The sequence below is a fragment of the Sphingopyxis sp. YF1 genome (assembly GCF_022701295.1).
In the GTDB taxonomy this organism is placed as follows: domain Bacteria; phylum Pseudomonadota; class Alphaproteobacteria; order Sphingomonadales; family Sphingomonadaceae; genus Sphingopyxis.
Genome location: NZ_CP033204.1, coordinates 786008 through 842097, shown reverse-complemented (window position 1 = coordinate 842097; position 56090 = coordinate 786008). Strand labels below are relative to the sequence as shown.

Here is a 56090-nt window from a genome sequence, read left to right as displayed (position 1 = left end):
GGCAAAACGACGGAGAATCTTCGCCGCGTCGTCCGGTCGCCACGATTCATCGCGGAAACAGGCGTGTTTCGGCAGCGCTTTTCGCGCGGCATTCGTTCTTCGGTCACTATGACGAAAACGACGCCCCTCTCCCGCCCCGCCGCGAGCGCGATTGCCGCGTTCCTGGTCCTGTCCACTCCGAGCGCCTTCGCGCAGGAAGTCCCGGCGGCGCAGCCCGCACCGCCGACCGTGATGGTCCCGCCGGTTGCCCCGACGGCCGCGCCATCGGCAAGCGCTCCCGCTCCGGCGCCCGTGCTGCGCGTCCCGCTCGACATTGCGCCCGAGCCCGCCGCCCCCGAACCCGCGGCCGCCGCCGCGGCGCCCCGGGCCGAGACCAAGGCGGCCCCGCGCGCGCCGGCCAGGACCGCCGCGCGCGCCGCTCCCGCCGAACGCGCGACATCGGCGGCCACCCTGCCCGCCGCAGCCGCAGCCCTGCCCCGCGACGCCGCGATACCCGAGCTCACCGAGCCGGCGATTGCACCGGTTGCGCCGGTGGTTGACCCCGTCCCTGCAGCAGCACCCGCCGAGCATGTCGCAAACGGCAGCGCTGTCCCCTGGGAGGTCGCCGGCGGCGCCGCCGCGTTGCTGCTGATCGGCGGTGCCGGTCTCGTCTTCGCACGGCGCCGTCGTACCTTGCGCGACGCCGATGCCTGGGAGTTCGGCGAAACCGCCGAAAACAGCGAATGGGTCCCCGCGGCGCCGACCGCAGCCCGCACCGCCGATCCCTTGGCAAATCCCGAACCGATTCCCGCGCCGCGTGCCGCCGAAGAGCCGGTGCGCCGCACCACGCCCGCCTTTGCCGCCGCGCCGAGCGGCAGCATGGGGCGTCACGAGGCGATGGCACTCGTCGGACCGACCGCCGACAATCCGTTTGCCACGCTCGCCAAGCGGCTCAAGCGCGCACGCTTCCTCGATCGCAAGGAGCAGCTTGCCTATGACGCGGCCCTCGCGGGCGAACAGCCGGCCAACCGCCAGCCGGTCAGCGCCTGGGAAATTGCGCAGCGTCCTGCCCCTGTTCCCGCCGAGCAGCTGGTGCGCCGCCCCGAACCCGTCACGCGCGGTCTCTCGCACAGCTTCCGTCGTCCGGGCTTCGCCCGCGACTGAGCGGCCGGACCACCAACGAAAAAGGGGCGGCGCCTGACGGCACCGCCCCTTTTCTTTTCTCACCAGGCCCGGCCCGCGAACGGGCCGGAACCGGCGAACCGAATTACTTCAGTTCGACGGTGGCACCGGCCGCTTCGAGCTTCTTCTTCAGCTCTTCGGCTTCGGCCTTGGCAACGCCTTCCTTGACGGCCTTCGGCGCGCCTTCGACGAGCGCCTTGGCTTCGCCAAGACCCAGGCCGGTGATCGCGCGGACTTCCTTGATGACGTTGATCTTCTGGCCGCCGTCACCGGTCAGGATGACGTCGAATTCGGTCTGCTCTTCAGCAGCCGGGCCAGCGGCGGCAGCGGCCGGAGCGGCAGCAACGGCAGCAGCGGCCGAAACGCCCCACTTTTCTTCGAGCATCTTCGAAAGCTCGGCAGCTTCCAGAACGGTCAGCGCCGACAGGTCTTCAACGATCTTGGCAAGATCAGCCATGTTATTTCTCCATCAGAACCGGGCAACCCCGGCATAAGTTTCGTTCAATCGGTAGTTTATGCCGCATCCTTGGCCGCGTAAGCGCCAAAGACCCGCGCCAGCTGGCCCGCCGGAGCTGCCGCAATCTGCGCCAGCTTGGTGGCCGGAGCCTGCACCAGACCAACGATCTTGGCGCGCAGCTCGTCGAGCGAGGGAAGCGAAGCGAGGGCCTTGACGCCATCGACGTCGAGAAGCGTATCGCCCATGCCGCCGCCGACGATTTCGAGCTTGTCGTTCGTCTTGGCGAATTCCACCGCGACCTTCGCCGCCGCCACCGGATCGGTGGACGAAGCGATGGCCGTCGGCCCGGTCAGCAGATCGCCGAGTCCGGTGTAGGACGTGCCCTCGAGCGCGATTTTGGCAAGGCGGTTCTTCGCGACCTTGAAGCTCGCACCCGCGTCGCGCATCTGCTGGCGAAGCACCGTCGACTGGGCGACGGTCAGACCCAGGTTGCGGACGACCACAACCGAGGCAGCATTCGACAGCGTAGCGTTCAGCGAGGATACGGCTTCGGCCTTTTCAGCACGATCCATGCCTGTTCTCCACTCTGTGCCCGGAACCGCGCGCACCCGGAGGGAACACGCGCCGCCGGGCGGCTAACAGACGCAAGCGCACGCGGGACGAATCCCGCCTGAAACTTGCGCAACGATGTCCGATGGGGTCGGTCAAGCCGCGGACGCCTGACGAGCAGGCGGGCGACCGAAAAAGACTGTTCCCCGTCTCGGCTGGAAATTAAGAAGGGCATAGTCCCTTCACCAACTGTCTCGGACGGAATTGCCGCGATCCCGGATGGAACCGGACCCGTGGCAACACGGGGGCGCTCTTAGCGGGATCGGCGGCAGAGTCAAGGCGAACCCGGCACCGCATCGCGGCTTGCGGACGATCCCCGACCTCCTATGAACCGAACAATGATCACGATCCGCCCCTCCGCTCCCGCCGACGGCGCGCACGTTCTCGATATCTGGCGCGACGCGGTCGACGCGACCCATGACTTTCTGACGCGCGCCGACCGCGCGGCGATCGAGGAAGAGGTCAAGGGTTTCCTGCCCTTCGCACCGCTCTGGCTTGCCGTCGACACCCGCGACCGTCCCGTCGGCTTCATGCTGCTCGACGGAGCCAGCATGGAGGCGCTGTTCATCGACCCCGCCCATCGCGGCGCGGGGGTCGGCCGCGCGCTCGTCGACCACGCGCTCGGCCTGCACCCTGTGATCACCACCGACGTGAACGAACAAAACGCCCAAGCCGTGGGCTTCTATCAGCGTCTTGGCTTCGTCGCGACGGGACGGTCGGAACGCGACGGGCAGGGCCGCCCCTATCCCCTGATCCACCTGCGCTTCGCTCCGCCCGGCTGAACGTCCTGAAAAATTGTCGCTCCGGGACTTGCGCCTCATGTTATAAGATATATCTTAGAGCTATCACGAATCACTCTAAGGATATGATCATGCATTTTTACGGACACAGGAGCGGCCGCGATTGCGGCAAGCGGCACGGCATGCACCGCGACGGCCGCGGCTTTGGCGAAGGTTTCGGGCGCGGCTTCGGCGGGCGCCACCGCGATGGCGGACATGGCCGCGGCGGCCCGCGACGACGGATGTTCGATGGCGGCGAATTGCGGCTCGTGCTGCTGAAGCTGATCGCCGACGAACCACGCCACGGTTACGACCTGATCCGCAGGATCGAGGAACTGACCGGCGGCGCCTATGCGCCGAGCCCGGGAGTCATCTACCCCACCCTCACCCTGCTCGACGACATGGGGCAGATCGCGGCGCAGCAAAGCGAGGGGGCGAAGAAATTGTTCGCGATCACCCCGGAGGGCGTGGCCGAACTCGACGCGAACCGCGACGCGGTCGAAGCGCTCGTCGCCCGGCTTGCCGCGATCGGCGACGAACGCCAGCGCACCGACACGGCGTCGGTGCGGCGCGCGATGGGCAATCTGCGCCAGGTGCTGCTCGACAAGCTCGGCGGCGGCGACATCGACCAGGAGGCGTTGCACGACGTCGTCGCGCTGATCGATGACGCGGCACAGAAGATCGAACGACTGTAAGGAACGACGCCATGAGCCTTTCGGCAACCGCACGCGTGCCCACCACGCAGGCGAGAAGATATCTGCAGCAGCTGTGCAAGCACTGGCAGCATAATCTGGCGGTCGACTTCACCGCCGACCACGGCACCGTCGCCTTTCCGAAGGATGCGCGCGGTGCCGACTGGCCGGACGACGCGCTGGTGACCTTCGATGCGGGGGCGGAGGCGCTGGACGTGCGGATCGACGCAAGCGCGGCGGGGCAGCTCGACGCGCTGAAGGATGCCGTCGCGCGCCACCTCGACCGCTTTGCCTTTCGCGAGGCGCCGCTGGCGTTCGACTGGCAGCCAGGCTGATTTCAGGAACGCAAATCGTCAAAAGGGCGTTAGAAGCGAAAGGCGGCCGCTGTTGGCCGCCTTTCGTATGATCCGAGAAAGGAATTTCCGTGACCGATGCCCAAGGGCTTCTCTGCCCGACCTGCCGCGTGACCCTGACCATGTCGGAACGCCAGGGGATCGAGATCGACTATTGCCCGCAATGCCGCGGCGTCTGGCTCGACCGCGGCGAACTCGACAAGATTATCGAGCGCAGCGAGGCCGCCAATGCCCCCGCACCGCGCCAGCAGGCGGCGCCCCCGCCGCCCCAGCCGCAGTATCGCGAACAGGGCTATCGCGAACACGGCTATGACGACCGCCATTACGGCAAGCCGCACAAGAAGAAATACAAGAGCTTCCTGAGCGACCTGTTCGACTAGGGCCTCAACCGACGATGGCGCGCTGGCGCGAGTAGAGGAAGTAGAGCGCCAGCCCGCCAAGGTTCCAGATGCCGAACCAGAGCTGCGTCTGCGCCGGCAGGCTGAAGAAAAGATAGATGCAGCCGAGCACCGCGACGCCGCCGACCAGCCAGGGCAGCGGCGCGCGGAAGGTGCGCGGCGCATCGGGCGCACGGCGGCGCATGATCAACATGCAGATCGACACCGCGGTGAAGGCCGCGAGCGTTCCCGCATTGGCAAGCGCCGCAAGTTCGCCGAGCGGGATGAAGCCCGCGAGAACGGCCACGACGAGCGCGGTGAAGATCGTGATGCGCACCGGCGTGCCGCGCGACGACAGCCGCGCGAGCGCGGTCGGCAGCAGGCCGTCGCGCGCCATCGTGAAGAAGATGCGGCTCTGGCCATAGAAAAAGGCGAGGATCACGGTCGGCAGCGCGATGATCGCCGAGATGGCGAGATAGTGCGCAGCAAGCGGCTGGCCGAGTTCGCGCAGGATCAGCGCGAGCGGTTCGGGGGCTGTTGGCGAAGCGGCTGTAGGCGATCGCACCGACCGCCGCGACCGCGACCGCGATATAGATGACGACGCACGCCAGCATCGATCCGACGATTCCGATCTTGAGATCGCGGTCGGGGTTCTTGGCTTCTTCCGCCGCGGTCGCGATCGCGTCGAAACCATAGAAGGCAAAGAAGATGATCGCCGCCGCCGCCATCACGCCGCGCTCGACCCCGTCGGGGCCCATATGCTTGGCGAAGCCATAGGGGCTGAAGGGTTCGAGGTTGGCGGCGTCGAAGGCCGGCAGCGCAACCGCAACGAAAACCGCGAGCGCCACGACTTTCACGATCACCAGCACCGCGTTGACCGTCGCACTCTCGCGCGTGCCGAACAGCAGCATGCCCGCGACGATGGCAATGATCGCGATCGCCGGCAGGTTGACGACGCCGCCCAGTTCGGGGCCCTGCATCAGCGCCATCGGCACCCCGGCCCACGCCTCCAGCAGCGGCGCGGCATAGCCCGACCAGCCGACCGCGACCGCGCTCACCACCAGCGAATATTCGAGGATCAGGCTCCACCCGACCACCCACGCGATCAATTCGCCGATCACCACATAGCTGTAGGTGTAGGCGCTGCCCGAGGCGGGGATCATCGTCGCCATTTCGGCGTAGGCCAGCGCGGCGCACGCGCAGATCAGCCCGGCGATGGCAAAGGACAGGATGACCGCGGGGCCTGCCTTGTCGGCGCCGACGCCGATTAGCGTCAAAATGCCCGTGCCGACGATCGCCCCGACGCCGAGCGCGACGAGATGCGGCCAGCCGAGCGTGCGCGCCAGGGCCTGCCCCCCGTGCTGCTGGTCCGGAACGATGGTCTTGCGGCGCAGCAGGCTATCGGTCATCAAATCGGGCTCCCCTTGTTATGGGCGCTGCTTGTGAAACGGGATCGGGGAGAAGGCAAGCGCAACGGTCAGGCCGCGCGGGCAACCGCAAAAGCCCGTAGCGAAAAGCCCTGCGGCGAGCAGCACCGCCGCGGCATAAGCGAACGGCGCGGACCAGAGCACCGCCCGCGCACCGGCGACCGCGCCGGTCACCAGCCCCGCCCAGAGCCACAGATGCGCGCGCCAGCGTCCATCGCCGGTGCCGCGCAGCGCATTGGCCATCTTGTGCCCCATCTGGACCAGCGTGCCGGTCATGTAGGTGACGCCGACGACGGCGCCGTCCTGCCCCTCGAGCGCGGCGTTGGCGACGCCCATCGCAAAGGCCAGGCAGGCGACCGGAAGCCAGCCGGGCGACAGGAGCCGCAGTCCTGCGGCAAGCGCGAGCAGCAGCGCGACGAACAGCAGGATGACCGCCGTCCGGCGCTGCGTCCACCGCGCCGCCGCCAGCGACCCCGCAACGACGCCCGCGACGAACAGCAGGATGATGCCGCCCGCGATCATGGCCGCGTCGCTCCATTCGGCGAGCCCGACCGCGAGCCGCGTCGAATTGCCCGTCATGAACGAAACGAAAAAGCCCGCCGCCGATTCGACGAAGCCCATGGCATCGACGAAGCCGGCAAGGACCGCGATGCCGACCGCCAGATGCTGATGGGTCCGATCGAAGCGGATCATCGCGTCAGAGCAGCGCCTCGATCGCGCCGGCAAGCTTCGCGTCGCGCTCCGAAAGGCCGTCGGCGTCGTGCGTCGTCAGCAGGATGTCGACGCGGTTGTAGACGTTCGACCATTCGGGATGGTGATCCATTTTCTCGGCGAGGATCGCGACGCTGGTCATGAATCCGAAAGCCTGGGCAAAATCGTCGAACTGGAAACGGCGGGTGATCGCGTCGCGCACCGGTTCGTGCGTCCATTCGGGAAAGCGCGCGAGCAGCCCGGCGCGTGCCGCATCGTCGAGTTTCTGGACCACCGCTTCGTCTCCCCGCTGGTAATGGCGCGATGCTCCCCATAAGGAAGGGCGCGATGAGCGACAAGAGCAGCAATCCCCCTGGCCTTCCCGCCGCCGCACTCGGCCACGCCCCCGACGCCGATGCTCTGTTCGCAATGGCCGAGGCGGCCTTCGAAACGATGCCCGCCGTGTTCAAGCCGCACCTGAAGGGCGTCGTGATCGCGATCGAGGAGTTCGCCGACGACGAAACCCTCAAATCGCTCGACATCGAACATCCCTACGACCTCACCGGGCTTTACGAAGGCCGCCCGCTGACCGAACGCAGCATCGATGCGAGCGGCGGCATGCCCGACCGCGTGACCCTCTATCGCATCCCGATATTGGTCGAGTGGATCGAGGGTGGCGAGAAACTCGACTGGCTGGTTCGCCACGTGCTGATCCACGAGATCGGCCATCATTTCGGCTTTTCCGACGACGACATGCACGCGCTGGAAGATATGGCGTGAGCGCGCTGCTGCGGCTGACCGACATCGCCTGCATCCGCGGCGACCGCCTGTTGTTCGAAGGCCTGTCGCTGGCGCTGGCTCCCGGCGACGCGCTGTGGCTGCGCGGTCCCAACGGCACCGGGAAATCGAGCCTGATCCGGATCGCGGCGGGGCTGCTCCGCGCCGCGGCGGGCCGCGTCGAACGCTTCGGACGCATCGCGCTGATCGACGAGGCCGCGGCGCTCGACACCGAACTGCCGCTGCGCCGCGCGCTCGATTTCTGGGCCCGGGTCGATACCGTCGACGGCCATACGGTCGATCGCGCGATGGCTACGATGGCGCTGGAACCGCTGTCCGAAGTCCCCGTGGCGATGCTGTCCACCGGCCAGCGCAAGCGCGCGGCGATGGTGCGGGTGATCGCAAGCGGCGCGCCGGTCTGGCTGCTCGACGAACCCGCCAACGGGATGGACGATGCGGCGCAGGCGCGGCTGGTCGCCGCCGTTGCGGCGCACCGCGCGAACGGCGGCGCGGTGCTGCTGGCGTCGCATTTCGCGCTCGGCGTGCCCGACCTGGCCGAACTCGACATGGGCGCGCTGGCGTGACGATGCTGATCGCCCTTTTCTGGCGCGACCTCAGGCGGGCGTGGGGCAGCGACGCGCTGTGGCTGCCGGTGCTGTTCTTCCTGCTCGTCGCGACCGCCTTTCCCTTCGCGGTCGGTCCCGACGCGCCGTTGCTGGCGCGGACCGGCGGGGGCATGGTCTGGGTCGCGGCGCTGCTTGCCGCACTGCTGCCGATCGACCGGCTCGTGCGGCCCGACCGCGACGCGGGCGTGCTCGACCAGCTCGCGGTGCGCGGTGTCGCCGACGAGGTGATCGCGGCGGTGAAGATCGCCGCCCATGCGATCGGCTTCGGCCTGCCGCTGCTGATTGCGCTGCTCCCGGCGGCGGCGCTGCTGGCGCAGGACGCCGGGCGGGTCCAGATTCTGGCCACCGGGCTCGCCATCGCCATCCCCGCCCTCGCCTCGCTGGCGGTGCTCAGCGCGGCGCTGACCGCGGGGCTGAAAGGGGGCAATGCGATCGGCGGCTTGCTCGTGCTGCCGCTCGCCGTGCCGATGCTGATCTTCGGGGCAGGAATGCTCGATCCGTCGGGACGCGGCGCGATCAAGCTGCTCGGCGCGGTCAGCCTGCTGATGACGGTGATCGGCCCCTTCGCGGCGGGCGCGGCGCTGCGGGGCCTGCGCGAATGACGCACCAGTCGCTCGCGCATGTCGCGCTGGTGGTGCGCGACTATGACGAGGCGATCGACTTCTATGTCGGCACGCTGGGCTTCACGCTAGTCGCCGACGACTATCAGCCGGCGCAGGACAAGCGCTGGGTGCTCGTCGCACCGCCGGGCGCCCCCGAGGGCGGCGCGACGATCCTGCTCGCGCGGGCGGCTGATGCGGAGCAGGCGGCGTTCATCGGCAACCAGTCGGGCGGACGCGTCTTCCTGTTCCTGCGAACCGACGATTTCGCTCGCGACTATCAAAATCTGTTGGCCAAGGGCGTACGGATCGAGCGCGAGCCGATGGAAGCGGATTATGGTACCGTCGCGGTGTTCCTCGACCTCTATGGCAACAAGTGGGACCTGATCGAGTTTCGCCGATCGCAATGACCCTTTCGAGCGGAAGCGGCCATAAGATCCTCCCTGTGCCGCAGCCATGGGGAGGTGGCAGCGCGGAGCGCTGACGGAGGGGCTATGGCGCGACGTTACCGCCCCTCCACCACCGCCTGCGGCGGCGGTCCCCCTCCCCATGGCTTCGCCACAGAGAGGATTTAGATATCCGCTAACGACCGGTTGCGGACAGATATCCTCCCTGTGGCGAAGCCATGGGTGAGGTGGCAGCGCGGAGCGCTGACGGAGGGGCGAAAGATGCGACCTCGCAGCCCCTCCACCGCCGCCCGCGGCGGCGGTCCCCCTCCCCATGGCTTCGCCACAGGGAGGATTTAGATATCCGCCAACGACCGGTCCTTGCCGTACCCCGGCGAAAGCCGGGGCCCAGAGCGGAACTACGCAACGCTGACTTTCTAACGCCCTGGGCCCCGGCTTTCGCCGGGGTACAAACTGAGAGCAAACGTCCGCTTCCCACCCCATTTCTGTCGCTAGCCGCTGTCGCTGGATAGAATGACCGCCAACGACCGATTGCGGACGCCTGAAGAAGTTTCCATAAAGCTCCGATGGATGCACAGGATTTCAAAGCAGCATGGGAGCGGGAGGGCGACACGCTGTATCGCTTTACCGGCGAAGAGATTGGTCACGCCCAGACGACGGCAGTGGCCGAGCATTTTTTGACTACCGCTGGCCTTCCGGTGGAAGCAGCTCCCTGTCTCAGCTTCGGACAGCAGTCGCTTGATCGGCTGCCGGAAGGCGCCCGCAACGACTATCTGGCTATCGGGTCGGACGGTGCCGGAAACCCTATTGTTATTGATAAAACTGGCGCCGTCCTGCTCTTAGACCACGACGGAAAGTTTGAACCGTCGTACGTAAACCACGATGTTCCAACTCTTGCGGCTTCGCTTCTGCGATATCGCGATTTGATTGACGAAGCCGCAACCGTGCCGGACTTTGATGGGGCGCTTTCTCTAGTCCTGCGAGAATCGTTTGCTGGCTTTCTGGAAAAGCTGGATCCGAGGTCTCTCGAAGAAAATCAACTATGGTCTAGCGAACTACGACTTAGGTAGAGCGTCCGCTTCCTACCCCAAAGCGGACACCGCCTGCAAATAGGCCTTTCCTATATTATCCGCCTGTGCCGAGCCTTCGTTCGGCGCTTCGATTTGGCGGACAAAAGCGGTCGCCGCCCGCCTTGCCAATGCGGCCACGCCGCGCCGCGCCGGGCGCGTCCAACATGGCGCGAGGTCCCAATCGGGGAAGCGTACAGGGCTGAACTTGCCTGCACTTTGGAAGGCCGCGGGGCGCTTGCCCGGCCGGATCCAACCCGGGACGACGAAAGAAGGCCATCGCGGTCTGCCGCCCCCGACCCGCCCATAAGAAAAGGGCCGGGTTTCCCCGGCCCTTCCCTAATTCAGCGTGCCCGAAATCAGGCGCCGGTGACGTCGGTCGTGTCGACCTTCACACCCGGGCCCATCGACGACGACAGCGCGATCTTGCGGACGTACTTGCCCTTGGCGCCGGCCGGCTTGGCCTTGACGATCGCGTCGACGAAGGCGTCGAAGTTCTGGCGGAGCTTTTCCTCGCCGAACGACAGCTTGCCGAGGCCCGCGTGGATGATGCCCGCCTTTTCGACGCGGAATTCGATCTGACCACCCTTGGCGGCCTTCACGGCTTCGGCGACGTTCGGGGTCACGGTGCCCAGCTTCGGGTTCGGCATCAGGCCCTTCGGACCCAGCGTCTTGCCGAGGCGGCCGACGATGCCCATCATGTCCGGCGTCGCAATGACGCGGCCATAGTCGAGGTTGCCCGCGAGCATGTCTTCCATCAGGTCTTCGGCACCGACCTTGTCGGCGCCGGCGGCCAGCGCCTTTTCGGCGTTGTCGCCGCGCGCGAACACGGCAACCTTGACGTCCTTGCCGGTGCCGGCGGGGAGCGTGACGACGCCGCGGACCATCTGGTCGGCGTGGCGCGGATCGACGCCCAGGTTCATCGCGATTTCGAGCGTTTCGTCGAACTTGGCCGAAGCGAGTTCACGAACGGTCTTCAGCGCTTCGTCGACGCCGTGCAGCTTCAGCGCGTCGACCTTGCCCTCGAGGGCCTTCTGCTTCTTGGTCAGCTTTGCCATGGGGTCAGCCCTCCGTCACTTCGAGGCCCATCGAGCGCGCGCTGCCTTCGATGATCTTCGTCGCCTGTTCGATATCGTTCGCGTTGAGATCCTTCATCTTGATCTCGGCGATTTCGGCGAGCTTCGAGCGCGCGATCTTGCCGGCGCTGAGCTTGCCGGGCTCCTTCGAACCCGACTTCAGGTTCGCGGCCTTCTTGATCAGATAGGTCGCCGGGGGCGTCTTGGTGACGAAGGCGAAGCTCTTGTCGGCGAAGACGGTGATGATGGTCGGGGTCGGCGTACCCTTTTCCAGGCCGTCGGTCGCGGCGTTGAACGCCTTGCAGAATTCCATGATGTTGACACCGCGCTGACCGAGCGCCGGCCCGAGCGGCGGCGACGGGTTGGCGGCGCCGGCGGGCACCTGCAGCTTGATGTAGCCGCTAATCTTCTTGGCCATGATGGCCTCCTTTCTTTCTGTCGGTCCGCCGCCGGGCGGCGAACCTCAAAATAAGCGGTCGAACAGAGGGGCATCACCCCCTCCTCCCGCGCGGAATCGCGCCCTTGTCTGACGCGAAGCGGCGCCCATAGGCCCAAACGTTCCGGAAAACAAGCCTCAGCCCTGCGGAACGAGGCGCAACAGCCCTTCCTGCACCGCTGACGCGATCAGCGTGCCGTCGCGGCGGTAGATCGAACCGCGGTTGATCCCGCGGCTGGCACCCGACCAGTCGCTGTCCATCACATAGACGAACCATTCGTCGACGCGCACATCGTCGTGAAACCACATCGCATGGTCGAGGCTGGTCGAAAACAGGCCCGGGGTCGACCAGTTGAGCCCGTGCGGCAGCATCGCCGACGACAGCAGCCCCATGTCCGAGGCAAAGGCCAGGAAACCCTGGTGGACGAGCGGGTCGTCGCCGATCGGCGCCGCGACGCGGAACCACTGATAGTGCTGCGTCGCCTTGGCCGAGGCGGGCGGGCGATGGTTGCGCAGTTCGAACGGCCGCCGCCGCGCCATATGGTCGAACGAATCCTCCGACACATGGGGGTCGGCGGCGATGGCCTCGAGAAAATCGACGCAATCCTCGGGCGGCAGCAGGTCGGGCATCGGCACCTGATGCGCAAAGCCCGGCGCCGGTTTCTGGAACGAGGCGGTGAGGTTGAAGATCACCTTGCCGTCCTGACGCACGACGACGCGGCGATTGGCGAAGCTGCGCCCGTCGAAATCGCGGTGGACGCGAAAATGGAGCGGCTTGGTCTCGTCGCCGCCGCGCAGAAAATAGGCGTGGAGCGAATGGACGCGCTTGTCGGAATCGACGGTGCGCGCCGCGGCGACCATCGCCTGCGCGATCACCTGCCCGCCGAAGATGCGATCGCGCGCGGTGGTCGCGAGCGCCGGAAAGGTAAATTCGTCGTCGACCCCGGGCACGGCGTCGAGATCGAACAGGCGCGCAACCGCGCCGACAACCCGACCCGCATCGACGCTGGCGTTGATCGCGCGCGCGCGCGCGATGCGCGCTTCAACCTGTTCGGGAGAGAGGGTTGTCATGATGCGCGCCTCTCCCTTGTTATCCTGGCGAAGGCCAGGATCTCGCCGGTGCGGTCCTACGATAAGATGAGATCCCGGCCTGCGCCGGGATGACGGCCTGTCGGGGCCGTCACTTCATGCGTTCGACCTGCTCGAAATCCAGCTCGACGGGCGTCGCGCGGCCGAAGATCGAGACGCTGACCTTGACGCGCGCCTTGTCGAAGTCGAGTTCCTCGACAACGCCGTTGAAGCTCGCGAACGGGCCTTCGAGCACCTTGACCTGGTCGCCGATCTCGTAATCGACGCGGATCTCGGTCTTGGGGCGCGCGGCCGCTTCTTCCTTGCTGTTCAGGATGCGCGCGGCTTCGGCTTCGCTGATCGCCTGCGGCTTGCCCATCGAACCGAGGAAGCCCGTGACCTTCGGCGTGTTCTTGACGAGGTGATAGACATCGTCGGTCATCGTGAGCTTGGCGAGGACGTAGCCGGGGAAGAATTTCCGCTCGGCCTGCACCTTCTTGCCGCGCTTGACCTCGGTCACCGTCTCGACGGGCACCTCGACCGATTCCACGAGCTGCGAAAGCCCCATGCGCTCGGCCTCGGCGAGCACCGAATCGCGAACCTTGTTCTCGAAACCCGAATAGGCGTGAATGATGTACCAGCGCGCCATGTGTTTACGTCCTGTCCCTGTAGTGGCGCCGATCAGCGCGCGAGCGACGTCAGCCAGCTGACGATCGCGTTGAAAACCGTGTCGACGCCGAGAAAGAAGAACGCGAGGATCGTGGTCATGATGAGCACCAGGATCGTCGTCTGCACCGTCTCGCGGCTCGTGGGCCACACGATCTTGCCGGCTTCGGCGCGTACCTGACGGATAAATTCGCCCGGGCTGGTCTTGGCCATGTCGATCGTCCTGTCCTCGAAAAGCGTCAATGTCATCGGCCAGATGGGTTGCCGCCCCCCGCACGTCAACCGTGCTTTGGGCAATAGTCCGCCCACCCTCCCCGAGCTTGTCGGCGAAAGGCGGAAGGAGAACGGCGCATCTGTCCGAATGGGCGGCCTTTACTTGGGCGCAATGGGGATTGCAAGTCAAAGGCGGGCGGGAAGGCGCGCCATTCTGCGATGGAGCAGCAGCAGCAGCCCGACCATGACGAGCCAGCTCAGCGTCGGCTGGAGCACGAAGAGCAGATGGAGCTGGCGCGCCGCCGCGGCGCCGTTCGCCGGATCGAAGCCGATGAAGTCGAGCGCCAGATAGCTGACCCCGATCGCCGCCGCGACACCGAATTTCGCCATCAGATTGAGAATCGCGAAGAGAAAGGCCGAGCGGTTGCGACCGCAACGCCGGGCATCGTGCGGGATCAGGTCGGCGAGCATCGAATAGATGAACAGCAGCCCGACGAAGCCAGTCCCGAGCAGAAGCGAGAAAATAGCCGCCTGCCCGAACCCCTCGGGCTGCTGCGCCAGCGTCGCGACGAGCAGCGAACCGATCAGCAATCCCATCGCCATCATCATTGGCGGCTTGCCGAAGCGGCGCGCGAGCCACGCCCAGCCGGGCGACGCCAGCGCGCCGCCGATGAAGCTCGCAAAGAGCAGCAGCGCGCTGCGATCGTCGAGGTCGAGCACCCACGCCGCGAAAAAGACGAACAGCGCGGTCAGCGAACCGAAGGCGAAGCTGTTGAGAAACTGCACCCCGCACAGCAGCATCAGCGGCGGAAAGGAAAGCGATGCGCGCAGTTCGTGCCGCCAGCCGATGCCCGGTTCGGCGACGACCGCGCGGCGCGGGATATGGCGGATCGCATAGAGCGCGACGGGCGCGACGACCAGCATCACCCCGGCATAGGCCATGATGCGCCCCTGAAGGCTGAGCCCGGGGACGAAGAATTGCGCCGCCGCCGGCGCGGCGAAGGCGACGAGCAGCGCGATCTTCGACGCCCAGTCGCGCATGCCGTAGAGCATGGCGCTGTCGGCCGGCGCACGCACGAGCGCCGCCCCCCACGACAGCTGCGCGACCTCGTAGAGGCTGAAGCTCGAATAGAAGAGAACCAGCACGATAAAGAGCGCGGCAAAGGGTAGCAGGTTCCCGGCGGTGACGATGAAGGCCAGCAAGCCGAGCAGCGGCACCATCGCGATCAGCATCCAGCGGCGATGCGCGCCCATCCCGGGACGGAAGCGGTCGACCATCGTGCCGATCAGCGGGTCGACGACACCGTCCCATATCGTGGTGAGCGAAAAGAGGAGCCCGACGAGCGCGACCGCAATCACCCCGCCTTCGGCGATATAGGGCGGCAGATAGACGCTGAACGGGAGGCCGAGCATCGCGGTCGGTGCGGCGGTCGCGGCATAGGCCGCGACGGTGCGCGGGGTGAGCGCCGACGATTCGACGCCGCGGGCGGACAGGGTCGGGGCGGTGGTGGCCAAGCGGGCGGCTCCTGCGGGAAGGCGCAAGCTTTCAGCCATTGACAGATGTGTCAATAGACCGCGGCGGCGAATGTCGGTCCCGGATGCGCGGCGGCCACAAATCCTCCCGATGGCGTCGCCGCCCGGAGGGTTTTCGCGGCCCCGCCCCCGGGCCGCGGCTAGTTCACCATCCGCTCATAGCCCTCCCAATAGGGCGCGCGGAGGTCCTTGCGGAGGATCTTGCCGCTGGCGTTGCGCGGCAGCGCTTCGATCACGTCGACGCTGCGCGGCGCCTTGAACGCGGCGATGCGTTCGCGCGCCCACGCGATGATGTCGCCCTCGTCGACGCTCATTCCCGGCTTGGGCACGACCACCGCCTTCACCGTCTCGCCCCATTTGGCATCGGGGATGCCGATCACCGCGACCTCCTGCACCGCGGGATGGCCGAAGATCGCGCTCTCGACCTCGGCCGGATAGACATTCTCGCCGCCCGAGATGATCATGTCCTTCATCCGGTCATGGATGTAGAGATAGCCGTCGGCGTCGAGATAGCCCGCGTCGCCGGTATGGATCCAGCCGTCGGCGGTCATCGTCTTCGCTGTCGCCTCGGGCAGGTTCCAATATTCCAGCATGTTGTTCGACGAGCGGGTGACGACCTCGCCCACCTCGCCGACCGGAAGCTCCTGCCCCTCGTCGCCGAGGATGCGGATTTCGACGCCGGGCAGCGGCTTGCCCGCCGACCGCATGCGCGCATTGCCCTCGGGATCATGATCCTCCGGCGGCAGCATGCAGATCGTGCCCGTCGTTTCGGTCATGCCATAGGCCTGGATGAACTGGGCCCCGAACATCTTGATGCACTGGCGCAGCAGTTCGAGCGGGATCGGCGCCGCACCATAGAGGATATATTTGAGCCGGCTGAAATCGGTCTCGGCGCAGCGCGGGTGGAGCAGCAGCATCTGCAGCGCCGCCGGCACGATGAAGAAGCGCGTCACGCCATGATGCTCGACCGCGTCGAACACGCCTTCGGGGTTGAATTCGGCGAGGATGATCCCGGGCAGCCCCGCCCCGAGGGCCATGATGCCGAGCCCGGTGCCGCCGATATGCGCGCAGGGCATGGCAACCAGCACCGCCTCGTCGTCGTCCCACTTGGTATAGGGTATGTCGAGGTCGCTCGAATTGCGGCGGAGCGCGAAGAGGTTGCGGTTCGACAGCACGGCGCCCTTGGGGTTACCTGTAGTGCCCGACGTATAGAGCTGAAGCACCGCGTCGTCGGGGCCCGCGCCCTCGAAACCCGCGCGCGGGGTCGCGGCGATCCGCGCGCGCGCTTCGTCCGCGCCGAGGATCAGCGGATATTGCTCGAGCTTGCCCGCGAGTTGCTGCGCCGCCGCGTCGAACCCCGGACCGGTGAACAGGATTTTCGCGCCCGTGTCGTTGAGCACATAGGCCCATTCGGCCGGCGACAGCCGCCAGCCGATCGGCGCCATCACGATGCCCGCACGCGCGGCGCCAAAGAAGAGGAGGAAATAAAGATCGCTGTTCTTGCCGATCCAGGCGATGCGATCGCCCTTCCGAAGCCCCGCCGCAAAGAGTGCGCTCGCCACTTTCGCGGTCAGGTCGTCGAGGTCGGCATAGGTGAAGACCCGATCCTCCTCGCGCAGCGCGACCCGCGCGGGCCGGTCGGCCGCCCAATGGGTGATGAATTCGTCGAATGTCAGAAGGTCGGCCAGCTCTTTCATGCAAATCTCTCCCGGATGCCGTTGGCGGCATTTCTCAACCCTGATAACAACGTCGCAAGCGATTTGACAAGCGCTGCGCCCGACGCCGTACGTCGCCGCGTATCTTGCTGACACTTCGATCCCTATGCAATCCCGTACCGCGCTCAGTCGCGGCGGAAGAGCAGCATCAGATTATTCGCGGGCATCGCCCGCCGTTCGGCGAAGACGAAGCCCGCGTCGCCCGCTGCGGCCTTGACCGCAGCCGTATCGCGCAGGCCCCATGCCGCGTTGCGCGCTCGCAGGTTCGCGTCGAACGCCAGATTGCTTTCGGCGGTCGGGACGCCGGGCTCGACATAGGCGCCATAAAGGACCAGCGGCGCACCCGGCACGAGCAGCCGCGCCGCACCGGCGAAGAGGCCGAGCGTTGCTTCCCACGGGCTGATATGCACCATGTTGATGCAGAGGATCGCATCGGCACGCGTCGCGGGCCATTCGGGCACCGACGCATCGAGCGCCAGCGGCGGGGCGAGATTCCCGAGCCTCGCGTCGTCGCGCCACGCGGCGATCGAGGCGAGGCCCGCGGGATCGGGATCGCTCGGCTGCCAGTCGAGGTGCGGAAAGGCGGCGGCGAAATGCACCGCATGTTCGCCCGAACCGCTCGCGACCTCCAGCACCGTCCCCGCCTGCGGGAGCCAGTCGGCGAGGACCCCGGCGATTGCGTCGCGGTTGCGTGCCGTGGCAGGAGCGTGGCGCCGGACCGACGGATCGCCGTCGCCCGGCATCCAGGGCGCGGGACCCGTCACTTCGCGCGTTTCCCCTGCCCCCGTGCGCGACGTTCGCGCACGATCAGCCACAGGAACAGGCCTACGGGCCCCGCCATCAGCGTGAAGAACAGGAAGGGAAACTGGACGATGCGGCCGACCCCCTTCTGGTCGGCGTCGCGCGCGATCCACATGCCGGTGAAAAGGTCGAAGGCGAGATAGTGGATCCAGCCGAGCGTCGCACCGCCCGGCGTGTCGAACAGCTTCATCACGCCGGCGAGGGTGGTGAAGTCCATCGCCCCGCCCTGCCCGCCCGCGTCGATCGAGCCGGAGAGGAAGCCCGCGATCAGCACGGTGTAGGCGAGGCAGAGGAGAAAGACGCCCGCGTACATGAGCAGCGACAGGATCCTGGGTCCGCGCGGCGCGAACGCGAGGACCAGCCAGGCCGCGATGGCCCAGTAATTCGCTACCAGAAACAGCGTGTCCCAGCTCATCGGTCGTCCCCTCGCATTGCAGTCGGTGCTTGCCTTGCCAGCGTCAGACGAGCCCGCCAAGTCCGAAGAGTACCAGCCCCCCGAACAGAGCGACCAGCCCGGTCGCCACGATCAGCAGCGTCAGCCGCGCCGCCGAGAAGCGCCGCGTGGCGAAAAAGGCGGCCGCGAAACCGAAACTCGCCGCGATCAGCGGCGCGTAAAGGAAGGCCCAGTCGTAACTGAATTCACGGCGGACGCGGACCAGCTCCCACTGCTCGACGACCAGGCCGCAGAGCGTGATCGCGGCAAGCCCGACGGCGACGAACACGGCGGCGAACAGCGCGCCACCGACGAGGCAGCCCGCCCCGCCGCGCAGGCGCACGCCGTTCGCCGCCGGATCGGTCAACTGCCGCCGATCTCGCTGAGCGACGGCGTGCCGGGAGCAACAACGGGTTCGCTCCACGTCAGGATCGGCTTGCGCGCCGCTGCGGTCTCGTCGAGCCGCGCGCGCGGCGCGAAATGCGGCGCCGATTTCAGCGCCGGATCGCCGTTCTTCGCGCGCAGCGCGACGCTGCGCAGCGCGCCGATGAACTGGTCGAGCACCGCCTTGCTCTCGGTCTCGGTCGGTTCGATCAGCATCGCGCCATGGACGACGAGCGGGAAATAGACCGTCATCGGGTGATAGCCCTCGTCGATGATTCCCTTGGCGATGTCGAGCGTCGAGAAGCCCTCGGCGAGGCCGTCGTCGGTGAACAGCGCTTCGTGCATGCACGGCCCCGAAGCCCCGAAGGGTGCGTCGAGCACATCCTCAAGGCTGCGCAGCATGTAATTGGCGTTGAGCACCGCATCCTCGGCGACCTGCTTGAGGCCGTCGGCACCGTGGCTGAGCATATAGGTCAGCGCGCGGGTGAACATGCCCATCTGGCCGTGGAAGGCGGTCATGCGGCCGAAGGTGTCGGGATGCTCGGCGCCCGCGCTTTCCTCCTCGACCAGCTTGAACGTCCCGTCGGCGTATCGCGCCGAATAGGGAATCGGGCCATAGGGCGACAGCGCCTCCGACAGCACGACCGGACCCGAACCCGGACCGCCGCCGCCGTGCGGGGTCGAGAAGGTCTTGTGGAGGTTGATGTGCATCGCATCTACGCCGAGGTCACCGGGGCGGACCTTGCCGACGATCGCGTTGAAGTTCGCGCCGTCGCAATAGACATAGCCGCCCGCGGCATGGACCGCATCCGAGATCGCCTTCATGTCGCGCTCGAACAGACCGCAGGTGTTGGGGTTGGTGATCATCACCCCCGCAACGTCGGGGCCGAGCCGCGCCTTGAGCGCCGCGAGATCGACGCGGCCCTCGGGGGTCGCGGGGATATCCTCGACGCTGAAGCCCGCGAAGGCCGCAGTCGCGGGGTTGGTGCCGTGCGCGCTTTCGGGGACGAGTAGCACGCGCCGGTCCTCGCCGCGCGCTTCGAGCGCCGCCTTGATGCACAGGACACCGCAGAGTTCGCCATGCGCGCCGGCCTTGGGTGTCATCGCGACGCCGTGCATGCCAGTGAGCTTGATCAGCCACATCGCGAGCTCGTTGATGACGCCAAGCGCGCCCTGCACCGTTTCCTGCGGCTGGAGCGGGTGGATGTCGGCAAAGCCCGGCATCCGCGCGACCTTTTCGTTGAGGCGCGGGTTGTGCTTCATCGTGCACGACCCCAGTGGGAAAAGGCCGAGGTCGATCGCATAATTCTGGCGGCTGAGGCGCGTATAGTGGCGCACCGTTTCCCCCTCGCTGAGGCCCGGCAGGCCGATCGGCGCGGTGCGCGCAAGCCCGCCAAGGTCGAGCGCGGGTGCCGCCTCGTCGAAATCGACGCCGGTGGTACCGGTCAAGCCGATCTCGAAAATCAGCGGCTCTTCGAGCATCAGCGCGCGGTTGCCGGTGAAGGTCGTGGTGTCGTCGGCGCCGCCCGCATTCATTTCGGGGCGCCAGCCGGATGCGTTGAGCGTGCTCATGCCAGCACCTCCTTCAGCGCTGCGGCAAAGGCTGCAATGTCCTCCGCCGTGCAGGTTTCGGTGACCGCGACGACCAGCCCGTTGGCGAGGCCGTCATTGTCGGGATAGAGGCGGCCGAGCGAGACGCCGCCGAGGATGTCGCGTTCGGCGAGCTTGTGGACCACCGGCCGTGCCGCCGTCGGCAGCAGCAAGGTGAATTCGTTGAAGAAGCCGCTGTTCAAGACCGACACGCCCGGCACCTTCGCCAGTTCGGCGGCAGCGGCCTTCGCGCGGCCATGATTGATCGCCGCCAGCTGGCGCAGCCCGGCCTCGCCGAGCAAGGTCATGTGGATGCTGAAGGCCAGCGCACAAAGCCCAGAATTGGTGCAGATATTGCTCGTCGCCTTTTCGCGACGGATATGCTGTTCGCGCGTCGAGAGCGTCAGCACGAAGCCGCGCTTGCCATTGGCGTCGACGGTCTCGCCGCACAGGCGCCCCGGCATCTGGCGGACATATTTGGCCTTGCATGCGAAGAGGCCGACATAGGGCCCGCCGAACTGGAGCCCGACGCCGATCGACTGGCCCTCGCCGACGACGATGTCGGCGCCCATTTCGCCGGGCGACTTGATCAGGCCGAGCGCGACGGGTTCGGTGACAACCGCGATCAGCAGCGCGCCCGACGCCTGACAGGCGGCGGCGAGCGCTGCCATGTCGTCGATGCGGCCGAGAATGTCGGGATATTGGACGACGACGCAGCTTGTTTCCTTGTCGACCGCCGCGGCGAGATCCGCCCAGTCGGTGGCAGGCACGAGTTCGGGATCGGCCTCGACCAGCGCATCGCCGGTATATTTTGCCATCGTGCGCGCAACGCTGCGATAATGCGGGTGAACGCCGGTCGAGAAGAGCGCCTTGGCGCGCTTGGTGATCCGCCGCGCCATCACGACGGCCTCCCAGCACGCGGTCGAGCCGTCGTACATCGACGCATTGGCGACGTCGGTGCCGAGCAGCCGCGCAACCTGCGACTGGAATTCGAACAGCATCTGGAGCGTCCCCTGCGCGATTTCGGGCTGGTACGGCGTGTAGGCGGTCAGAAACTCGCCGCGCTGGATCAGATGATCGACGCTGGCGGGCACATGGTGGCGATAGGCGCCTGCGCCGAGGAAGAAGGGACCGTCCCCCGCCGCGCGATTGCGCCGCGCGAGCGCGCCCATGTGGCGCTCGACCGCGAGTTCGCTGGCATGGTCGGGAAGTCCCTCGATCGGGCCGGCAAGCCGGGCCTCGGCGGGAACGTCGACGAACAGATCGTCGATCGTCGCGGCGCCGATGGTCGCGAGCATGGCCGAACGGTCATCGGCGGTGAGCGGGAGGTAACGCATTTCACTATCTCCAAAGCCCCTCCCTTTCGGGGGAGGGGTTGGGGGTGGGAGGCCGCGGTCTGACGCGGTGTTAATGGCCACCCCGCTGCGACTGGCGGGCAAGCCCGCAAGTCTCGCTGCCCCTCCCCTGACGGGAAGGGCAAGATTCTCAAAGATCGTCGCAGAAGGCCTTGTACGCGGCCGCGTTCATCAAGCCTTCGAGCTGGCCCTTGTCGCCGAGGGTCATGCGGAAGAACCAGCCTTCGCCCTCGGGGTCGCTGTTGACCAGCGCCGGGTCTTCCTCGAGCGCACCATTGCCTGCGGTGACGGTGCCGTCGACCGGGGCGTAGACGTCGCTTGCCGCCTTGACCGATTCGACGACCGCGGCGTCGCCGCCCTGCGTCAGTTCGGCGCCGGTGTCGGGGACTTCGACAAAGACGATGTCGCCGAGTTGGCCCTGCGCGAAGTCGGTGATCCCGACCGTCGCGACGTCGCCGTCGACGTCAATCCATTCATGATCTTCGGTGTAATAACGCGGCATCGGTCAGCCTCCCTGCTTGCGGACATAGTTATGGGGAATGAAGGGCATCGCGGTCACGGTGCAGGGCACGCGCTTGCCGCGCACTTCGGCCGCAACCGCAGTTCCAGGCGCGGCGAGGCCCGTCGGGACATATCCCATGGCAATCGGCGCGCCGACGCTGGGGGCGAAGCCGCCCGACGTCACGACGCCAATCTCGGTGTCGCCATCGAACAGCGTGGCGCCTTCGCGGACGGGCATCTTGCCCTCGATCAGCAGACCGACGCGCTTGCGGGGAGCGCCGTCGGCGAGATGGCCGAGGATGCGCGCGGCGCCCGGGAAATTCGCTTCCTCGCGGCGGCGCTTGCTGATCGCGAAGCCGAGGTCGCCTTCGACGGGATCGGTCGCGGGGTCGAGATCGTGACCGTAGAGCGGCAGCCCGGCCTCGAGACGCAGGCTGTCGCGTGCGCCGAGTCCGATCGGCTTGACTTCGTCCATCGCGCAGAGCGCGTCGGCAAATGCTTCGAGCGCTTCGTTCGGGAGCGAGATCTCAAAGCCGTCCTCACCCGTATAGCCCGAGCGGCTGATCGCGATGGCATGGCCATTCCAGGTCGCAGGCATTGCCTGCATGAAGACGAGGGTCGCGGCGTCGGGCACCAGCCGCGCCAGCGCCTCGGCCGCCTTGGGGCCCTGCAGCGCGAGCAGCCCGTAATCCTCATTGTGGTTGAGTGTGATATCGTCGGGCAGCGCCTCGCGCAGATGGGCGATGTCGTCCCATTTGACCGCGCCGTTGACAACGACGCCATATTGCGCGCCCTCGTTGGTGATCATCAGATCGTCGAGGATGCCGCCATCGTCGGAGAGCAGCAGCGAATAGCGCATGCGGCCCGGTTTCAGCCCCGCGATATCGCCCGGAACGAGCGCTTCGAGCGCCGCGGCGGCATCATCGCCGGCGATCGACAACTGGCCCATGTGGCTGACGTCGAACAGGCCTGCGTTTTCGCGCACCCACAGATGTTCGGCCATGATGCCTTCATATTGGATCGGCATCCAGTAACCGGCGAATTCGACCATCCGGCCGCCCTTCGCGCGGTGCCAGGCGTCGAGCGGCAGGGTCGCGGGCGGAACCGCTTCGTCGGTCGCAAAATCACTACCGTCGCTCATCACGCGAACTCCCGTCCAAGGCACGGCAAGGTGCGGCCCGATGCCGCCTTGTCGCCATGCCCCCTCTGTCACGGGAACCTGAGAGTTTTCCTCCATAAATCATGGAGTTACCCCTTCGGTGGCCCCGACAATCGCCGGGACGCTTTCCAGAGTGTCCGTTCCAGTCCGCGCGGTCCGCTTGACCTGAGAGTTTCCGGGGCGGTTGCTCCTTCGGTGGCGAGGCGCGGGTCACCCCGCCCCCGCGCTCTCCCGCGCGGCCGGTCGAATCCCTTGACGGGAGCCGACAGACGCCCGAGCCTTGGCGGCGCCCCTGCCGAGAGTCAATCGGCGAGCCGCCGCATCGAGTCATTTTCGTGGATATGGACGCCCGGACCGCCTTGCCCCGCGAGCGCGCCGATGGCTCTTGCGACGACGGCAGCGGGAATCGAGCGATAGCGGCGCAGCGACCCGCGGAGCAGGACGTCGGTGACAGGGGCGACCGCCGACGCGATCCCCTCCCCCAGCCGCGGCGGCCCCGCGCGTTCGCCGGTCAGCAGGCCGGGGCGCATGATGTCGAGCCGGGCGAACCCGAGCGCGCGCAGCCCGTCCTCGGTCTCGCCCTTGGTCCTGAGGTAGAAGTTGCGGCTCTGCGCCGACGCGCCGACCGCGCTGACGACGATCATCTGCGTCGCTCCGCCGAGCCTTGCGCCGCGCGCGGCGGACAGGATCAGGTCATGATCGACGGCGCGGAACGCGGCCTGCGAGCCCGCCTGCCGGATCGTTGTGCCGAGACAGCAGACCAGAACCGGCGGCCTTTCGGCGGCGATCATGTCGGCCCAGCGTTCGGGCGGTGCGACAAGCAGCGCGTGCCGTTCGGGCACATCATCCATCGGCCGGCGCGCGAGAATGGTCAGCCGGCGACCGGCGGCAACGGCGATGACCGCCCGTCCGATCAGGCCGGTGGCACCGACGAGGAGAATATCGGAGGGCGGAACGCTCATCGTCTCACCCTATACCCGTTACCCGGCGCTTGTCGAAGCCCGTCCGGAACGCCCGCGACGGTCAGACATGCGCGAGCGCGGCGGGCACCTCGGCGCGTCCGAATATCTCTGCGTAGCGGTCGATCGCAAAACGGTCGGTCATGCCGGCGATATAGTCGCCGATGTGACGCACCGTCGCCTCTGCACCGCCCGGGACGCGCGCCGCCCAGTCGGCGCCCATCAGTCGCGGATCAGCGGCATAGGCCGCAAACAGCCGCGCGATGACATGGTGCGCCGCTCCCGCGGCGGCAATCTGTTCGGGATGATGATAGAGGTTGGCGTACATGAAGCGCTTGAGATCGCGCTCGCTCGCCGCCAGGTCCGCCGAGAATTCGCCAAGCGTCCGCCCGGCCGCCCGCACATCGTCGACATTGGCGACCCCGGCCGCGGCGACATTGGCCGCGGTCGTCGCGATGACGTCGTTGACCATCACGCCGATCTGGTCGCGCACCAGTTCACGCAGCAGCCGGTCGTGCGGCGCGCCGGGAAAGCGTGCTTCGACCGCGCGAAAATTCGCCGCGACGAACGGCTGTTCCATCAACTGGTCGAGCGCGAGCAGCCCCGCGCGCAGTCCGTCGTCGATGTCGTGATTGTCATAGGCGATATCGTCGGCGACCGCCGCAATCTGGGCTTCCAGACTGGCGTGGCTGGCAAGATCGAGCGGAAAGTCGCCATCGATCTGCGCCAGGGCCCAGCCCGGCCGCGCCACCGGACCATTGTGCTTGGCGAGCCCTTCGAGCGTTTCCCACGTCAGGTTGATGCCGTCGAACAGCGGATAGGGACATTCGAGACGCGCGAGCGTCCGCAATGTGTGGCCGTTGTGATCGAACCCGCCGTGCGCGGCCATTGCCGCCTTTAGCGCATCCTCCCCCGCGTGACCGAAGGGCGGATGACCGATGTCGTGCGCGAGGCAGAGCGCCTCGGTCAGATCCTCGTTGAGCCCCAGCGCGCGCGCGATGCCGCGCCCGATCTGCGCGACCTCGATGCTGTGGGTCAGGCGCACGCGATAATGGTCGAGGTCGGGGGCGACGAAAACCTGCGTCTTGTGGCGCAGCCGACGAAAGGCGATCGAATGGATGATGCGATCGCGGTCGCGCTGAAACGCATCGCGCGGTCCGCGCACGACGCGGCCGGGCTCGCCGTGCAGGCGACCGCGACTGCGGCCCGGATCGCTGGCGCAATGCGCGATGCTCACTTGACGGGATCGACCGTCTGGCCGGCCTCGCTGTTGAACAGGAAGCCGTCGCCGCCCGCCTTCTTGTAATCGCCGAGCCAGTCCTGCGCCGCCTTGCGATCCTTGAACGGACCCACGAGCAACCGCCGCGTCCGGCCCCATTCGGTGGTGGCGCCCGCCTTGCCCTTGAACAGCGCGGGGCTCTTTTTCGCGAACTTGCCGAAATCGGTCGCAAGCGCCCTTGCATTGGCGCCCGTCGCGACCTGGACCCAGATGCGCGCGGGATTGGCCTTCTTTTCGGCCGCTTCGGCCTTGGCTTTTGCCTCGGCTTCGGCCTTTGCCTTGGCGGCGGCCTCGTCCTTCTCGCGCTTCGCCTCGGCGGCCAGTTCGGCCTTGCGCTTGTCGGCGCGCAGCCTCGCGAGCGTCGCCGCATCAACCGCTTCGCTCGCGGGCGCCATCTCCTCGGCCGGAATTTCAAGCGACCCGACGATATCGGCAAGCGATGCGAGCGGGGCGGCCGCGGTCGGCGCAAAGACCGGCGACGCGGCAACCGACGACGATGGCGGCGGCGGGAGCGCTTCGACTGCCGCGGTCGCCGGAGCGGGAGTCGCCGCGCCCGCCGCTGCGGGTACGGATGTCGATGCCGTCCCGGCGGGCTGGCGGATATCCGCAATCGAAAAACCGGGGCCGACGGGACCGCTGTCGCGGACCGCGACGCCGATGGGCGGCGACGCGGCGGGCACGACGGCTGCACTGGCCGCCGGCGGAGCCGGGGACGGCGCCACTGCGGGAGCCGCCTGCGGAGCGGATGCCGCTGCGGACGCAGGCGCCGGACGAACCGGCGTCGGTGCGGCGCTCGCGACGGCGACGCTGGGAGCCTGTCGGGGGCGCAGCGCGGCCGGCGATGCCTGTTCGGGCTGACGACGCGTGCTCACCGCGGGCGGGGTTGCGCTGGCGGGCGTGAGCGTCCCGCGCGCCCGGTCGCGCTCGGTCGTCCGGCGCCGGTCGGGCCGGGTCGCGGCAGGCGCGGGCGTCGCGGCCGGGGGCGGTGTCGCCGCCGCCATCTGCACCGGCGCGCGCGGGGGTCCGAGATTGCCCGACGGAAAGCGTCCGAAATGCGCCGCGGCAGCCTGCTGTGCCGGGTTGAGCCGGTTCATCTGCGTCAGATAGGGCAGGATATTCTGCGCGAGTTGCGGCGGCATTGTCGCGTTGACGATTTCGGTCGCTTCGCCGTTGCGACCGTTGATCGCGAGGATCATCGCGCGCAGGCGCCAGGCCGCGCGATCCTGCGCGCGAAGCTGGCCCGCGAGCATCTGGACCCCGCGATCGGGGTCGCCCGCGATGCCGAGCGACAAGGCGTAGCGGCGCGTCACCTCGTCACTGGGCGCGATCGACAGGGCGAGCTGATAATCGCGCTGCGCGGCCTCCTGCTGGCCGAGCAGATCGCGTGCAAGCCCGCGATCGGCGAGAAAGATCCGCTCGGGTGCGCCGAGCAGTTGCGCCTCGCCGAAATAATCGAGTGCGCGCGTCGGATTTTCCATATGGACCATCGCCGTACCCATCGCGGCCTTGACCGCACCGTCGCGCGGATTGGCCTGTTCGGCGCGGGTCAGAAAGCCCAGCGCGGCACGATAATCCTCGAGCTCGATCGAAGCACGGCCGGCATCGAGCAGCGCGGTGCCGTCATTGGCGTTCGCCGCGATGCGCGCGAGAGCCGAGGACAGCAGGGTCCGCGCGGAGGTCCGCTTTTCCATCGCCGCCCGCGTCGCGGGGTCGGCAGGCGTGACCTGCGCCTGCGCGACGGCGAGCGGAGCCGCTGCAAGCAACAGCGCCGCAAACGCGGCGGCGCTGTGCCGCCCGCGTTCCGGCCTCGCCGTCTTCATCCATCGCCGCATGGGCAAGTTCATCCCGGTCTGGACCGCCCTGCCCTTTGCAGCGGCCGCTGATTCCGCCCTGTTACTGGTTGTTCTGACGATTCAGGAAGCGCGGGATGTCGACCCCGTCGCCCTTGTTGCCGCCATCCTCACCATCGGCCGGGGCCGCGCCGCGCGACAGGCGCGACATACGCTCGAACAGCGTACCGCCGCCGATGTTGCGCGCAGGCGCATCGTCGACCGGAGCAGCCGGCGCCGGAGGCGGCGTCACCTGCTGCCACGCGGGAGCCGCGGGTTCGGGTTCGCCGAGCACGAGTTCGTCCGCAGTGTCGTCATAGGTCGCCGCGACGTTCGAGAGCTCCATCGGCTCTTCGACGGCAGCAGCCGCCGGAGCGGACGCCGGCGCCTCGGCCGGGGTGCTGTCGCCGAGCGAGAAACCCGGCGCCGGATCGGCGGCCGCAGCGGGAGCTTCGGCGACAACCGGTTCGACCGGCTGTTCGGCGACCGGGGCTGCGACGGGAGCCGCGCTGCGCGCCGGCGCAAAGGAGAAGCTGCGCGTCGCGGTGGGGGCCGGCGCGGTGTCGCCGGTGCCGTCGATGCCGGTGGCGACCACCGACACGCGGATCTTGCCCTGCAGCGCTTCGTTGAAGGCGCTGCCCCAGATGATGTTCGCGTCGGGATCGACCAGCTCGCGAATATGGTTCGCGGCTTCGTCGACTTCCATCAGGCGCATGTCCTCGCCGCCGACGATCGAGACGATGACGCCCTTGGCGCCCGCCATCGACACGCCGTCGAGCAGCGGGTTGGCGATCGCCTTCTGCGCCGCTTCGAGCGCGCGGCCGTCGCCTTCGGCTTCGCCGGTGCCCATCATGGCCTTGCCCATTTCGCGCATCACGCTGCGCACGTCGGCGAAGTCGAGGTTGATCAGCCCCGGCATCACCATCAGGTCGGTGATCCCCCGGACGCCCTGCTGGAGCACTTCATCCGCCATGGTGAAGGCTTCCTTGAAGGTCGTGTTCGGGTTGGCGACCAGGAAGAGGTTCTGGTTGGGAATGACGATCAGCGTGTCGACATGTTCCTGCAGCTCGGCGATGCCGGCCTCGGCCGAACGCATGCGCCGCGCGCCTTCGAACATGAAGGGTTTGGTCACCACGCCGACGGTCAGGATACCGCGGTCGCGCGCGGCCTTGGCGATCACCGGCGCAGCGCCGGTTCCGGTGCCGCCGCCCATGCCGGCGGCGACGAAGCACATATGGGCACCGTCGAGCGCATCCTCGACCTGCGCGATCGTTTCCTCGGCGGCCGCACGGCCGACCTCGGGCCGCGAACCCGCGCCAAGCCCCTGGGTGATCTGCGCGCCGAGCTGGATGCGGCGCTCCGCCGGCGAGGCGTTGAGCGCCTGCGCATCGGTGTTGGCGACGATGAAATCGACGCCCTCGACGCGCGCGGCAATCATGTTCGCGATGGCATTGCCACCCGCGCCGCCGACACCGATCACCGCGATCCGCGGCTTCAGCTCATCGACCTGCGGCGGGCCAATATTGATGCTCATCAAACAATCTCCCTGCAGCGGCGAACCCTTGCCGCTTCTTCATCATGCGACCCAGACGGACGGTGGTCCCTGACGCCCGGTTTCCTGTCACCGCATTGCACTATTGTGACGAGGGAATCATCCAAAAAATTAACCCTTTCGGCCATCCAGCCCTCAAAAACTGCTTTTCAACGCAGCGACCAGACGTCCGACGATTCCGCTGCTGCGCGGACGATAGACGTCCTGCGCCATCATCGGCAGGTCGCGCAGGTCGACCGGGTCCGATGCGGCGTAGAGCACCAGCCCGGCGAGCGTCGCGAAGGCCGGCCCCGAATGCGCATCGGGCAGGCCGATCAGCCCCTTCGGGCGGCCGACCCGTGCGGCGCGGCCGAGCGCGCTCTGGGTATAGTCGGCGATGCCCTTGAGATCGGCACCGCCGCCGACGAGCACGACCTGGCGCCCGATCGGACCGACGAAATGCAGGTCCTTCAGCGTCCGCCCGATCTCGCCCATCATCGCGTCGAGCCGCTGGCGGATCACCGAAATGAGCTGCGCGCGCGTGATGCGCGGCGATTCCGCCCCGCTGGGCGCGCCGGGCTCGAGGTCGATCACCTCGACATTGTCGCGCGGGCTCGCCGACGCCGAGCCGTAGAAGCTCTGCAGGCGCTGCGCCTGGCTGCGCCGGATGCCGAACGCCGAGGCGATGTCGTCGGTGATGTCGCTGGCGCCGAAGGGCAGCGACGCCAGTTCGACGAGCATGCCCCCGGCATAGAGCGAAACGGTGGTCACCGACGCCCCGAGTTCGACGAGCGCGACGCCGAGGTCGCGCTCCTCGTCCGACAGGCACGACAGTCCCGCCGCGACGGGCGCGGCGACCACAGCGTTGACGTCGAGATGCGCCTGGCGCACCGCGGCCTCGAGGTTCCGCACCGGGGCGCCGTCGGCCATGATGACATGGATGTCGACGCCGAGCCGGTCGGCGTGGAGCCCGATCGGGTTCTTGACCCCGTTGAGGCCGTCGAGCGTGTAGAGCGCGGGCTGGGCATGGAGGATCATCCGGCCTTCGGGATCGATCCCGGCACGCCCCGCGGCGAGCAGGTCGTCGATATCCTCCTGCTCGATCTTGTGCCCGCCGAGCTCGCTCTCGATCGGGGCGACGTCGCTGAGCAGGCAGCCCGCCGAAAAGGCGACCCAGACGTCGTCGATGTTGAGCCCCGCGATGCGTTCGGCCTGTTCGATCGCCTCGCGCACGACATGCTCGGTCTGTTCCATGTCGGCGACATAGCCGCGCTGAACGCCGCGGCTCTCGCGCTGGCCGGTGCCGAGCACGTGCAGCGTGCCGTCGGCGGTCTGTCCGGCGATCAGCGCGCAGACCTTCCACGACCCGACGTCGAGCGCAGTGATGATCTTTTCGATGCGCGGCGGCGCCATGCTGCTACCCCTCCTCGGCCGCGGTCGCGGCGGCCAGCGCGTCGGCGGCGGCACGCGCGCCTTCGAGCTTGGCGGGCGCGACCTGGCCTTCGTGCGGCAAGCGTAGCACGAAACGGTCGGGGTCGCGCATGTCGAAGCGCAGGATACCGCGACCGAGCAACCGGTTGGCGCCGTCCATATGCGCGAATTTGGCAAGCGCCTTCTGCGCCTCGCCCTCGCCCTCGGGCAGCGACAGCGTCTCGCCGCTGCGGAAGCGCAGGTCCCAGCGGCGGTCGCCGACCCACGTCGCCCCTGCGAGCAATTCCTTGAGGCTGCTCGCCTCGGCGAGCAGGCGATCGAGATCCTGCGCGCGGGTGTTGGCCTTCGGGCCGATGACGAGCGGCAGGTCGGGCATCGTCGCGATGGTCACGGGTTCGAGAACGACGCCCTTTTCGTCGATCAGCGACAGCCGGCCCGAATGCTGCCAGATCGCCGCCGGGGTGCGTTCGACGATGTCGACGACGAGCGTGTCGGGCAGGCGGCGCGACACGCGCGCATCCTTGATCCAGCCATATTTCATCAGATCGCCGCGCACCGCCGCAAGGTCGAGCGCCGCCATCGAGCGGTCCTTCTGCGCGAGCGCGATGTCATAGACCTTGAGCCGGTCGATCCGCTCGGCGCCCACGACCTCGACCTTCCGGACCTGGAACCCGGCGCGGCCGACCATCTGCGCCCATTCTTCCTGCACCTTCGCGGTCACGCCAGTGACATGCGCCGCAAGGCCGAGCACCGCGAACAGGCCAAGACCGATCGTCCAGTTCGCCACCTGCTGAAGCCGCCGCGGGCTGATCGGCAGCGCATTGATCGCAGCATCGACGCGCGAGGTCTTGATTGTCTTGCGTTTTTTGGGCGCGCGCGCCGGGCGGCGCGGCGGTGCCGTCGGACGCTTGATTCTGGTACTGCTCACGATAACGCTTCCCCCACGATGCGTTCGACCAATTCCGCATACTCCATGCCGACCGCCCGCGCCTGTTCGGGCACGAGGCTGAGCGGCGTCATCCCCGGCTGGGTGTTGACCTCGAGCAGGTAGATCCCCGCGAGGCCATGTTCGTCGTCCCAGCGGAAGTCCGAGCGCGACGCGCCCCGGCAGCCGAGCAGCCGGTGCGCCTGCACCGCGAGGTCCTTCATCCGCTGCGCGACGTCGTCGGGGACGTCGGCGGGGCAGACATGTTCGGTCAGCCCCTCGGTATATTTGGCGTCATAGTCGTAGAAACCCGATTTGACGCGCAGTTCGGTGACGGCGAGCGCCCGGCCCCCGAGCACCGCGACGGTCAGCTCGCGCCCCTTGATGAAGGGTTCGGCGAGCAGGCGGTCGAACTCCTGCCACGGACCCACCGCGCCGCGCGCGATCGGGTTGCCGTAATTGCTGTCGTCCTTGACGATCGCGACCCCGACCGACGAGCCTTCGTTGACGGGCTTGAGCACATAGGGGCGCGGCAAGGGGTCAACGGTAAAGAGGCTTTCGCTGTCGACCATCGTCCCCGTCGGCATGGGAACACCGTGCGGCACGAGCGCCTGCTTCGTCAATTCCTTGTCGATCGCGATCACCGAGGTGACGAGCCCGCTGTGCGTATATTTGAGCCCCATCAGGTCGAGCATGCCCTGCACCGTGCCGTCCTCGCCCGGGACGCCGTGGAGCGCGTTGAAGACGACGTCGGGTTTCGCCTCGGCCAGCCGCAGCGCGACGTCGCGGTCCATGTCGATGCGCGTGACCCGGTGCCCGCGGCTTTCGAGCGCGTCGGCGATGCCCTTGCCGCTCATCAGCGACACCTCGCGTTCGGCGGACCAGCCGCCCATCAGGACGGCGACGTGCCAGGGACCGCGGCTCATAATTCAACTCCGATATTCAAAACCGTTTGTCCTGAGCTTGTCGAAGGCCCGCCCTTTTCTTTTGACGCGGGCAAGCAAGAACAGTCCTTCGACAAGCTCAGGACAAACGGAATGAGATAGCGCAGCGTCACTTCTTCACTCCCACGCGCTGAATTTCCCATTGCAGCTCGACGCCGCTCTTTTCCTTTACGCGGCGGCGGACTTCCTCGCCGAGCGCTTCGATGTCGGCGCTCGTCGCGTCGCCGGTGTTGATCAGGAAATTGGTGTGCTTCTCGCTGACCTGCGCGCCGCCGACCGCGAGGCCGCGGCAACCGGCCGCGTCGACCAATTGCCATGCCTTGTGGCCGTCGGGGTTCTTGAAGGTCGAGCCGCCGGTTTTGGAGCGCAACGGCTGCGACGCCTCGCGGCTCGCCGAGATGCGATCCATTTCGGCCTGAATGGCGGCGGGTTCGTCCCGATAGCCACGGAACGTGGCGCCGACGACGACGGCACCTCCGGGCAGCTCGCTATGGCGATAAGTGTATCCCAGATCTTCCAAGCCAAGAAATTTGCGCTGCCCCGATCGAAGCACGACCTCGCAGCTGATCAGAATGTCCTTGACCTCACGGCCGTAGGCGCCGCCGTTCATCCGGACGAAGCCGCCCACGGTGCCTGGAATCGAACGCAGAAATTCGAGACCGCCTACGCCCGCATCTCGCGCTGTCGAAGATACAAGAATGCCAGACGCGCCGCCGCCACAGCGAAGCGTCGTCCCGTCCAGCACTTCGACTTTCGCAAAAGCCTTGCCGAGGCGGACGACGACGCCCGGAAAGCCGCCGTCGCGCACGATCAGGTTCGAGCCGAGGCCGAGCGCCATCACCGGGATCGCGGGATCGAGATCGCGGAGGAAATCGGAAAGGTCGTCGGCGTCCTTCGGCTCGAACAGCCAGTCGGCGGGGCCGCCCGACTTGAACCAGACGAGCGGTGCGAGCGGGGCCTTGGCCGTCAGCTTGCCGCGAACGGCCGGGAGGGTAGCGGTATCACTCACGACCACGCCCCTTCCCGTTCGCATCGAGCGAAGTCGAGATGCCCATCAGGCTTGGCGTCGTGCTCCGGGGTGTCTCGACTTCGCTCGACACGAACGGATTGAGAGGATGGTGGAAAAAGCTGCACATCAGGCACCCTCCACCGCCGCGGCGAGACCAGCCGCGACCTTGGTGATGTCGCCCGCACCGAGGCAGATGATCTTGTCGCCCGCGCCGAGTTCGCCCGCGGCGATCGCGGCGGCGATGCTCGCAGCCAGCGCGGCGGGATCGGCGACGACATTCGCCTGGCGGTGCCCGCGATCGCGCAGGCCGGCGACGAGCGTGTCCGACGACACGCCCTCGATCGGCGCCTCGCCCGCCGCGTAGACGGGCAGCGCGAGCACCATGTCGGCGTCGTTAAACGCCTGCTGGAAATCGTCCATATGGTCGCGCAGGCGCGTGAAACGGTGCGGCTGGACGACCGCGACGACGCGGCCGGCGCCGACACCCTCGCGCGCCGCCGACAGCACGGCGCGGATCTCGACGGGGTGATGGGCGTAATCGTCGATGACGGTGACAACGCCCTCACCCGCCGCGATCTCGCCGACCTTGGTGAAGCGGCGCTTGACCCCGGCGAAGCCGTTGAAGCCCGACACGATCTTGTCGTCGGTCACGCCCATGTGCAGCGAGACCGCGATCGCGGCGAGTGCGTTCTGGACGTTGTGGCGCCCCGACATCGGCAGGTGGATGCCCTCGATCGTCCGGCTGTTCCCGTCGCGGTCGCGCACGACGACGTCGAAGCGGTTGCCGTCGGCGCCGGGGGTCACATTGGTGCCGCGCACGTCGGCCTGCGCCGAGAAGCCATAGGTGACGATACGGCGATCGCGAATACGCGGAATGATCGCCTGCACCTCGGGATGGTCGAGGCAGAGCATCGCGGCGCCGTAGAAGGGCACATTTTCGATGAACTCGACGAAGGCGTCCTTGATCGCGTCGAAACTGCCATAATGGTCGAGATGTTCGGGATCGATGTTGGTGACGACCGCAACCGTGCCATCGAGACGCAGGAAGCTGCCGTCGCTCTCGTCGGCCTCGACCACCATCCAGTCGCTGGCGCCGAGGCGCGCATTCGAGCCGTAATTGTTGATGATGCCGCCGTTGATCACCGTCGGGTCGATCCCGCCCGCGTCGAGCAGCGCCGCAACGAGACTGGTCGTCGTCGTCTTGCCGTGCGTGCCCGCGATGGCGACGGTCGATTTGAGGCGCATCAGTTCGGCGAGCATCTCGGCGCGGCGGACGATCGGGATGCGCTGCGCGAGCGCGGCCTCGACCTCGGGATTGCCGCGCTTGACCGCGGTCGAGGTCACGACCACGGCGACACCGTCGACGTTCGATGCCGCGTGCCCGATCGCAACCTTGATCCCGCGCTTGCGGAGACCCTCGACGACATAGGAGTCGGCGATGTCGCTGCCCTGTACCTGATAGCCGAGGTTGTGCATCACCTCTGCAATGCCCGACATGCCGATGCCGCCGATGCCGATGAAATGGATGGTGCCGATGTCGGTCGCAACGCCGCGCATTACCTGTCTCCCGCGCGGGTGGCGGCGACGCCGCCGGCGACGGCGGCCGAACGCGACGGCGCACCGACGCGGATCACGTCCATCATCGGCGGTGCCGCCATCGATTCGACCAGATCGGCAAGGTCGCGTGTCGCGTCGGGCAGGCCGCAGCTCGCCGCGCGTTCCGCCGCCTCTTCGAGCGCGCCGGGTTCGAGCGCCATGCGCTGGATCTGCTTGGCGAGCGCCGACGGGGTGAAATCGGGCTGGGCAAAGGATACCGCCCCGCCCGCCTCGACGAGGTCGGCGACGTTCCACGTCTGGTGATTGTCCATCGCGTGCGGATAGGGGATGAATACCGCGGGGCGTCCCGCGCAGGCGAGTTCGGCGACGGTCGAGGCGCCTGCCCGCGCGATGACGAGGTGTGCCCAGCGCATGCGGTCGGGGATGTCGGCGAAGTAGGGCGCGCATTCGGCGGCGACGCCGAGCTCGGCGTAGCGCGCGCGCACCCCCTCGATATCGGCTTCGCGCGCCTGCTGGACGATCTGGAGGCGATCGAGCAGCGCGCGCGGCAGCATCGCGACGGCGGCGGGGACGACTTCGCTGAGCACCGTGGCGCCGAGGCTGCCCCCGACGACGAGCAGGCGGAGGATGCCGTCCTCGGGCAGCGGCGGATAGCCTTCCTCGCGGATCGCGATCACTTCCTCGCGTACCGGGTTGCCGGTGAGGTGGCGCCTCGCTTCGAGCGCGGGCGGGAAGCGATGGATGTTGCGATAGGCGACCGCGATCGCATCGACGCGCCCGGCCATCAGCCGGTTGGTGCGGCCGAGCACGGCATTTTGTTCGTGGATCACGCTCGGCCGCTTCATCGCCCTGGCGGCGAGCAGGCTGGGGAGCGAGGGATAGCCGCCGAAGCCGACGACGACCGCGGGGTCGAAGTCGCGGATCAGGTCGATCGCCATGCGCCGTCCCTTGCGGATCGCGAGCGCGGCCTTGACCCAGCCGACCGGGCCGCCGTGGACGCGCCCGGCGGGCAGGACGTGCGTTTCAAGCTCGTCGGGCTTGCCGGGGATTTTCAGCCCGCGATCGTCGCTGACCAGCGCGACGCGGTGCCCGCGCGCGATCAGTTCGCCCGCGAGCGCATAGGCGGGAAGCACATGGCCACCGGTACCCCCGGCGGCGAGAAGGAAATGGCGCGTTGCGGTCATCGGCGGGCCGTCATTTTTTGTTCCAGTTGCGGGTCATCGACACGCGTGCGGCATAGGGGTTCCGCCGGGTCAGCGACAAGAGCAAACCCATGCCGATCGACAAAGCGATCATCGACGAACCGCCATAGCTGATGAAGGGCAAGGTCATGCCCTTTGACGGAAAAAGCTGGGTGTTCACCGCCATGTTGATGATCGCCTGCCCCCCGAACTGCGCAACGAGGCCGGCGACGGCGAGGATCAGGAAGCTGTCCTCCTCGTCGAGCAGGCGGACGAGGACGCGCACGATGATCGCGAGATAGAGGATCGCGATCGCGATGCACGCAATCATCCCGAACTCCTCGCCGATGACCGAGAAGATATAGTCGGTGTGCGCTTCGGGGAGCTGGAACTTGGCGAGCCCGGCGCCGGGGCCGGTGCCGATCAGCCCGCCGGCGGTCAGCGTGGCGTGCGCCTTGTCGACCTGGAAGCTGTCGCCTTCGGCGAAGAGCCAGATGTTGATGCGCTGCTGCGCGACCGGATAGAAGAAATAGGCGAGCACGAGCCCCGCCAGTCCGGCCCCGGCGAGCGCGCCCATGATCCGCATCGACAGGCCCGCGACGAGCACGAGCACGAGCAGGGTGCCGACGAAGATGATCGTCTGTCCGAGGTCGGGCTGCGCCATCAGCAGCACCGCGATGATCCCGGTGAGGAGGAAGGCGAGCGGCACGACGGGCAGGCTCTGGTCGTGCAGCCGCAGCGAGAGCACCCACGCCAGCGCGACCGCGAAGAAGGGTTTGAGGAATTCCGACGGCTGGAGCCGGAGGAGGCCGCTGCCGAGCCAGCGCTGCGCGCCGTTCACCTCGGTCCCGATCAAGGGCACGAGGAACAGCAGGAAGGTGAAGATCACGGTGCCGTAGATCGCGAAACGCCGCGCCTGCGGCTTGGGCAGCATCGACACGGCGAGCATCACCGGCACGCCGAGGATCACCCACATCAGCTGGCGGTAGAAATAATAGAGCGGGTCGAGCGACGCGGTCGAGGTCGACAGTTTCTGTGCCGCGACGGGCGAGGCCGCGGTGACCGCGACGAGCCCGGTCGCGATCAGCATCGACACGAGCAGCAGCAGCACGCGGTCGATTTCCCAGAACCACAGGCCAAGCGGGGTGCGATCGGCGCGGCTGAGCCGCGGCCCGCGCCGCTTGCTGGTGCGCGCCTGCACGACGATCGGCCGTTCCCCCGTTGCGTCCATATTGTCGAACCCCCGGCTCATGCCCCGAATGCCCTGACGATCGCGCGGAAGCGGTCGCCGCGCTCCTCATAATCCTTGAACTGGTCGAACGAGGCGCAGGCCGGCGACAGCAGCACGATATCGCCCGGCGCGGCGGCGGCGGCGGCGCGCGCGACCGCGGTCGCGAGGTCGCCCGAGCGGTCGACCGGGATCGCGTCGCCGATTTCGGCGGCAAAGCCCTCCATCGCCTCGCCGATCAGATAGGCCGCCTTGACGTGGCAGAACCACGGCCGGCACGCCGCGAGCCCGTCGCCCTTGGCCTGCCCGCCCGCAATCCAGTGGAGACGCTGGTCCGGCGCCGGCGGAAAGGCCGCCAGCGCCGGTGCAGCGGAAGCCGCGTTGGTCGCCTTGCTGTCATTGAACCAGCGGACGCCAGCGACTTCGCCGACCAATTCCATGCGATGCGGCAGCGATTTGTACGTCGCGAGGCCGCGCTCGATCGCTTCGTCGTTCAAACCCAGCACGCGGCACACCGCGATCGCGCAGACCGCGTTCTGGGCGTTGTGCGGCCCCTGCAATGCGGGCCAGCGCATCTGGTCGGCGGGGTCGACGTCCTTTGCCGAGACGCGGTGGAGACGGTGGTTGATGCGGCTCGCGATCATCTTCGACGGATCATCGTCGACCGCGACGATCGCGACCTGACCCTGGTGCTGGAGGCTGAACAATCGCGCCTTCGACGCGGTGTAGCCCGCGAAACCGTCGTAGCGGTCGAGATGGTCGGGCGAAATGTTGGTGAGCACCGCGACGTCGCACGCGAGGCTGTGCGCGAGGTCGAGCTGGTAGCTCGACAGTTCGAGGACATAGACCCCGGTGCCGTTTTCATTGGGGGCGAGCGGATCGCGCGACAGGATCGGCAGGCCGATATTGCCGCCCATCAGCGCGGGCACCCCCGCGCTTTCGAGCATGTGGGTGACGAGCGCGGTCACCGTCGACTTGCCGTTGGTGCCGGTGATGCCGACGATGCGGTGCGGCGGCAGGTCGGCGGCCGCCTCGGCGAACAGCTCGACGTCGCCGATCACCGGGACATGCGCCGCGCGCGCGTGCGCGGCGATCGGGTGACGGTTGAGCGGTACGCCGGGCGACACGACGACGCCCGCAAAACCGATCAGGTCGATCTCGAGCGGATTGCCGATGTCGGCGCCGAGCGCCATCGCCTCGTCGCGCGCGGCCTCGCGGTCGTCCCACGCGGTGACCCCCGCGCCGCTGGCGATCAGCGCCTCGACCGCCGCGAGCCCCGAGCGCGCCAGCCCCAGCACCGCGTAGCGGCGGCCGGCAAAGGCGCGCGACGTGATCACCGCAGCTTCAGGGTCGCGAGCCCCGCGAGCGCGAGGACGATCGAGACGATCCAGAAGCGGATGACGACGGTCGATTCGGGCCAGCCAAGCTGCTCGAAATGATGGTGGATCGGCGCCATGCGGAAGACGCGCTTGCCGGTGCGCTTGTACCAGAAGACCTGGATGATCACCGACAGCGCCTCGACCACGAACAGCCCGCCGATGATTACGAGCACGAGCTCGTGCTGCGCGGTGACCGCGATCGTCGCGAGCGCGCCGCCCAATGCAAGGCTGCCGGTGTCGCCCATGAACACCGCGGCGGGGGGGGCGTTGAACCAGAGGAAGGCGAGGCAGGCGCCGATGATCGCCGCGGCGAAGATCGCGAGCTCGCCCGCCCCCGGCACGTGCGGGATGCCGAGATAGCCGGCGAACTTCGCATTGCCCGAGAGGTAGACGATGACGAGGAAGGCAAGGCTGGCGATGATCACGGGAAAGGTCGCGAGCCCGTCGAGCCCGTCGGTGAGGTTCACCGCATTGCCGAAACCGACGATCAGCACCATCGCGAAGACATAATAGAGCGGCCCGAGCGGGATCACGATGTCGTTGAAGAAGGGGAGATAGAGGTCGGTGCCGGTGCGCGAGACGATCAGCAGCACCGCGACCGCGGCGATCGCGAATTCGATCAGCAGCCGCACCCGCCCCGGAATGCCGCGGTGGCTGGACTTGGTGACCTTGTCATAATCGTCGAGGAAGCCGACGACCGCGAAGCCCGCGGTGACGAAGAGGCACGCCCACACGAAGCGGTTCGAGAGGTCCATCCACAGGAGCGCCGAGATCATCAGCGCGATGAGGATCATCAGCCCGCCCATCGTCGGCGTGCCCTTTTTGGCGAGATGGCTCTGCGGCCCGTCGTCGCGGATCGGCTGGCCCTTGCCCTGGCGCATGCGCAGCATCAGGATGAAGCGCGGCCCGATCCACAGTCCGATGATCAGCGCGGTGGCGACCGCGGCGCCCGACCGAAAGCTCAAATAACGAATGAGGTTGAGCGCCCCCGGAAAGCCAAGCCATTCCGCCAGCCAGTACAGCATCAAATTTCCCCGTTGGTCAGCGCCGTCACGAGATGCGACAGGCCAACGCTGTTCGACCCCTTGACCAGCACGGCGTCGCCGGCGCGGATCAAGTCGTTCAGCCGCTCTCTGGCGGCCCGATGGTCGGGCACATGCGCGAAATCGATACGCCCCTCAAGCGCTTTGGCGAGCGGCGCCATTTCTTCGCCGACGAGCAAGGCGAACTGCACGTCCGCCGCGACGAGCGGAGCCGCGAGCCCCGCATGATAGCCCTCGCCGCCCGCGCCGAGTTCCTTCATCGCGCCGAGAATCGCCACCCTGCGGTCGGCGGATTCGCTGCCAAACTGGGCGATCGTCGCCGCCATCGACGCGGGATTGGCGTTGTAGCTTTCGTCGATCAGCAGGATATGCCCGCCGCCGAAGGCCAGGCGATGCCGCGCCCCGCGCCCCGCGAGCCCCGCCATCTCGGCAAAGGCGAGTCCCGCCGCGGGCAGGTCGCCGCCGACCGCCTTGACCGCCGCCAGCACCGCGAGCGCGTTCGACACCCAGTGTGCGCCGGCCTGCGCGATGGTGAAGCAGAGCAAGGCGTCCTGCACCTGCGCGGTGACGAGCGAACCGCCCTGGCCGTCGGGCAGCCAGTCGATCGCGCGGACGTCGGCCCCCTCGGTCAGCCCGAAGCTGACGATATGCGCGGCGTGCCGTTCGGCCTTTGCGCGCAGCCGCGCATAATGCGGACTGTCGAAAGGCAGGATCGCGGTGCCGCCGGGTTCGAGCCCCTCGAAAATCTCGCCCTTGGCGTCGGCGATGGCTTCCTCGCTGCCGAAATATTCCATGTGCGCGGGGGCGATGGTCGTGACGATGGCGACGTGCGGCCGGACCATGCGGGTCAGCGCGGCGAGTTCGTCGGCATGGTTCATCCCCATTTCGAACACGCCGTAGTCGGCGGTCGACGGCATGCGCGCGAGGCTCAGCGGCACGCCGACATGGTTGTTGTAGCTCTTGACCGAGCGATGCGCCCGGCCGGGGCGGAAACGGTCGAGCGCCGCAAACAGCGCCTCCTTCGTCCCCGTCTTGCCGGCCGAACCGGTGACGCCGATGATGCGGCCGCGGCACCGCGCGCGCGACGCGACGCCGAGCGCGTCGAGCGCGGCGACGCTGTCGGCGACGCGCACATGCGGATGGTCGATCGCGGTTTCGCACACGACGCCCGCGGCGCCCGCGGCGATCGCCTTGTCGATGAATTTGTGGCCGTCGGTCGCCTCGCCCTTCATCGCGACGAACAGGTCGCCCCGCCCCACTTCGCGCGAATCGAAGGCGACGCCCTGGACGGTGAAGTCGGCGCTGGCCGTGCCGTTCGTCGCGGCCGCGATGGCGCGGGCGGTCCACAGCGGGTTCATGCGGCGCACTCGCGCGCGACGCTGACGTCGTCGAAGGGAATGACGCGCATCGCGTCGCCGCGCCCGACGATCTGGCCCTGCTCGTGCCCCTTGCCCGCGATGCACACGATGTCGTCGGCGCGCGCCTCTGCAATCGCGGCGGCGATCGCTTCGCGGCGGTCGCCGATCACCCGCGCATCGGGCGCGCCCGCCGCAATGGCGGCGCGGATCTCCGCGGCATCCTCGCCGCGCGGATTGTCGTCGGTGATGATCGCGACGTCGGCCTTCGCCGCCGCGACCCGGCCCATCTCGGGGCGCTTGTCCTTGTCGCGGTCGCCGCCGGCGCCGAACACGAGGATCAACCGCCCGGTCGCGTGCGGCCGCAGCGCGTCGAGCGCGGCCTCGATCGCGTCGGGGGTGTGCGCATAGTCGACATAGACCGGCGCCCCCGTCGCGGTGATCGCGGCGCGCTCGAGGCGCCCGGGAACGGGTTGCAGGCGCGCGAGATTGGCGAGCGTCTGGCCGGCGTCGCCGCCCGTCGCAATCACCAGCCCCGCCGCGACCAGCGCATTGGCGACCTGATAGGCGCCGATCAGCGGCAGCGTCACCTTTTGCACGAGCGGCCCGGCCTGGATCAGCAGCGACTGGCCGAGCTGGGTCGGTTCGCGGCTGACGAGGCGAAGATCCGCCCCCTCGCGGCCAACGGTCAATATCCTGAGCCCGCGCTGCTTCGCCTCGTGTTCCGCCGCCGCCGACCAGATGTCGTCGTTCCAGATCACGACGGTGCCGGCGGGATCGACGACCTCGCGGAACAGCCGCATCTTGGCGGCCATATAGGTTTCCATGTCGCCATGATAATCGAGGTGATCGTGGCTGAGGTTGGTGAAGGCCGCCGCCTTCACCGGCAGGCCTTCGGTGCGATACTGGTCGAGGCCGTGGCTCGACGCTTCGAAGGCGGCGTGGGTGACGCCCTCGGCGGCGAGACCCGACATGTTCGACAGGAAGGTGACGATATCGGGCGTGGTCAGCCCGGTGACGACGCGCTCGTTCGAGGTCGTCACGCCGAGCGTCCCGATCGAGGCGGCGTTGAATCCCGCCATGCGCCACAGCTGGCGCGTCATTTCGACCGTCGAGGTCTTGCCGTTGGTCCCCGTCACCGCGACGCAGCAGGCGGGGAAACGGTGAAAGAAGCGCGCCGCGATATGCGCGAAGGCGCGGCGCGGGTTGGCGTCGGCGATGTGCACCGCGCCTTCGACCCGCGCTTCGGGGCGTGCGACGATCGCGATCGCGCCCGCAGCGATCGCTGCGGCGATATAATCCTCGCCATTGAATTTTTCGCCGACGAAGGCGCCGAAAATCGTGCCCGGCGCGACCTTGCGATGGTCGATGGCGAGCCCGGTGACGACGGGGTCGGCACCGCCCAGATCATGATGTTCGAGCAGCGCCGCCAGACGCATTATTCGCCTTCTTCCTTTTTCCGGATCAGCGGGAGCAGTTCGGACACGTCGACGTCGCGGCTTTCGTCGGGGAAGACGCCGAGCATCGGCCCCGCGCGTTCGACCACCTTCTTGATCACCGGCGCCGCGGTCCAGCCCGCGGTGCGCTGGCCCGAGCTGAAGGCGTTGCCCTTCGGCTCGTCGATCATCGCGATGACGACATAGCGCGGATTATCCATCGGAAAGGCGGCCGCGAAGGTCGCGACAACCGACGTCCGGCGATAGCCGCCCGCCCCCGGCTTTTCCGCGCTGCCCGTCTTGCCACCGACGCGGAAGCCCGGCGCGTTCGCCTGTTTGCCGGTGCCGTCGGAGACGATCAGGCGGAGCAGCTGGCGCATGCGCGCGCTGGTTGCCGCCTTGAAGACGCGGCGTCCCTCGGGCGGGGCCTTGTCGCCGAGCTTGAGCATCGTCGCAGGACGATAGATGCCGCCGTTGACGAGCGCGGCATAGGCGCTCGCAAGATGGAGCGGGGTCACCGCGATGCCGTGGCCGTAGCTGGTCGTCATCGTCGTGATGCGTCCCCAGTCGCGCGGCCACAGCGGGAAGGCGCGTTCCTTGAGCTCGATTCCCGGGCGCTTGTCGAAATCGAGGCTGCGGAACAGCACTTCCATCTTTTCGCGGCCGAGTTCGTCGGCGATGCGCGCGGTCGCGATGTTCGAGCTCTGGATCAGCGTTTCGGGCACATTGTACCAGCGGCCGGGATGGCTGTCGCGGATACGGAAACCCGCGATCGCAAGCGGCGCGCTGGCGTCGTAGCGACGCGCCATGCTGGTGACGGTGCCATTGTCGATCGCCGCCGCGATCGAGAGCGGCTTGAAGGTCGAGCCCAGCTCGTAGAGATTATAGGTCACCGCGTTGCGCCGCGTCATTGGGTCGCTGCCGGTGAGCTTGTTCGGGTTGAAGGTCGGCAGCGAGGTCATCGCGAGCACTTCGCCGGTGTGCACGTCGAGGATGATCCCCGCGCCGCCGATCGCCTCGAGATTGGTGACCGCGTTGCCGAGTTCGCTTTCGAGCACGCCCTGGACGCGCGAATCGATCGACAGCGCGAGCGGTTCGCCGCGCGTCGCGGCGTCGGTCAGCCGCGCATCGAACGCGCCTTCCATGCCGGTGACGCCCTGCCCCTCGGCATTGAGGAAGCCGAGCGCGTGCGCGGCGAGCGACATCTGGGGATAGAGGCGTTCCTTTTCGCGCGGGAAATCGAAACCGATTTCGCCGATCGCATTCACTGCCGCGACCTGATCGGGCAGCGCGCGGCGGCGGATATAGGTCGAGCGCGAACCGCTCAGCTTTGCCAGAAATTCCTCGCGCGGGGTGTCGGGGAAGATCTTGACCAGTTCGTCGGCCAGATAGGCGCGATCGTTGAGCAGCTTCGACGGCACGACGCGGATCGAATAGCCGTCGATCGTACGCGCGAGCGGGATGCCGTTGCGGTCGACGATGTCGGCGCGCGCGGGCACGAAGGCGGCCGAACCGCCCTGCCGTCCGCCGGTGTCGAACACCGCGAAATAGAGGAGCCGCACCGACACGAGCAGAATCGCCGCCATGAACAGCAGCATCAGGATCATCAGCCGCTGCTGCGCGGTCAGCAGGATCTGCTGGCGCACACCGGCGGTGCGGACGCGTGTGGGGCGGACGACGAGGGTGTTCATCGGCCGCGCGATTCCCCGGCTTCGGCGGCAGCGGCGCGCTTGAGGTCGGCGAGGGTCGATTCGGCGAGCAGTTGATCCTCGATCATCTTGAGCTGTTCGCGGCGGCGCGTCGGCGCCATGCGCGGGGACACGTCGGACTGGACGGCGGCGGCCGCGACCTTGACCGTGGCCGGCTTCGTCGCGGCGGCGGCCGCGGTTTCGACCGGCTGTGCCTTTTCGGGGATCGCGACGGGCGAGACCATCGCCATCAGCACCGGCGCGACCTCGTTGGCGCCGCGCGCGCGCGGCACGCGGCCGAGCGACGCGAGCTGGCGCTCGTTTTCGAGATACTGGCTCGCCGACGGCGCCGAATAGCCGAAGGTTTCGGCATTCCACTGTTCGAGCTGGCGCATCGAGGCGCGCACCGCGAGTTCGGATTCGAGGTAGCGGATGTTGCTGCGCGTGCTTTCGATCTGGCGGTTGATCTGCGCCAGTTCGCTACGCGTCGCCGCCACCTTGAGCGACACCGGATAGAGCATCATCGCGAAGAGGAGCACGAGCAGGACGAGCCCGATCCCCTGGAGCTTGCGCGCCGCCATCAGCATGACATTGCCTCCCTTGCCGTCAAACCATCGGACCATGCGGGCGCGCCGGTGCGCACCGCGCTGCGCAGCGTCGCCGAACGCGCGCGCGGGTTGCGCGCCTCTTCGGCCTTGCCCGGCCGCACCTTGCGCGCCGGGGTCTCGAATGTTGCGGCCCGCGCCGGAGGGGCGAGCGCGGGCCGGTGGCGCGACGCGCGGACATCGCCACCGCTGCGTTCGCGCAGGAAATTCTTCACGATGCGATCCTCGGTACTGTGAAAACTGACGACGGCGAGACGCCCGCCGGGACGGAGCAGCCGTTCGGCGGCGTCGAGCCCGGCCCGGAGCTCGTCGAGCTCGGCGTTGATGTGGATGCGGATCGCCTGGAAACTGCGCGTCGCCGGGTCCTTCGGGGCGCCCGGCGGGTGGCGCAGCGCCTTGCGGATCGTCGCCGCAAGCTCGCCCGTGCGCGCGAAGGGCCGGTCGGCGACGATCGCCCGCGCGACGCGGCGCGACTGGCGCTCGTCGCCATAATGGTAGAGCACGTCGGCGATCTCCGCCTCGTCGGCGCGGTTGATCCAGTCGGCCGCGCTCTCGCCGTCCTGCGCCATGCGCATGTCGAGCGGGCCGTCGTTCTGGAACGAAAAGCCGCGGTCGGCGCGGTCGAGCTGCATCGACGAGACGCCGATGTCGAAGACGATGCCGTCGACTTCGCCGATGCCGCGCTCGGCGAGCAGCCGGTCGATCTCGCCGAAGCGGCCGTGGACGAGCGTCAGATGGCCGCCGGCCTCGGCGACCAGCGCCGCGCCCTCGGCGATCGCGTCGGGATCGCGGTCGCAGCCGACCACCTCGGCACCCGCGGCGAGCAGCGCGCGCGTATAGCCGCCCGCACCGAAGGTCGCGTCGACGTGGCGCTCGCCGGGGGTGATGGCGAGCGCGGCGACGACTTCTTCGCGGAGCACCGGGTCATGGCGCGGATCGCGGGGAAGTTCGCTCATTTGCGCCCCTTCCCCTTCGTCGCTTCCCACGCGCTCCCCATGCGGCGGAGGCGGGGGTTCGCCTCTTCGCAGCGGGCGAGTTCGGGGAGCCACCAGATCTCGAAGCGCCGCCCCGCGCCGACGAAGGCGCAGGCGCCGTTTTCATACGCCTGGCCGGCGCTTTCCTCGGTGAGGTCGCGGTGCGAGAAACCGGGGAGGAAGCGGCCGCTGTCGTCGAGCGTATAGGCCTTGGCGAATTCGAAGCGCTTCTTGAACTCGGCATCCTCGTCGAAGTCGAGGTTGCGCTGGCGCGCGGTCTCGCGGTCGCGTTCGATCTCGCCGCTGAGGCGGTCATACTGGTCCTGGCCATAGGCGACCAGACAGGGCAGCTTTTCATGGAAGCTGACCCAGAGCACGCGCTGGCCATCCGCATTGAGGGGCACATTGTTGCGGAATTCGGAGGGGACGGCGATCCGCCCCTTGCCATCGATCGCGGCGAATTCGGTGCCGGAATAGCTGCCGGGCGTCACAACCGCCATCGATCTGCCCCCTGCCTGACACCCTGGGCAAAACTTTCCCGACCCCGGAATCGCGAAATTCCGAATCCAGTGACTCAGGCGGAGATTGCCCCTCTCCGATTCCTGCCTACCAGCAACCCGTCGGGGTGGAAAGGGGAAATTTCGGGATAATCAGGGCAAATAGACCACAATCCGGGGTGAAATCGGGGCACGCGGGTCAAAAGGGGCGCCGCGCGCGCGCCGGCGCCGCCGCGGGCGGCGCGACGATCGGGCGATGTTCGAGGGAAAAGCCGCACAAATGCGCGGATCGCGGCGGGTTCAGCGAATCCAGATCGGCGCGAATGCGGCGCGGTCGCCGGCACCGCCGAGGCGCCCGGCGAGCCACGCGATATTGTCCGAGCGCCGCAGCCAGGGCGCGGCGTCGAACGGCGACCGCCACAAGCCGTCGTGGAGCATGTCGGCGTCGCCGACCAGCCAGACCGCGCCGCCCGCGCCGGCAAGGCGGCACTGCGCGACCAGCCCGCCGCCATAGGCCCGGCAATGCCCGGGCAGCGCGGTGAAACGCCCCGCCGAGTGGAGCCGCAGCCGCGCGCCGCCGGGGTCGACGAAGACCGCGACCTCGCCGCGGCGCGCGGGCGCGGGCAGCGCGAGGGTGAGGCCCCAATGATCGAGCAGCGGGGTGAGCAGGCTGGTCACCGGCGGGTTGCGCGGATCGCCGAGCGGGTGCGGCGGCGGCCAGCTCGACAGCGCGTCGGCGAGGATCACGGTCGGCGCGCCGCGCCGCGCGCGCGCGTCGAGCGCGACCAGATCGTGCGGCGCGAGCGCGCGCGGATGCGCGACGAGCAGCGCTTCGCCGGGGGGCACACCCGCAAGACTGTCGACCAGCCGGACGTCGAAACGGCGCTCGAGCGCCGCGAGCGCGGGCGCGTCCGACGGCCCCGACGCGAGCATCGCCGCCAGATCGCCGCCGCCGCCGTTCCAGCGCAGCGGCAGCCCGGTCAGGATCGCGAGCTTCAGGCGCGGCTCGGCGATGCGCGGTGCGGCGCCCCATGCGAGCAGCCCCTGCCCCGCCGCAAAGGCGAGCGCCGCGGCCGCGAGCAGCGCCGGCCAGCGCGCCGCCGCGCGCCACCGCCGCGCGCGCGCAACCAGCACCGCCGCCAGCGCGCAGCAGATGCCCCCCGCGAGCGCCGTCACCAGCAGCGAGGCGCCGCCCGCCCGGCCGCCGAGAAGGAGGTGGAGCATGAGCTGGAGCAGCAGCAACCCCGCGATCGCCGCCGCCACCGCCGCGCCCTGCGCCGCGCGCGTCCGGTCGCGCACGCGCCAGGCGAGGAGCAGCGCGCCGGGCATCAGCCAGGGAATCGCCAGCCCCGCGTCGATCCGGCCGAGCGCCTGCTGGCCGCCCGCAAACCAGGCGAGGAGCAGCGCCGGAGCGGCATGGACGAGCACGTGCCCCGTCCCCGCCGCCAGCGCCGCGACGCGCGCGCGCGTCACTGCGCCGACTTGCTCCGCGCGCGCTGAAGCTCGGGATCGGGCTCGAGGTCGGGGACCTTGGTGGTGGGGGGCAGCGTCTTGACCACCCGCGGCACGACGATCGCGGGCTCGTCATTCTTCGATACCGGCTGGACGCCGAGTTCCTCAAGCGGCGCACCGGTGCCCTTGTCGGTCGTGCCGGCCGCTTCGGGAGCCGCCGCCACCGCGGGGTCGCTCGCCGCCTGTTCGCGCGCGCGGTCGCCGATCAGCCCCGCGAGGCCGACGAGCAGCAGCACCGCCATCACCCCGGCGATGCCGATCTGGAGCCGCCGCATCGAATCGGTGGGACCGAGCGGCTCGACCGACGGCGCGGGGCGCTTGGCGCTCACGCCGCCAGCCCCTTGCTCGCCAGCCATTCGGGATTGTAGAGCGTCGAGAGGTAGCGAAAGCCGCTGTCGCACAGGATCGTCGCGATGCGCTTGCCGGGGCCGAGCTGGCGCGCGAGCGCCATCGCGCCCGCGACGTTGATCCCCGACGACAGGCCGAGGCACAGCCCCTCTTCGTCGAGCAGCCGGCGCACGACCGCGAGCCCTTCGGCATCCGAGATGCGGAACTGGGTATCGATCGGCGCGCCTTCGAGATTGGCGGTGATGCGGTTCTGGCCGATGCCTTCGGCGACGCTCGATCCTTCGGGCTTGAGTTCGCCGCACTGGTAATAATTATAGAGCCCGGCGCCGTGCGGGTCGGTCAGCGCGACGGTGATCCTTTCGTCCTTCGCCTTCAGCCCCAGCCCGGTCCCCGCGATGGTGCCACCGGTCCCCGCGGCGCAGGTGAAGCCGTCGATCCGTCCGTCCATCTGCTCCCAGATTTCCTCGGCGGTGCCGAAGATGTGCGATTTGCGGTTGGCGATATTGTCGAACTGGTTGGCCCAGATCGCATTGTCGGTTTCCTCGGCGATGCGGCGCGAGGTGTGGACGAAATGGCCGGGGTTGGCGAAGGGCGCGGGGGGGACGAGCACCAGTTCGGCGCCCAAGGCACGGATCGTCGCCATCTTCTCGGCGCTCTGGTTGTCGGGCATGACGATGATCGTCCGGTATCCGAGCGCGTTGCCGACGAGCGCGAGACCGATGCCGGTGTTGCCCGCGGTCCCCTCGACGATCGTGCCGCCCGGACGCAGGCTGCCGTTCGCCTCGGCATCGCGGACGATGTAGAGCGCGGCGCGGTCCTTCACCGATCCGCCGGGGTTGGCATATTCGCATTTGCCCCAGATTTCGCAGCCGGTGGCTTCGCTGGGACCTTTGAGGAGGACAAGCGGGGTGTTGCCGATCAGCTCGAGGCTGGTTTGCGCAATAGTCATGGCCCTGATTTAGGGCCACCCCCCTCCCCTCGCAAGACAGCTTCTTTTGTCGGGACGAAGGCCGGCCTTTGTGACCGCGCCGCGTTTGGCGTCCCGCGGTGCCGATGTCCGCTTTGGGGTGGAAAGTGGACGTTTGCTCTCAGTTTGCACCCCGGCGAAAGCCGGGGCCCAGGGTGTTGGAAAGTCAGCGTTGCGTCGTTCCGCTCTGGGCCCCGGCTTTCGCCGGGGCACGGCAAGGGTCGGTCGTTGGCGGATATCTATATCCTCCCTGTGGCGAAGCCATGGGGAGGGGGACCGTCCGCGAAGCGGATGGTGGAGGGGCCGGCAGCGCTGCGCCATAGCCCCTCCGTCAGCGCTTCGCGCTGCCACCTCCCCATCGCTGCGCCACAGGGAGGATTGAGCGTCCGCAATCGGTCGAAAGCGGCTCTTGGAAGCCGCCCGTGATCAATAGCCCATCAGGCTGAGCACTTCCTTGCGGCTGCGTTCGTCTTCGAGGAAGCAGCCGAGCAGGCGGCTGGTCACCATGCCGACCCCCGGGGTGCGCACGCCGCGGCCGGTCATGCAGCCGTGCTGCGCGTCGATCACCACCGCGACGCCGTGCGGCTGGAGATTGTCCCAGATGCATTTGGCGACTTCGGCGGTGAGCCGTTCCTGCACCTGCAGCCGTCGCGCATAGCCGTTGAGCACGCGCGCGAGTTTCGAGATGCCGACGACGCGGTCCCTGGGCAGGTAGGCGATCGACGCCTTGCCGGTGATCGGCGCCATATGATGTTCGCAGTGCGACTGGAACGGAATGTCGCGCAGCAGCACGATCTCGTCATAGCCGCCGACCTCTTCGAAGGTGCGCGAGAGATGGACCGAGGGATCGTCGGCATAGCCCTGGCAATATTCGAGCCAGGCGCGCGCAACGCGCTTCGGCGTGTCGAGCAACCCTTCGCGCGACGGGTCGTCGCCCGCCCATTCGATCAATGTCCGGACCGCATCGAGCACCGCATCGGGTACCACCGGCTTGCCGTCCGCACCGAGTTCCACCTTCGTCATCACCCCGCCTTCACTGTTGCTTTCATGTCGCACATTTCGGCGCGATTGCCGCGATGTGCAAGCCCGCAGCGGGAAGAAATTCCTGCCGTGATACAAGTTTACGTTGCGGAATCGGTGCTTTTTCTAACGCCGAAAGCGCAAGAATATTTCTTCAAAATGCTGCCGAACAAGTCACTTGACGCTTTCGTCAACTCGGCGCAGTTTTAAAGCGTTACAGAACCTGCCGAAGCAGGTCGCGATCGGAGATGCCGACGTCTTTCCCCGGGCGGCGGTGGGAGAGGACGATGCCCAGCTTCGCTGGCTACACTTATTTGCGCGCGCGCTTGCGCTGGATCGACGAGGTCCGGCGCCCGTAGTCACGTCTGGCATATCCCCTCCCGGTTGGAGCGATGCAATTGGGCGGCCCGCTGTCGCGGGTCGAAAAAGGGAGGATATATATGAAGTTCAAGGCACTGATCGGCACCTCGATCCTTGCGATGGCGGTGGCGAGCCCGGCATTTGCGCAGGATTCGGCCGACACGACCGAGCGCGATGCCTTTGGCGGCGAGATCGTCGTCACCGCACAGCGCCAGTCCGAACGCCTGCAGGACGTTCCCATCGCGGTCAGCGCCTTTTCCACCGAAGCGCTGGAGGCGCAGCAGATCAAGACGCCTTCCGACCTGCAGCTGACGCTGCCCAACGTCACCTTCACCAAGACCAACTTCACCGGGGCGAGCTTCACCATCCGCGGCATCGGCGACCTTTGCGTCGGCACGACGTGCGACAGCGCGACCGCGATCCACCTGAACGGCGACCCGCTCTTCTCGACGCGCCTGTTCGAAACCGAATTCTACGACCTCGAGCGCGTTGAGGTGCTGCGCGGCCCGCAGGGCACGCTGTTCGGGCGCAACGCGACCTCGGGCGTCGTCAACGTGATCACCGCCAAGCCCAAGCTCGGCGCGTTCGAAGCCGCCGCCGAGGCCGAATATGGCAATTATGATTCGATGAAGGCCAAGGGGATGATCAACATTCCCGTCGGCGACACCATCGGGCTGCGCGTCGCGGGCATCTGGCTCAACCGCGACGGCTATACCAAGAACACCTATCTCAACACGCGGATCGACGACCGCGACCTCTATTCGGTCCGCGGCACGCTGACTTGGGAGCCCTCGCCCGACACCTCGATCACCCTGCTCGGCTCCTATTTCCGCGAGAAGGACCACCGCACGCGCATCCAGAAACAGCAGTGCCAGCGCGACCCGACCGGCATCCTCGGCTGCCTCAACACGCGCCGCGACAATGCGCCATTCAACGGCAACGCCACCTTTACCGCGGCGCTGACGTCGAAGGAATTCCTCGCGATCCGCGGGATTCCCAACGGCACAGTCACGGCGACGAATCCTTTCGGCTTCAATTTCTCGCTGGGCAGCCTCTACGGTCCCGACGTCTATGCGAACACGACGATCCCCAGCGATCCGCGGACCGTCAACACCGCCTTCACCCCGCAATATTTCACCAGCGAACTGACGCTGCAGGGCGAGATCGAGCATAATTTCGGTCCCGTCTCGCTGCAGGTTTCGGGCCAGTACCAGAAGGTCAAGCTCGACTCGATGCAGGACTACAACAGCAATGTCGGCGACCGCTCACTCTATCAGACCGGGCTGAATCAGCTGGCCTTCTTTGCAGCTAACCCGCTCCCGCTGGGCGTCGGTCCAAACGGGCCCATCCTGTCGAATGCCTATTTCGGGCCGGTCGCGGCCGCGATCATTCCCGATGGGCCGAACGGCAAGATCTGTACCTCGCTTCCCGAGGAAAGCGGCTACGGCAGCTTCGGCGGCAACAAGATCTGCGACATGACGCCGCTGCAGTTCGACCGGTCGAACCAGTATAACAGCAGCTGGTCGGCCGAAGCGATCCTGTCGAGCGACTTCGACGGACCGTTCAACTTCCTGCTCGGCGGCATCTATGCCGACTACAAGCTGACCGAGAACAGCTATTATGTGAACGCCTTCCCGATCGACTATCTGACCGGGGTGCTCGGCGCCTTCACCGCCGCCACCAACAAGGCGCCGAATGGCGCGGCCGCGCCGCTGCCGCCGTCGTTCCTTGCGACGCCCTTCTTCCGCAACAACACCGACCGGCTCGATATCAAGTCGTACGGCATCTTCGGCGAAGCCTATTTCGAGTTCAACGACCGGCTGAAGCTCACCGCTGGGCTGCGCTACAACAATGACAAGAAGAGCGTGCAGGCGCGCTCGACGCTCGCAAGCTTCCTCGCGCCGCACGGGGGCACGGGTTCGGTGTTCGATTCGCCCTTCGTCGGGACGTTCGACGCCGATCCGGGCACGCCCGGCAACCAGATCATCCAGGCACGCAGCGTGAAGTTCAACAAGCTGACCGGCCGCGCGGTGCTCGACTTCAAGCTGACCGACGACAATCTTCTCTATGCGTCCTATTCGCGCGGCTACAAGTCGGGGGGCATCAACCCGCCGCTCCAGCCGATCTTCGCGGTTCCCGAAAGCTTCAAACCCGAACAGGTCGACGCGTTCGAAATCGGGTCGAAGAACACCTTCGGCAACGGCGCGCTGCAGCTGAACCTCACCGCCTTCTACTACAAGTACAAGGACCTCCAGCTCAGCAAGATCGTCGCGCGCACCGCGGTGAACGACAATGTCGACGCCGACATCTACGGCTTCGAGGCCGAGGGCATCGTGCGCCCCGATCCGAACCTCGTCATCAACCTGGGCTTCAGCTACCTGAACACCAAGGTGAAGGGCGACACCTTCACGAGCAACCCGCGCGACTTCGGCGGCGGGCGCGACGATGCGGTGATCATCAAGGACATCACCAACGCCGCGAACTGCGCCGTGGCATCGAAGTCGGGCAATGTCGCCGGGGTCAACCAGTTCGTGAACCGCGTCCAGACGTTGATCAACAACGGCATCGTCCCGGGGGTCGCGGCCGGCGCCGGATTGCAGGGCACGACCGCCTTTCCGGCCGACGGCGGCATCGCCTCGACCGGCGCCTTCAGCATCTGTTCGGTGCTCGAGGCAGCCGCGGCGGGCGCCTTTGCCAACCTTCCCGCACCGGTTGCCGGACTGTCGGTCAACCCGGCGACGCTGGGCGGCATCGACTATTTCTCCGCCGGCGTGCCCGTCAACATCAAGGGCAACGAACTGCCGCAGGCGCCGAACTACAAGTTCAGCGCGGGCGTCCAGTATACGATCAACTTCGACAACGACATGTCGCTCGTCCCGCGCGTCGATCTGGCCTACACCGGCGACAGCTATGGCAGCATCTTCAACGGCAACGTCAACAAGATCAAAGGCTATGCCCAGGTCAACGCCCAGATGCAGCTGAACGGCGCCGACGACAAATGGTATGTGAGGGGCTTCATCCAGAATGTGTTCAACGCGAACAGCGTGACGGGCCTCTACATCACCGACCAGTCGTCGGGTAACTACACCAACATCTTCACGCTCGAACCGCGTCGCTACGGCATCGCGGCGGGGGTGAAGTTCTAAACCTGCCGGTCGCAGACCAAAGAAAGCCCGGCCTCTCCACCGAGAGGCCGGGCTTTTCCTTGTCCGCAAAAAGGACGGGAGCGGACCGCGCCGCCCCCGCCCCCTTCGTCAGAATTTGAAGCGAACGACGCCGCCGTAGGTGCGCGGCTGGTTCGGATAGCCCGAAACGCTGCCCGACTGCGCGACCGCGGGGAAGATCGTCGTCAGATATTGCGCGTTGGTGAGGTTGCGGCCCCACACGCCGACTTCGACGCCGTTGGTCAGCGCGACGGTGAACGACGCGTTGAGCTGGTTGACCTCGCGCTTCAGATTCTGCGCGACGCTTGCCGGGAAGCCGGTCAGACCCTCGACGATCTGCACCGGGCTTTCATAATGATAGTCGACGTGCACGATCGCGCGCGTGCCGCCCGCGAACTCGTGCGTGTAGGTGCCGCCGGCAGCGACGGTCAGCGCCGGGATGCCCGCGGGCGTGCTGCCCGAGATGTCGCCGAACGCCGAGTTGATGAAGCTGTCGTACTTGGGGTCGAGATAGGTGACCGCAAGCGTCAGGTTCAGGCCCTGCGCCGGGCGAACCGAACCGTCGAACTCGATCCCGAAGGTCGACTGCTTGCCCGCATTGGCGAGCGCGAAGCCGGTGCCGGTGAAGATGTTCGACTGGAAGCCCTTGATCGACTGCTTGAACACCGCGAGGTTCAGCGCGGCGACCGACCAGTTGGCCTTGAGCCCCGCTTCATAGACGGTCGATTCCTCGGGCGCCGCGAAGCGCGAACCGGTCCCGAGGTTGGGAACGCCCAGTCCGCCGCTGAGGATCGCCGGCAGGTCGCTGGCGAGCGGACGGCTGTCGCGCGACAGGTTGACCGAGCTCGCCTTGAAGCCCGTCGCATAGGTCGCATAGACGTTGACCGTGTCGGTCAGCTCGTACGAGGCGCGAATGCTGTAGGCGAGGTCGCTGTCGTTGGTCTTGCCGGGCTCGACCGCGTTCGGCAGGTTCAGGAACGGCGGCAGGAACTGCAGCGGGCGCAACGCGAGCAGCGGGTTGCCCACGGTCAGCGGATTGCCGTCGTTCGCCACGTCGTCGGGGTTGAGCCCCGCGTTGAGCTGTCCGAACTGCGTTCCTGCCGTCGTGATCGCCAGGAAACCGGCAGGCTGGGCCTGCGCGAACGCCTGGATTTCTGCCAAGCTCGCCAACTGTCCGGCGGGGTGCCCCAGCGCCGCCCCGACCTGCGATGCGACGAATTGCTGCGTCAGCGCGCGTCCGCCGGTCCCGGTCAGGTCGATACCCGAAAAGACGTCGCTGCTGATCACATTGGTCGAGAAGCGTTTCTTGTCCTTGGTGTAGTTCGCACCGACGGTGACCGTCAGGCGGTCGGTGACCTCGAAATCGACCGTGCCGAAGAGCGAGAAGGCCTCGTTCTTCATCTTGTAGGCTTCGTCGAGCCCGGTGCCGGCCTTGAAGAAGCTGTTGGTGTAGTCGACGCCGTTCGCGCTGCCCATCACCGCTTCGAGCGACGCGACGTTGAACGCCCCTCCGCTCGCCTGCTGGATCAGCGCGCTAGCGTAGGGACGGAAGTGCTGGCCGAACTTGATCGCGCTCTGCTGGTCGATCTTTTCGTTGAAATAATAGCCGCCGAGCAGGAAGTTGAGCGGGCCGTCGAAATCGGACGTCACGCGGAATTCCTGCGTGAAGGTATCGATGTCGACATAGTCGCTCTTCTCGCCGATCAGGTCGGCCGAGGTGAAGTCCGAATCCTGGTTGGTGTCGGCGCGGACCTGGCGATAGGCGGTGATCGACGTCAGCGCGAGATTGCCGAGGTCATAGTCGATCTGCGCCGAGCCGCCGTAGTTCTTGATTTTGTTCGACGACAGGAAGTTGTTGTAGACATTGTACGAGAAGGGGTTGTTCGCGTCGACGCTGACGCCGCCCGCAAGCGCGTTGGTGATCGCGACGGTCGGACCCGCGATGACATTGCCGGCGATGCAGCAATTTTCGTCGATCTTGTCATAATCGCCGATCAGGCGGATCGACAGCGCGTCGGTCGGTTCGAACAGAAGCTGGCCGCGCACGCCGTAACGGTTGCGGTCGTTGACGTCGGTGCCGAGCTTCAGATCCTGCGCATAGCCGTCGCGGCGGTTGTAGTTGCCGCCGATCGAGAAGGCGACGGTGTCGCTGATCGGGCCGGTGACATGCCCCTTCACGGTGATCGCGTCGTAATTGCCATAGGTGACTTCGGCGCTGCCGCCGAATTCATACTGCGGCTTTTGCGTGACGATGCTGATGACGCCCGCCGAGGCGTTCTTGCCGAACAGCGTCGACTGCGGACCGCGGAGCACCTCGATGCGCTCGACCGCGGGAAGGTCGCCGATCTGCGCCGCCGAACGCGAGCGATAGACACCGTCGATGAAGACGCCGACCGAGGGCTCGATCCCGGCGTTGTTCGCGCCGTTGCCGAAGCCGCGGATGATGAAATTGGTGTTGGCGCTCGACTGGAGCTGCGACACGCGCAGGCTGGGCACCGCCGACTGGAGATCGATGAGGTCGCGGATCTGCGAGCGCTCAAGGTCGGCGGACGAGGTCACCGAAACGGCGACGGGCGTGTCCTGAAGCGTCTGCGACCGCTTGGTCGCGGTGACGATGATTTCATTGCCATAATCATTGGCGTCGGTCGCGGCGGGCGCGGCCGGATCGGCGTCCTGCGCGAAGGCAAAGGCAGGGGTCGTTGCGGCGCACAGCATGGTGGCGCCCAACAGAATGTTGCGCATGGTCATGGGTAAGGGTCTCTCTCTCCAACCCGCCGGGGCGCGGCCTAACGGCCAAGGAGGGGATGCTCCAGCGGGAACCCGCCGCTCTATAGGGCCGGATCGCCGCGTCAACGCGGCGCGGCGCGACCCAAGGATTTTCTGGTTATTTGTGGCCGAAAAGCAACAGTTTGCACCGC

53 protein-coding genes, 1 pseudogene and 2 riboswitches are annotated in these 56090 nt (G+C 67.5%); of the genes and pseudogenes, 11 read left to right on the top strand and 43 right to left on the bottom strand.

Annotated features, from left to right (window positions below; genetic code table 11):
- The first annotated feature begins 108 nt into the window (after window positions 1-108).
- On the top strand, window positions 109-1143 hold the full coding sequence (locus EAO27_RS04125) for a hypothetical protein (RefSeq protein ID WP_242777380.1): 1035 nt from the start codon (window positions 109-111) through the stop codon (window positions 1141-1143).
- A 103-nt stretch (window positions 1144-1246) separates the two neighbouring features.
- Here EAO27_RS04125 and rplL read toward each other — a convergent pair whose 3' ends face one another.
- Both rplL and rplJ read right to left on the bottom strand, forming a co-directional pair.
- Complete coding sequence (gene rplL / locus EAO27_RS04120; protein WP_242777378.1) at window positions 1247-1618, bottom strand: 50S ribosomal protein L7/L12; 372 nt, start codon at window positions 1616-1618, stop codon at window positions 1247-1249.
- A gap of 56 nt (window positions 1619-1674) precedes the next feature.
- Window positions 1675-2190, bottom strand: a complete 516-nt coding sequence (gene rplJ, locus EAO27_RS04115) for a 50S ribosomal protein L10 (RefSeq protein WP_242777376.1) — start codon at window positions 2188-2190, stop codon at window positions 1675-1677.
- Between the two features lie 375 nt (window positions 2191-2565).
- Between rplJ and EAO27_RS04110 the strand changes: the two genes are divergently transcribed.
- From EAO27_RS04110 to EAO27_RS04095, 4 genes are all read left to right on the top strand, one after another.
- Window positions 2566-3009 (top strand): acetyltransferase, encoded by a 444-nt coding sequence (locus EAO27_RS04110; protein ID WP_242777374.1) that lies wholly within the window; start codon window positions 2566-2568, stop codon window positions 3007-3009.
- Window positions 3010-3092: 83 nt separating this feature from the next.
- Complete coding sequence (locus tag EAO27_RS04105) at window positions 3093-3701, top strand: PadR family transcriptional regulator (protein WP_242777372.1); 609 nt, start codon at window positions 3093-3095, stop codon at window positions 3699-3701.
- An 11-nt stretch (window positions 3702-3712) separates the two neighbouring features.
- Window positions 3713-4033, top strand: coding sequence for a DUF2218 domain-containing protein (locus tag EAO27_RS04100; protein ID WP_242777370.1), 321 nt, complete (start codon window positions 3713-3715; stop codon window positions 4031-4033).
- Between the two features lie 89 nt (window positions 4034-4122).
- Window positions 4123-4431, top strand: a complete 309-nt coding sequence (locus EAO27_RS04095; RefSeq protein WP_278190123.1) for a zf-TFIIB domain-containing protein — start codon at window positions 4123-4125, stop codon at window positions 4429-4431.
- 4 nt (window positions 4432-4435) lie between these two features.
- On the opposite strand, the pseudogene EAO27_RS04090 reads toward EAO27_RS04095, so the two are convergent.
- The 3 genes and pseudogenes from EAO27_RS04090 to EAO27_RS04080 all read right to left on the bottom strand — a co-directional run bounded on the left by EAO27_RS04090 (window position 4436) and on the right by EAO27_RS04080 (window position 6840).
- A pseudogene (locus tag EAO27_RS04090) lies at window positions 4436-5837 on the bottom strand (amino acid permease).
- An 18-nt stretch (window positions 5838-5855) separates the two neighbouring features.
- Complete coding sequence (locus EAO27_RS04085) at window positions 5856-6548, bottom strand: DUF1275 family protein (RefSeq protein WP_242777368.1); 693 nt, start codon at window positions 6546-6548, stop codon at window positions 5856-5858.
- Window positions 6549-6552: 4 nt separating this feature from the next.
- On the bottom strand, window positions 6553-6840 hold the full coding sequence (locus tag EAO27_RS04080; protein WP_242777366.1) for a 4a-hydroxytetrahydrobiopterin dehydratase: 288 nt from the start codon (window positions 6838-6840) through the stop codon (window positions 6553-6555).
- A 53-nt stretch (window positions 6841-6893) separates the two neighbouring features.
- Here EAO27_RS04080 and EAO27_RS04075 point away from each other — a divergent pair, with 53 nt between their 5' ends.
- From EAO27_RS04075 to EAO27_RS04055, 5 genes are all read left to right on the top strand, one after another.
- Entirely contained in the window at window positions 6894-7325 is a 432-nt protein-coding gene (locus tag EAO27_RS04075) for a metallopeptidase family protein (protein ID WP_242777364.1), read from the top strand.
- Entirely contained in the window at window positions 7322-7906 is a 585-nt protein-coding gene (ccmA, locus tag EAO27_RS04070) for a heme ABC exporter ATP-binding protein CcmA (protein WP_242777362.1), read from the top strand. Before EAO27_RS04075 ends, ccmA begins: the two co-directional genes overlap by 4 nt.
- A gap of 2 nt (window positions 7907-7908) precedes the next feature.
- Window positions 7909-8550 carry a heme exporter protein CcmB gene (locus EAO27_RS04065; protein ID WP_242777360.1) on the top strand — a complete coding sequence of 214 codons (642 nt, stop codon included), beginning with the start codon at window positions 7909-7911 and terminating at the stop codon, window positions 8548-8550.
- Window positions 8547-8957, top strand: coding sequence for a VOC family protein (locus tag EAO27_RS04060; protein ID WP_242777358.1), 411 nt, complete (start codon window positions 8547-8549; stop codon window positions 8955-8957). Before EAO27_RS04065 ends, EAO27_RS04060 begins: the two co-directional genes overlap by 4 nt.
- A gap of 563 nt (window positions 8958-9520) precedes the next feature.
- A complete protein-coding gene (locus tag EAO27_RS04055; RefSeq protein WP_242777356.1) occupies window positions 9521-10024 on the top strand; it encodes an SUKH-4 family immunity protein in 504 nt (167 codons plus the stop codon).
- A gap of 356 nt (window positions 10025-10380) precedes the next feature.
- Here EAO27_RS04055 and rplA read toward each other — a convergent pair whose 3' ends face one another.
- The 37 genes from rplA to folE form a co-directional block, all read right to left on the bottom strand.
- Window positions 10381-11079 (bottom strand): 50S ribosomal protein L1, encoded by a 699-nt coding sequence (gene rplA / locus EAO27_RS04050; RefSeq protein WP_242777354.1) that lies wholly within the window; start codon window positions 11077-11079, stop codon window positions 10381-10383.
- Window positions 11080-11083: 4 nt separating this feature from the next.
- Entirely contained in the window at window positions 11084-11515 is a 432-nt protein-coding gene (gene rplK, locus EAO27_RS04045) for a 50S ribosomal protein L11 (protein ID WP_242777352.1), read from the bottom strand.
- A gap of 156 nt (window positions 11516-11671) precedes the next feature.
- Window positions 11672-12604 (bottom strand): acyl-CoA thioesterase II, encoded by a 933-nt coding sequence (locus tag EAO27_RS04040; RefSeq protein WP_242777350.1) that lies wholly within the window; start codon window positions 12602-12604, stop codon window positions 11672-11674.
- 109 nt (window positions 12605-12713) lie between these two features.
- Complete coding sequence (gene nusG / locus EAO27_RS04035; protein WP_242777348.1) at window positions 12714-13250, bottom strand: transcription termination/antitermination protein NusG; 537 nt, start codon at window positions 13248-13250, stop codon at window positions 12714-12716.
- A 32-nt stretch (window positions 13251-13282) separates the two neighbouring features.
- Window positions 13283-13480, bottom strand: coding sequence for a preprotein translocase subunit SecE (gene secE, locus EAO27_RS04030; protein ID WP_242780426.1), 198 nt, complete (start codon window positions 13478-13480; stop codon window positions 13283-13285).
- A gap of 186 nt (window positions 13481-13666) precedes the next feature.
- Window positions 13667-14995, bottom strand: coding sequence for an MFS transporter (locus EAO27_RS04025; RefSeq protein ID WP_242777346.1), 1329 nt, complete (start codon window positions 14993-14995; stop codon window positions 13667-13669).
- A gap of 158 nt (window positions 14996-15153) precedes the next feature.
- Window positions 15154-16710 (bottom strand): fatty acid--CoA ligase, encoded by a 1557-nt coding sequence (locus tag EAO27_RS04020; RefSeq protein ID WP_242777344.1) that lies wholly within the window; start codon window positions 16708-16710, stop codon window positions 15154-15156.
- A gap of 143 nt (window positions 16711-16853) precedes the next feature.
- Window positions 16854-17471 (bottom strand): DUF938 domain-containing protein, encoded by a 618-nt coding sequence (locus EAO27_RS04015; RefSeq protein ID WP_242780424.1) that lies wholly within the window; start codon window positions 17469-17471, stop codon window positions 16854-16856.
- A gap of 17 nt (window positions 17472-17488) precedes the next feature.
- The gene (locus tag EAO27_RS04010; protein ID WP_242777342.1) at window positions 17489-17944 is read right to left on the bottom strand and encodes an ABA4-like family protein; all 456 of its coding nucleotides are present in this window, start codon (window positions 17942-17944) and stop codon (window positions 17489-17491) included.
- Between the two features lie 43 nt (window positions 17945-17987).
- The gene (locus EAO27_RS04005) at window positions 17988-18329 is read right to left on the bottom strand and encodes a hypothetical protein (RefSeq protein WP_242777340.1); all 342 of its coding nucleotides are present in this window, start codon (window positions 18327-18329) and stop codon (window positions 17988-17990) included.
- Window positions 18326-19918 carry an aminomethyl-transferring glycine dehydrogenase subunit GcvPB gene (gcvPB, locus tag EAO27_RS04000; protein ID WP_242777338.1) on the bottom strand — a complete coding sequence of 531 codons (1593 nt, stop codon included), beginning with the start codon at window positions 19916-19918 and terminating at the stop codon, window positions 18326-18328. Before gcvPB ends, EAO27_RS04005 begins: the two co-directional genes overlap by 4 nt.
- Complete coding sequence (gene gcvPA / locus EAO27_RS03995; RefSeq protein WP_242777335.1) at window positions 19915-21273, bottom strand: aminomethyl-transferring glycine dehydrogenase subunit GcvPA; 1359 nt, start codon at window positions 21271-21273, stop codon at window positions 19915-19917. The genes gcvPB and gcvPA overlap by 4 nt, the downstream gene beginning before the upstream one ends.
- A gap of 148 nt (window positions 21274-21421) precedes the next feature.
- Window positions 21422-21793, bottom strand: coding sequence for a glycine cleavage system protein GcvH (gcvH, locus tag EAO27_RS03990; RefSeq protein ID WP_242777333.1), 372 nt, complete (start codon window positions 21791-21793; stop codon window positions 21422-21424).
- Window positions 21794-21796: 3 nt separating this feature from the next.
- Window positions 21797-22933: a glycine cleavage system aminomethyltransferase GcvT gene (gene gcvT / locus EAO27_RS03985; RefSeq protein ID WP_242777331.1), complete on the bottom strand. Its 1137-nt coding sequence runs from the start codon at window positions 22931-22933 to the stop codon at window positions 21797-21799.
- 55 nt (window positions 22934-22988) lie between these two features.
- A riboswitch (glycine riboswitch) is annotated at window positions 22989-23093 on the bottom strand.
- Window positions 23094-23195: riboswitch (glycine riboswitch) on the bottom strand.
- Window positions 23196-23253: 58 nt separating this feature from the next.
- Entirely contained in the window at window positions 23254-23913 is a 660-nt protein-coding gene (locus EAO27_RS03980) for an NAD-dependent dehydratase (protein ID WP_242777329.1), read from the bottom strand.
- Between the two features lie 61 nt (window positions 23914-23974).
- Window positions 23975-25147: a deoxyguanosinetriphosphate triphosphohydrolase gene (locus EAO27_RS03975; RefSeq protein ID WP_242777327.1), complete on the bottom strand. Its 1173-nt coding sequence runs from the start codon at window positions 25145-25147 to the stop codon at window positions 23975-23977.
- Window positions 25144-27021, bottom strand: coding sequence for an SPOR domain-containing protein (locus tag EAO27_RS03970; RefSeq protein ID WP_242777325.1), 1878 nt, complete (start codon window positions 27019-27021; stop codon window positions 25144-25146). Before EAO27_RS03970 ends, EAO27_RS03975 begins: the two co-directional genes overlap by 4 nt.
- A gap of 61 nt (window positions 27022-27082) precedes the next feature.
- Window positions 27083-28552 (bottom strand): cell division protein FtsZ, encoded by a 1470-nt coding sequence (gene ftsZ / locus EAO27_RS03965; protein ID WP_242777323.1) that lies wholly within the window; start codon window positions 28550-28552, stop codon window positions 27083-27085.
- A gap of 153 nt (window positions 28553-28705) precedes the next feature.
- Window positions 28706-29962 carry a cell division protein FtsA gene (gene ftsA / locus EAO27_RS03960; RefSeq protein WP_242777322.1) on the bottom strand — a complete coding sequence of 419 codons (1257 nt, stop codon included), beginning with the start codon at window positions 29960-29962 and terminating at the stop codon, window positions 28706-28708.
- Window positions 29963-29966: 4 nt separating this feature from the next.
- A complete protein-coding gene (locus EAO27_RS03955) occupies window positions 29967-30908 on the bottom strand; it encodes a cell division protein FtsQ/DivIB (protein ID WP_242777319.1) in 942 nt (313 codons plus the stop codon).
- Window positions 30905-31831 (bottom strand): D-alanine--D-alanine ligase, encoded by a 927-nt coding sequence (locus tag EAO27_RS03950; RefSeq protein WP_242777317.1) that lies wholly within the window; start codon window positions 31829-31831, stop codon window positions 30905-30907. The genes EAO27_RS03955 and EAO27_RS03950 overlap by 4 nt, the downstream gene beginning before the upstream one ends.
- A gap of 127 nt (window positions 31832-31958) precedes the next feature.
- On the bottom strand, window positions 31959-32882 hold the full coding sequence (gene murB, locus EAO27_RS03945; RefSeq protein WP_242777315.1) for a UDP-N-acetylmuramate dehydrogenase: 924 nt from the start codon (window positions 32880-32882) through the stop codon (window positions 31959-31961).
- 102 nt (window positions 32883-32984) lie between these two features.
- Window positions 32985-34415, bottom strand: a complete 1431-nt coding sequence (gene murC / locus EAO27_RS03940; RefSeq protein ID WP_242777313.1) for a UDP-N-acetylmuramate--L-alanine ligase — start codon at window positions 34413-34415, stop codon at window positions 32985-32987.
- Window positions 34415-35599, bottom strand: a complete 1185-nt coding sequence (gene murG / locus EAO27_RS03935) for an undecaprenyldiphospho-muramoylpentapeptide beta-N-acetylglucosaminyltransferase (protein ID WP_242777311.1) — start codon at window positions 35597-35599, stop codon at window positions 34415-34417. Before murG ends, murC begins: the two co-directional genes overlap by 1 nt.
- Before the next feature lie 10 nt (window positions 35600-35609).
- Window positions 35610-36848 carry a putative peptidoglycan glycosyltransferase FtsW gene (locus EAO27_RS03930; protein WP_242777309.1) on the bottom strand — a complete coding sequence of 413 codons (1239 nt, stop codon included), beginning with the start codon at window positions 36846-36848 and terminating at the stop codon, window positions 35610-35612.
- Window positions 36845-38161 carry a UDP-N-acetylmuramoyl-L-alanine--D-glutamate ligase gene (gene murD, locus EAO27_RS03925; RefSeq protein WP_242777308.1) on the bottom strand — a complete coding sequence of 439 codons (1317 nt, stop codon included), beginning with the start codon at window positions 38159-38161 and terminating at the stop codon, window positions 36845-36847. The genes EAO27_RS03930 and murD overlap by 4 nt, the downstream gene beginning before the upstream one ends.
- Window positions 38158-39228: a phospho-N-acetylmuramoyl-pentapeptide-transferase gene (gene mraY, locus EAO27_RS03920; protein WP_242777307.1), complete on the bottom strand. Its 1071-nt coding sequence runs from the start codon at window positions 39226-39228 to the stop codon at window positions 38158-38160. The genes murD and mraY overlap by 4 nt, the downstream gene beginning before the upstream one ends.
- Complete coding sequence (gene murF / locus EAO27_RS03915; RefSeq protein WP_242777305.1) at window positions 39228-40604, bottom strand: UDP-N-acetylmuramoyl-tripeptide--D-alanyl-D-alanine ligase; 1377 nt, start codon at window positions 40602-40604, stop codon at window positions 39228-39230. The genes mraY and murF overlap by 1 nt, the downstream gene beginning before the upstream one ends.
- Window positions 40601-42040: a UDP-N-acetylmuramoyl-L-alanyl-D-glutamate--2,6-diaminopimelate ligase gene (locus tag EAO27_RS03910; protein WP_242777303.1), complete on the bottom strand. Its 1440-nt coding sequence runs from the start codon at window positions 42038-42040 to the stop codon at window positions 40601-40603. The genes murF and EAO27_RS03910 overlap by 4 nt, the downstream gene beginning before the upstream one ends.
- Window positions 42040-43728, bottom strand: a complete 1689-nt coding sequence (locus EAO27_RS03905) for a penicillin-binding protein 2 (protein WP_242777301.1) — start codon at window positions 43726-43728, stop codon at window positions 42040-42042. The genes EAO27_RS03910 and EAO27_RS03905 overlap by 1 nt, the downstream gene beginning before the upstream one ends.
- A complete protein-coding gene (locus EAO27_RS03900; RefSeq protein WP_242777299.1) occupies window positions 43725-44348 on the bottom strand; it encodes a hypothetical protein in 624 nt (207 codons plus the stop codon). The genes EAO27_RS03905 and EAO27_RS03900 overlap by 4 nt, the downstream gene beginning before the upstream one ends.
- Complete coding sequence (rsmH, locus tag EAO27_RS03895; RefSeq protein WP_242777297.1) at window positions 44306-45286, bottom strand: 16S rRNA (cytosine(1402)-N(4))-methyltransferase RsmH; 981 nt, start codon at window positions 45284-45286, stop codon at window positions 44306-44308. Before rsmH ends, EAO27_RS03900 begins: the two co-directional genes overlap by 43 nt.
- Window positions 45283-45804: a division/cell wall cluster transcriptional repressor MraZ gene (locus tag EAO27_RS03890; protein ID WP_242777295.1), complete on the bottom strand. Its 522-nt coding sequence runs from the start codon at window positions 45802-45804 to the stop codon at window positions 45283-45285. The genes rsmH and EAO27_RS03890 overlap by 4 nt, the downstream gene beginning before the upstream one ends.
- A 297-nt stretch (window positions 45805-46101) precedes the next feature.
- On the bottom strand, window positions 46102-47274 hold the full coding sequence (locus tag EAO27_RS03885; RefSeq protein WP_242777293.1) for a GldG family protein: 1173 nt from the start codon (window positions 47272-47274) through the stop codon (window positions 46102-46104).
- Complete coding sequence (locus tag EAO27_RS03880; protein ID WP_242777291.1) at window positions 47271-47642, bottom strand: hypothetical protein; 372 nt, start codon at window positions 47640-47642, stop codon at window positions 47271-47273. Before EAO27_RS03880 ends, EAO27_RS03885 begins: the two co-directional genes overlap by 4 nt.
- Complete coding sequence (locus tag EAO27_RS03875; protein ID WP_242777289.1) at window positions 47639-48610, bottom strand: cysteine synthase A; 972 nt, start codon at window positions 48608-48610, stop codon at window positions 47639-47641. Before EAO27_RS03875 ends, EAO27_RS03880 begins: the two co-directional genes overlap by 4 nt.
- 444 nt (window positions 48611-49054) lie before the next feature.
- Window positions 49055-49651, bottom strand: coding sequence for a GTP cyclohydrolase I FolE (gene folE, locus EAO27_RS03870; protein ID WP_242777287.1), 597 nt, complete (start codon window positions 49649-49651; stop codon window positions 49055-49057).
- A 437-nt stretch (window positions 49652-50088) separates the two neighbouring features.
- Here folE and EAO27_RS03865 point away from each other — a divergent pair, with 437 nt between their 5' ends.
- Window positions 50089-53154, top strand: a complete 3066-nt coding sequence (locus tag EAO27_RS03865; RefSeq protein ID WP_242777285.1) for a TonB-dependent receptor — start codon at window positions 50089-50091, stop codon at window positions 53152-53154.
- 108 nt (window positions 53155-53262) lie between these two features.
- On the opposite strand, the gene EAO27_RS03860 is transcribed toward EAO27_RS03865, so the two are convergent.
- Window positions 53263-55920 (bottom strand): TonB-dependent receptor, encoded by a 2658-nt coding sequence (locus EAO27_RS03860; RefSeq protein ID WP_242777283.1) that lies wholly within the window; start codon window positions 55918-55920, stop codon window positions 53263-53265.
- Window positions 55921-56090: the final 170 nt, after the last annotated feature.

What these genes read in the sequence shown, in the direction of transcription:
- EAO27_RS04125 (WP_242777380.1), top strand. Translation starts at nt 109, where the DNA reads ATGACGAAAACGACGCCCCTCTCCCGCCCCGCCGCGAGCGCGATTGCC.
- rplL (WP_242777378.1), bottom strand. Translation starts at nt 1,618, where the DNA reads ATGGCTGATCTTGCCAAGATCGTTGAAGACCTGTCGGCGCTGACCGTT.
- rplJ (WP_242777376.1), bottom strand. Translation starts at nt 2,190, where the DNA reads ATGGATCGTGCTGAAAAGGCCGAAGCCGTATCCTCGCTGAACGCTACG.
- EAO27_RS04110 (WP_242777374.1), top strand. Translation starts at nt 2,566, where the DNA reads ATGATCACGATCCGCCCCTCCGCTCCCGCCGACGGCGCGCACGTTCTC.
- EAO27_RS04105 (WP_242777372.1), top strand. Translation starts at nt 3,093, where the DNA reads ATGATCATGCATTTTTACGGACACAGGAGCGGCCGCGATTGCGGCAAG.
- EAO27_RS04100 (WP_242777370.1), top strand. Translation starts at nt 3,713, where the DNA reads ATGAGCCTTTCGGCAACCGCACGCGTGCCCACCACGCAGGCGAGAAGA.
- EAO27_RS04085 (WP_242777368.1), bottom strand. Translation starts at nt 6,548, where the DNA reads ATGATCCGCTTCGATCGGACCCATCAGCATCTGGCGGTCGGCATCGCG.
- EAO27_RS04075 (WP_242777364.1), top strand. Translation starts at nt 6,894, where the DNA reads ATGAGCGACAAGAGCAGCAATCCCCCTGGCCTTCCCGCCGCCGCACTC.
- EAO27_RS04065 (WP_242777360.1), top strand. Translation starts at nt 7,909, where the DNA reads ATGCTGATCGCCCTTTTCTGGCGCGACCTCAGGCGGGCGTGGGGCAGC.
- EAO27_RS04060 (WP_242777358.1), top strand. Translation starts at nt 8,547, where the DNA reads ATGACGCACCAGTCGCTCGCGCATGTCGCGCTGGTGGTGCGCGACTAT.
- EAO27_RS04055 (WP_242777356.1), top strand. Translation starts at nt 9,521, where the DNA reads ATGGATGCACAGGATTTCAAAGCAGCATGGGAGCGGGAGGGCGACACG.
- rplA (WP_242777354.1), bottom strand. Translation starts at nt 11,079, where the DNA reads ATGGCAAAGCTGACCAAGAAGCAGAAGGCCCTCGAGGGCAAGGTCGAC.
- rplK (WP_242777352.1), bottom strand. Translation starts at nt 11,515, where the DNA reads ATGGCCAAGAAGATTAGCGGCTACATCAAGCTGCAGGTGCCCGCCGGC.
- EAO27_RS04040 (WP_242777350.1), bottom strand. Translation starts at nt 12,604, where the DNA reads ATGACAACCCTCTCTCCCGAACAGGTTGAAGCGCGCATCGCGCGCGCG.
- nusG (WP_242777348.1), bottom strand. Translation starts at nt 13,250, where the DNA reads ATGGCGCGCTGGTACATCATTCACGCCTATTCGGGTTTCGAGAACAAG.
- secE (WP_242780426.1), bottom strand. Translation starts at nt 13,480, where the DNA reads ATGGCCAAGACCAGCCCGGGCGAATTTATCCGTCAGGTACGCGCCGAA.
- EAO27_RS04020 (WP_242777344.1), bottom strand. Translation starts at nt 16,710, where the DNA reads ATGAAAGAGCTGGCCGACCTTCTGACATTCGACGAATTCATCACCCAT.
- EAO27_RS04015 (WP_242780424.1), bottom strand. Translation starts at nt 17,471, where the DNA reads ATGCCGGGCGACGGCGATCCGTCGGTCCGGCGCCACGCTCCTGCCACG.
- EAO27_RS04010 (WP_242777342.1), bottom strand. Translation starts at nt 17,944, where the DNA reads ATGAGCTGGGACACGCTGTTTCTGGTAGCGAATTACTGGGCCATCGCG.
- gcvPB (WP_242777338.1), bottom strand. Translation starts at nt 19,918, where the DNA reads ATGAGCACGCTCAACGCATCCGGCTGGCGCCCCGAAATGAATGCGGGC.
- gcvPA (WP_242777335.1), bottom strand. Translation starts at nt 21,273, where the DNA reads ATGCGTTACCTCCCGCTCACCGCCGATGACCGTTCGGCCATGCTCGCG.
- gcvH (WP_242777333.1), bottom strand. Translation starts at nt 21,793, where the DNA reads ATGCCGCGTTATTACACCGAAGATCATGAATGGATTGACGTCGACGGC.
- gcvT (WP_242777331.1), bottom strand. Translation starts at nt 22,933, where the DNA reads ATGAGCGACGGTAGTGATTTTGCGACCGACGAAGCGGTTCCGCCCGCG.
- EAO27_RS03980 (WP_242777329.1), bottom strand. Translation starts at nt 23,913, where the DNA reads ATGAGCGTTCCGCCCTCCGATATTCTCCTCGTCGGTGCCACCGGCCTG.
- EAO27_RS03970 (WP_242777325.1), bottom strand. Translation starts at nt 27,021, where the DNA reads ATGCGGCGATGGATGAAGACGGCGAGGCCGGAACGCGGGCGGCACAGC.
- ftsZ (WP_242777323.1), bottom strand. Translation starts at nt 28,552, where the DNA reads ATGAGCATCAATATTGGCCCGCCGCAGGTCGATGAGCTGAAGCCGCGG.
- ftsA (WP_242777322.1), bottom strand. Translation starts at nt 29,962, where the DNA reads ATGGCGCCGCCGCGCATCGAAAAGATCATCACTGCGCTCGACGTCGGG.
- EAO27_RS03950 (WP_242777317.1), bottom strand. Translation starts at nt 31,831, where the DNA reads ATGAGCCGCGGTCCCTGGCACGTCGCCGTCCTGATGGGCGGCTGGTCC.
- murB (WP_242777315.1), bottom strand. Translation starts at nt 32,882, where the DNA reads ATGCGAACGGGAAGGGGCGTGGTCGTGAGTGATACCGCTACCCTCCCG.
- murC (WP_242777313.1), bottom strand. Translation starts at nt 34,415, where the DNA reads ATGCGCGGCGTTGCGACCGACATCGGCACCATCCATTTCATCGGCATC.
- murG (WP_242777311.1), bottom strand. Translation starts at nt 35,599, where the DNA reads ATGACCGCAACGCGCCATTTCCTTCTCGCCGCCGGGGGTACCGGTGGC.
- EAO27_RS03930 (WP_242777309.1), bottom strand. Translation starts at nt 36,848, where the DNA reads ATGAGCCGGGGGTTCGACAATATGGACGCAACGGGGGAACGGCCGATC.
- mraY (WP_242777307.1), bottom strand. Translation starts at nt 39,228, where the DNA reads ATGCTGTACTGGCTGGCGGAATGGCTTGGCTTTCCGGGGGCGCTCAAC.
- murF (WP_242777305.1), bottom strand. Translation starts at nt 40,604, where the DNA reads ATGAACCCGCTGTGGACCGCCCGCGCCATCGCGGCCGCGACGAACGGC.
- EAO27_RS03910 (WP_242777303.1), bottom strand. Translation starts at nt 42,040, where the DNA reads ATGCGTCTGGCGGCGCTGCTCGAACATCATGATCTGGGCGGTGCCGAC.
- EAO27_RS03905 (WP_242777301.1), bottom strand. Translation starts at nt 43,728, where the DNA reads ATGAACACCCTCGTCGTCCGCCCCACACGCGTCCGCACCGCCGGTGTG.
- EAO27_RS03900 (WP_242777299.1), bottom strand. Translation starts at nt 44,348, where the DNA reads ATGGTCCGATGGTTTGACGGCAAGGGAGGCAATGTCATGCTGATGGCG.
- rsmH (WP_242777297.1), bottom strand. Translation starts at nt 45,286, where the DNA reads ATGAGCGAACTTCCCCGCGATCCGCGCCATGACCCGGTGCTCCGCGAA.
- EAO27_RS03890 (WP_242777295.1), bottom strand. Translation starts at nt 45,804, where the DNA reads ATGGCGGTTGTGACGCCCGGCAGCTATTCCGGCACCGAATTCGCCGCG.
- EAO27_RS03875 (WP_242777289.1), bottom strand. Translation starts at nt 48,610, where the DNA reads ATGACTATTGCGCAAACCAGCCTCGAGCTGATCGGCAACACCCCGCTT.
- folE (WP_242777287.1), bottom strand. Translation starts at nt 49,651, where the DNA reads ATGACGAAGGTGGAACTCGGTGCGGACGGCAAGCCGGTGGTACCCGAT.
- EAO27_RS03865 (WP_242777285.1), top strand. Translation starts at nt 50,089, where the DNA reads ATGAAGTTCAAGGCACTGATCGGCACCTCGATCCTTGCGATGGCGGTG.
- EAO27_RS03860 (WP_242777283.1), bottom strand. Translation starts at nt 55,920, where the DNA reads ATGACCATGCGCAACATTCTGTTGGGCGCCACCATGCTGTGCGCCGCA.